The 57194-nt window shown below is 64.6% G+C and carries 56 protein-coding genes and 3 tRNA genes (2 of these 59 running past the window's edge); 34 read left to right on the forward strand and 25 right to left on the reverse strand.

Translation table 11 applies throughout. From position 1 onward, the window contains the following. The 5 genes from J3S28_RS13305 to J3S28_RS13325 all read right to left on the reverse strand — a co-directional run. Positions 1-170: the start of a sulfate adenylyltransferase subunit 1 gene (locus J3S28_RS13305; protein ID WP_084894201.1), read on the reverse strand. 1141 nt of this gene lie to the left of the window's left edge; the window shows 170 of its 1311 coding nt (coding positions 1-170); the start codon lies at positions 168-170; its stop codon lies off the left edge, out of view. After that, positions 170-1108 carry a sulfate adenylyltransferase subunit CysD gene (gene cysD, locus J3S28_RS13310; protein WP_207841222.1) on the reverse strand — a complete coding sequence of 313 codons (939 nt, stop codon included), beginning with the start codon at positions 1106-1108 and terminating at the stop codon, positions 170-172. The genes J3S28_RS13305 and cysD overlap by 1 nt, the downstream gene beginning before the upstream one ends. After that, entirely contained in the window at positions 1105-1836 is a 732-nt protein-coding gene (locus J3S28_RS13315; RefSeq protein WP_207841223.1) for a phosphoadenylyl-sulfate reductase, read from the reverse strand. Before J3S28_RS13315 ends, cysD begins: the two co-directional genes overlap by 4 nt. Continuing rightward, positions 1833-3533 carry a nitrite/sulfite reductase gene (locus tag J3S28_RS13320; protein WP_207841224.1) on the reverse strand — a complete coding sequence of 567 codons (1701 nt, stop codon included), beginning with the start codon at positions 3531-3533 and terminating at the stop codon, positions 1833-1835. Before J3S28_RS13320 ends, J3S28_RS13315 begins: the two co-directional genes overlap by 4 nt. Before the next feature lie 345 nt (positions 3534-3878). After that, on the reverse strand, positions 3879-4436 hold the full coding sequence (locus tag J3S28_RS13325) for a potassium channel family protein (protein ID WP_207841225.1): 558 nt from the start codon (positions 4434-4436) through the stop codon (positions 3879-3881). A 73-nt stretch (positions 4437-4509) separates the two neighbouring features. On the opposite strand from J3S28_RS13325, the gene hemW reads away from it, so the two are divergent. After that, on the forward strand, positions 4510-5682 hold the full coding sequence (gene hemW, locus J3S28_RS13330) for a radical SAM family heme chaperone HemW (protein WP_207841226.1): 1173 nt from the start codon (positions 4510-4512) through the stop codon (positions 5680-5682). On the opposite strand, the gene J3S28_RS28335 is transcribed toward hemW, so the two are convergent. Then, positions 5594-6031, reverse strand: coding sequence for a type II toxin-antitoxin system VapB family antitoxin (locus J3S28_RS28335; RefSeq protein WP_240498370.1), 438 nt, complete (start codon positions 6029-6031; stop codon positions 5594-5596). The genes hemW and J3S28_RS28335 overlap by 89 nt on opposite strands. 68 nt (positions 6032-6099) lie before the next feature. On the opposite strand from J3S28_RS28335, the gene hrcA reads away from it, so the two are divergent. From hrcA to J3S28_RS13400, 13 genes are all read left to right on the forward strand, one after another. Next, the gene (hrcA, locus tag J3S28_RS13340; protein ID WP_084835348.1) at positions 6100-7134 is read left to right on the forward strand and encodes a heat-inducible transcriptional repressor HrcA; all 1035 of its coding nucleotides are present in this window, start codon (positions 6100-6102) and stop codon (positions 7132-7134) included. A gap of 69 nt (positions 7135-7203) precedes the next feature. Further along, the gene (gene dnaJ, locus J3S28_RS13345; protein WP_207841227.1) at positions 7204-8358 is read left to right on the forward strand and encodes a molecular chaperone DnaJ; all 1155 of its coding nucleotides are present in this window, start codon (positions 7204-7206) and stop codon (positions 8356-8358) included. A 9-nt stretch (positions 8359-8367) separates the two neighbouring features. After that, entirely contained in the window at positions 8368-9141 is a 774-nt protein-coding gene (locus J3S28_RS13350) for a 16S rRNA (uracil(1498)-N(3))-methyltransferase (protein ID WP_207841228.1), read from the forward strand. Further along, positions 9138-9920 (forward strand): alpha/beta hydrolase family protein, encoded by a 783-nt coding sequence (locus J3S28_RS13355; protein ID WP_207841229.1) that lies wholly within the window; start codon positions 9138-9140, stop codon positions 9918-9920. Before J3S28_RS13350 ends, J3S28_RS13355 begins: the two co-directional genes overlap by 4 nt. Before the next feature lie 127 nt (positions 9921-10047). Next, on the forward strand, positions 10048-11061 hold the full coding sequence (locus tag J3S28_RS13360; protein ID WP_307797136.1) for a PhoH family protein: 1014 nt from the start codon (positions 10048-10050) through the stop codon (positions 11059-11061). Between the two features lie 28 nt (positions 11062-11089). Beyond that, complete coding sequence (gene ybeY, locus J3S28_RS13365) at positions 11090-11644, forward strand: rRNA maturation RNase YbeY (RefSeq protein ID WP_207841231.1); 555 nt, start codon at positions 11090-11092, stop codon at positions 11642-11644. 6 nt (positions 11645-11650) lie between these two features. Further along, the gene (locus J3S28_RS13370) at positions 11651-13135 is read left to right on the forward strand and encodes a hemolysin family protein (protein WP_207841232.1); all 1485 of its coding nucleotides are present in this window, start codon (positions 11651-11653) and stop codon (positions 13133-13135) included. After that, positions 13132-13461, forward strand: coding sequence for a cytidine deaminase-like protein (locus J3S28_RS13375; protein WP_207841233.1), 330 nt, complete (start codon positions 13132-13134; stop codon positions 13459-13461). Before J3S28_RS13370 ends, J3S28_RS13375 begins: the two co-directional genes overlap by 4 nt. Then, the gene (gene era / locus J3S28_RS13380) at positions 13458-14372 is read left to right on the forward strand and encodes a GTPase Era (protein WP_207841234.1); all 915 of its coding nucleotides are present in this window, start codon (positions 13458-13460) and stop codon (positions 14370-14372) included. The genes J3S28_RS13375 and era overlap by 4 nt, the downstream gene beginning before the upstream one ends. Before the next feature lie 51 nt (positions 14373-14423). After that, on the forward strand, positions 14424-15803 hold the full coding sequence (locus tag J3S28_RS13385; protein ID WP_207841235.1) for a YhgE/Pip domain-containing protein: 1380 nt from the start codon (positions 14424-14426) through the stop codon (positions 15801-15803). A 50-nt stretch (positions 15804-15853) separates the two neighbouring features. After that, a complete protein-coding gene (gene recO / locus J3S28_RS13390; protein WP_207841236.1) occupies positions 15854-16681 on the forward strand; it encodes a DNA repair protein RecO in 828 nt (275 codons plus the stop codon). Then, positions 16644-17468, forward strand: coding sequence for an isoprenyl transferase (locus J3S28_RS13395; RefSeq protein WP_372436002.1), 825 nt, complete (start codon positions 16644-16646; stop codon positions 17466-17468). Before recO ends, J3S28_RS13395 begins: the two co-directional genes overlap by 38 nt. After that, a complete protein-coding gene (locus tag J3S28_RS13400) occupies positions 17461-17796 on the forward strand; it encodes a hypothetical protein (RefSeq protein WP_237341497.1) in 336 nt (111 codons plus the stop codon). The genes J3S28_RS13395 and J3S28_RS13400 overlap by 8 nt, the downstream gene beginning before the upstream one ends. Before the next feature lie 99 nt (positions 17797-17895). Here J3S28_RS13400 and J3S28_RS13405 read toward each other — a convergent pair whose 3' ends face one another. Continuing rightward, the gene (locus J3S28_RS13405; protein ID WP_207841237.1) at positions 17896-18309 is read right to left on the reverse strand and encodes a Fur family transcriptional regulator; all 414 of its coding nucleotides are present in this window, start codon (positions 18307-18309) and stop codon (positions 17896-17898) included. Then, positions 18306-18656, reverse strand: a complete 351-nt coding sequence (locus J3S28_RS13410) for an ArsR/SmtB family transcription factor (protein ID WP_207841238.1) — start codon at positions 18654-18656, stop codon at positions 18306-18308. Before J3S28_RS13410 ends, J3S28_RS13405 begins: the two co-directional genes overlap by 4 nt. Positions 18657-18802: 146 nt before the next feature. Between J3S28_RS13410 and J3S28_RS13415 the strand changes: the two genes are divergently transcribed. The 5 genes from J3S28_RS13415 (at position 18803) to dnaG (ending at position 24748) form a co-directional block, all read left to right on the forward strand. Then, the gene (locus J3S28_RS13415) at positions 18803-20191 is read left to right on the forward strand and encodes a glycine--tRNA ligase (protein ID WP_207841239.1); all 1389 of its coding nucleotides are present in this window, start codon (positions 18803-18805) and stop codon (positions 20189-20191) included. A 62-nt stretch (positions 20192-20253) separates the two neighbouring features. Continuing rightward, on the forward strand, positions 20254-20754 hold the full coding sequence (locus tag J3S28_RS13420; protein ID WP_207841240.1) for a hypothetical protein: 501 nt from the start codon (positions 20254-20256) through the stop codon (positions 20752-20754). Positions 20755-20898: 144 nt separating this feature from the next. After that, positions 20899-21381, forward strand: a complete 483-nt coding sequence (locus J3S28_RS13425; protein WP_084835334.1) for a cold-shock protein — start codon at positions 20899-20901, stop codon at positions 21379-21381. Positions 21382-21388: 7 nt separating this feature from the next. Further along, positions 21389-22693, forward strand: a complete 1305-nt coding sequence (locus J3S28_RS13430; RefSeq protein ID WP_207841241.1) for a deoxyguanosinetriphosphate triphosphohydrolase — start codon at positions 21389-21391, stop codon at positions 22691-22693. A 108-nt stretch (positions 22694-22801) separates the two neighbouring features. Next, entirely contained in the window at positions 22802-24748 is a 1947-nt protein-coding gene (dnaG, locus tag J3S28_RS13435; protein ID WP_207841242.1) for a DNA primase, read from the forward strand. A 5-nt stretch (positions 24749-24753) separates the two neighbouring features. On the opposite strand, the gene J3S28_RS13440 is transcribed toward dnaG, so the two are convergent. Then, positions 24754-24999 carry a hypothetical protein gene (locus J3S28_RS13440; RefSeq protein WP_084835331.1) on the reverse strand — a complete coding sequence of 82 codons (246 nt, stop codon included), beginning with the start codon at positions 24997-24999 and terminating at the stop codon, positions 24754-24756. 190 nt (positions 25000-25189) lie between these two features. Between J3S28_RS13440 and J3S28_RS13445 the strand changes: the two genes are divergently transcribed. The 3 genes from J3S28_RS13445 (at position 25190) to J3S28_RS13455 (ending at position 26786) form a co-directional block, all read left to right on the forward strand. Further along, positions 25190-25262, forward strand: a tRNA-Asn gene (locus J3S28_RS13445). Positions 25263-25508: 246 nt separating this feature from the next. Further along, complete coding sequence (locus J3S28_RS13450) at positions 25509-26642, forward strand: AI-2E family transporter (RefSeq protein ID WP_372436003.1); 1134 nt, start codon at positions 25509-25511, stop codon at positions 26640-26642. A 70-nt stretch (positions 26643-26712) separates the two neighbouring features. Continuing rightward, positions 26713-26786 (forward strand) — tRNA-Ile (locus J3S28_RS13455). Positions 26787-26864: 78 nt separating this feature from the next. Here the strand turns inward: J3S28_RS13455 and J3S28_RS13460 are convergent. The 4 genes from J3S28_RS13460 to J3S28_RS13475 form a co-directional block, all read right to left on the reverse strand. Continuing rightward, complete coding sequence (locus tag J3S28_RS13460) at positions 26865-28004, reverse strand: FAD-dependent oxidoreductase (RefSeq protein WP_207841243.1); 1140 nt, start codon at positions 28002-28004, stop codon at positions 26865-26867. 138 nt (positions 28005-28142) lie between these two features. Then, the gene (locus J3S28_RS13465; protein ID WP_207841244.1) at positions 28143-30971 is read right to left on the reverse strand and encodes an AfsR/SARP family transcriptional regulator; all 2829 of its coding nucleotides are present in this window, start codon (positions 30969-30971) and stop codon (positions 28143-28145) included. Positions 30972-31056: 85 nt separating this feature from the next. Further along, positions 31057-31731 (reverse strand): GntR family transcriptional regulator, encoded by a 675-nt coding sequence (locus tag J3S28_RS13470; RefSeq protein ID WP_207841416.1) that lies wholly within the window; start codon positions 31729-31731, stop codon positions 31057-31059. Positions 31732-31758: 27 nt separating this feature from the next. Continuing rightward, positions 31759-32898, reverse strand: a complete 1140-nt coding sequence (locus J3S28_RS13475; protein ID WP_084894179.1) for an acyl-CoA dehydrogenase family protein — start codon at positions 32896-32898, stop codon at positions 31759-31761. A 144-nt stretch (positions 32899-33042) separates the two neighbouring features. Here J3S28_RS13475 and J3S28_RS13480 point away from each other — a divergent pair, with 144 nt between their 5' ends. Beyond that, positions 33043-33921, forward strand: a complete 879-nt coding sequence (locus tag J3S28_RS13480) for an Rv1363c family protein (RefSeq protein ID WP_207841245.1) — start codon at positions 33043-33045, stop codon at positions 33919-33921. On the opposite strand, the gene J3S28_RS13485 is transcribed toward J3S28_RS13480, so the two are convergent. Beyond that, the gene (locus tag J3S28_RS13485) at positions 33914-35197 is read right to left on the reverse strand and encodes a TetR/AcrR family transcriptional regulator (protein ID WP_207841246.1); all 1284 of its coding nucleotides are present in this window, start codon (positions 35195-35197) and stop codon (positions 33914-33916) included. The two genes, J3S28_RS13480 and J3S28_RS13485, sit on opposite strands and share 8 nt — an antisense overlap. Before the next feature lie 174 nt (positions 35198-35371). Between J3S28_RS13485 and J3S28_RS13490 the strand changes: the two genes are divergently transcribed. From J3S28_RS13490 to J3S28_RS13515, 6 genes are all read left to right on the forward strand, one after another. Next, the gene (locus J3S28_RS13490; RefSeq protein ID WP_207841247.1) at positions 35372-36187 is read left to right on the forward strand and encodes an enoyl-CoA hydratase-related protein; all 816 of its coding nucleotides are present in this window, start codon (positions 35372-35374) and stop codon (positions 36185-36187) included. 56 nt (positions 36188-36243) lie between these two features. Next, positions 36244-37848: a fatty-acid--CoA ligase FadD5 gene (gene fadD5 / locus J3S28_RS13495; RefSeq protein ID WP_207841248.1), complete on the forward strand. Its 1605-nt coding sequence runs from the start codon at positions 36244-36246 to the stop codon at positions 37846-37848. A 173-nt stretch (positions 37849-38021) separates the two neighbouring features. Beyond that, a complete protein-coding gene (locus J3S28_RS13500) occupies positions 38022-39005 on the forward strand; it encodes an oxygenase MpaB family protein (RefSeq protein WP_207841249.1) in 984 nt (327 codons plus the stop codon). Positions 39006-39188: 183 nt separating this feature from the next. Next, complete coding sequence (locus J3S28_RS13505) at positions 39189-40319, forward strand: NDMA-dependent alcohol dehydrogenase (protein ID WP_207841250.1); 1131 nt, start codon at positions 39189-39191, stop codon at positions 40317-40319. A gap of 130 nt (positions 40320-40449) precedes the next feature. After that, on the forward strand, positions 40450-41256 hold the full coding sequence (locus tag J3S28_RS13510) for a serine hydrolase domain-containing protein (RefSeq protein ID WP_207841251.1): 807 nt from the start codon (positions 40450-40452) through the stop codon (positions 41254-41256). Between the two features lie 124 nt (positions 41257-41380). Then, a complete protein-coding gene (locus J3S28_RS13515; protein WP_084835316.1) occupies positions 41381-41899 on the forward strand; it encodes a DUF3145 domain-containing protein in 519 nt (172 codons plus the stop codon). Between the two features lie 159 nt (positions 41900-42058). On the opposite strand, the gene J3S28_RS13520 is transcribed toward J3S28_RS13515, so the two are convergent. The 6 genes from J3S28_RS13520 to aceE form a co-directional block, all read right to left on the reverse strand. Continuing rightward, on the reverse strand, positions 42059-43510 hold the full coding sequence (locus tag J3S28_RS13520; RefSeq protein WP_207841252.1) for an acyl-CoA carboxylase subunit beta: 1452 nt from the start codon (positions 43508-43510) through the stop codon (positions 42059-42061). Positions 43511-43569: 59 nt separating this feature from the next. Beyond that, positions 43570-44835, reverse strand: a complete 1266-nt coding sequence (locus tag J3S28_RS13525; protein ID WP_207841253.1) for a KasA/KasB family beta-ketoacyl-ACP synthase — start codon at positions 44833-44835, stop codon at positions 43570-43572. Between the two features lie 6 nt (positions 44836-44841). Next, on the reverse strand, positions 44842-45150 hold the full coding sequence (gene acpM / locus J3S28_RS13530; protein ID WP_062799656.1) for a meromycolate extension acyl carrier protein AcpM: 309 nt from the start codon (positions 45148-45150) through the stop codon (positions 44842-44844). Between the two features lie 139 nt (positions 45151-45289). Then, a complete protein-coding gene (locus tag J3S28_RS13535; protein ID WP_207841254.1) occupies positions 45290-46198 on the reverse strand; it encodes an ACP S-malonyltransferase in 909 nt (302 codons plus the stop codon). A gap of 157 nt (positions 46199-46355) precedes the next feature. Further along, positions 46356-47660 (reverse strand): PucR family transcriptional regulator, encoded by a 1305-nt coding sequence (locus tag J3S28_RS13540; RefSeq protein WP_207841255.1) that lies wholly within the window; start codon positions 47658-47660, stop codon positions 46356-46358. Between the two features lie 148 nt (positions 47661-47808). Beyond that, entirely contained in the window at positions 47809-50580 is a 2772-nt protein-coding gene (aceE, locus tag J3S28_RS13545) for a pyruvate dehydrogenase (acetyl-transferring), homodimeric type (RefSeq protein ID WP_207841256.1), read from the reverse strand. 216 nt (positions 50581-50796) lie between these two features. Here aceE and J3S28_RS13550 point away from each other — a divergent pair, with 216 nt between their 5' ends. The 4 genes from J3S28_RS13550 (at position 50797) to J3S28_RS13565 (ending at position 52512) form a co-directional block, all read left to right on the forward strand. Beyond that, the gene (locus J3S28_RS13550) at positions 50797-51330 is read left to right on the forward strand and encodes an Rv2240c family protein (protein WP_207841257.1); all 534 of its coding nucleotides are present in this window, start codon (positions 50797-50799) and stop codon (positions 51328-51330) included. Between the two features lie 107 nt (positions 51331-51437). Next, entirely contained in the window at positions 51438-51860 is a 423-nt protein-coding gene (locus J3S28_RS13555) for a DUF3052 domain-containing protein (protein ID WP_207841258.1), read from the forward strand. After that, entirely contained in the window at positions 51857-52339 is a 483-nt protein-coding gene (locus J3S28_RS13560) for a peroxiredoxin (RefSeq protein ID WP_207841259.1), read from the forward strand. Before J3S28_RS13555 ends, J3S28_RS13560 begins: the two co-directional genes overlap by 4 nt. Positions 52340-52437: 98 nt before the next feature. After that, positions 52438-52512, forward strand: a tRNA-Val gene (locus J3S28_RS13565). Positions 52513-52517: 5 nt separating this feature from the next. Here the strand turns inward: J3S28_RS13565 and J3S28_RS13570 are convergent. Then, a complete protein-coding gene (locus J3S28_RS13570) occupies positions 52518-52886 on the reverse strand; it encodes a hypothetical protein (protein ID WP_207841260.1) in 369 nt (122 codons plus the stop codon). A gap of 53 nt (positions 52887-52939) precedes the next feature. Continuing rightward, on the reverse strand, positions 52940-53572 hold the full coding sequence (locus J3S28_RS13575; protein WP_207841261.1) for a TetR/AcrR family transcriptional regulator: 633 nt from the start codon (positions 53570-53572) through the stop codon (positions 52940-52942). Positions 53573-53776: 204 nt separating this feature from the next. On the opposite strand from J3S28_RS13575, the gene J3S28_RS13580 reads away from it, so the two are divergent. Then, a complete protein-coding gene (locus J3S28_RS13580) occupies positions 53777-54658 on the forward strand; it encodes a hypothetical protein (RefSeq protein ID WP_207841262.1) in 882 nt (293 codons plus the stop codon). Between the two features lie 3 nt (positions 54659-54661). Here J3S28_RS13580 and J3S28_RS13585 read toward each other — a convergent pair whose 3' ends face one another. The 3 genes from J3S28_RS13585 to J3S28_RS13595 form a co-directional block, all read right to left on the reverse strand. Beyond that, complete coding sequence (locus J3S28_RS13585) at positions 54662-54871, reverse strand: hypothetical protein (RefSeq protein WP_207841435.1); 210 nt, start codon at positions 54869-54871, stop codon at positions 54662-54664. A gap of 156 nt (positions 54872-55027) precedes the next feature. Continuing rightward, positions 55028-55720 carry a response regulator gene (locus J3S28_RS13590; protein WP_207841263.1) on the reverse strand — a complete coding sequence of 231 codons (693 nt, stop codon included), beginning with the start codon at positions 55718-55720 and terminating at the stop codon, positions 55028-55030. After that, positions 55717-57194 carry the 3' portion of a sensor histidine kinase gene (locus tag J3S28_RS13595; protein ID WP_207841264.1) on the reverse strand. It continues 88 nt past the right edge of the window, so only the last 1478 of its 1566 coding nucleotides appear in the window; the start codon falls outside the window, past its right edge; the stop codon is at positions 55717-55719. Before J3S28_RS13595 ends, J3S28_RS13590 begins: the two co-directional genes overlap by 4 nt.

The raw sequence follows: 57194 nt of genomic DNA on the forward strand, positions 1-57194 counted from the left end.
TCGAGACCTCGGTCGACCGAAGCTCGGGTGACCGCGTCGATCTGATCGGCCAGAACCGATTTGGTGTCGTAGAGCAGCCGACCCACGAGGGTGGACTTGCCGTCGTCGACGCTGCCCGCAGTGGCCAGACGCAGTAGGTCCGGAGCATGCAATTCAGAGGCGTTTGTCATCAGAAATAGCCTTCGCGTTTACGGTCTTCCATGGCAGCCTCGGACACCCGGTCGTCACCACGGGTGGCGCCGCGTTCGGTCAGGCGAGATGCGGCGACCTCGGCCAGGACGGCTTCGTTGTCGGCCGCGTCGGACAGGACGGCGCCGGTGGTAGAACCGTCGCCGACCGTGCGGTAACGGACCGAGAGGGTCTTCAGCTCTTCACCTTCGGCAGGACCGCCCCAGGGGCCAGGGGTCATCCACATGCCGTCGCGCGAGTAGACGGGCCGCTCGTGCGCGTAGTAGATCGAGGGCAGGAGTACCTGTTCGCGAGCGATGTACCGCCACACGTCGAGCTCGGTCCAGTTCGACAGCGGGAAGACACGGACATGCTCGCCCGGCGCATGCTTGCCGTTGTACAGGTTCCACAGCTCGGGTCGCTGACGTTTGGGGTCCCACTGGCCGAACGCGTTGCGTAGCGAGAAGATCCGCTCCTTGGCGCGAGAGCGTTCCTCATCGCGGCGCGCTCCGCCGAAGACCGCATCGAACCGGTTCTCGGTGATCCCGTCGAGCAGGGGCACGGTCTGCAGCGGGTTCCGGATCCCGTCCGGGCGCTCGGAGAGGCGTCCGTCGGCGAGGTAGTCCTCGACCTTGGCCACATGCAGGCGGAGGTTGTGGCGCTCGACGACAGCGTCGCGGAACTCCAGGACCTCAGGCAGGTTGTGTCCGGTGTCGACGTGCAGCAGCGAAAACGGCAGCGGCGCAGGCCAGAACGCCTTCAATGCCACGTGCAGCAGCACCGTGGAGTCCTTGCCACCCGAGAAGAGGATCACGGGGCGCTCGAACTCGCCCGCGACCTCGCGGAAGATGTGGATGGCCTCGGACTCGAGTGCGTCCAGGGTGGTGAACTCGTCGTCTGTGTCCACCGGCAGCAGATCGGTGCTCTGTTCAACGGTCATGAGGCGTGCAACCCGCATTCTGTTTTGGCAAGACCGGCCCAACGGCCGCTTCGAGGATCAGCGCCATCCACCGGCTTACTGGTGCACGGGGCGCAGCCGATGGAGGGGTACCCCTCGTCGACAAGGGGATTGACCAGGACACCGTTGGCGTCGATGTACTCCTGGAACTGCTCGTCTGACCACGCCGCGAGCGGATTGATCTTCACCAGTCCGAAGGCGTCGTCGAAGGAGATCAGCGGTGCGTTGGCGCGGGTGGGCGACTCCACCCGGCGGATACCGCTGACCCAGGCCTGGTAGCCGGACAACTCACGCTTGAGCGGCACCACCTTTCGCAGGCGGCAGCATTCTCCGGGGTTGGTGGCGAACAGATTGCGACCGACGGTGGCATCCTGTTGCGCGACAGATTGTTCGGCTTTCGCGTTGACGATCTCGACGCCGTAGACATGTTCGACGGCGTCGCGCGTGCCGAGGGTTTCGGCGAAGTGATATCCAGTGTCGAGGAACAGCACCTTGAGCTTGTCCCCTCCGAGTTGCTCGGAGTCGATCGCCGCGGCCGCGACATCGATGAGCACGGCATCCTGCATGTTCGACGCGACGATGAAGTCGCTGCCGAAGGTGTCGGCCGTCCAACGCAACAGATCCTGTGCCGACGCGTCCGGCCCGAGTTGAGCGGCACCCTGTTCGGCAAGGTCACGCAACTTCGCCTCGTCGCGAATAGCGGTACTCATCGCAATTCCTCCTCATCGGCGCGAACCGCCCACTCCGCAAACCGTTCGCCCTCGTTCCGTTCCTTGATGAAGTTCCGGACCACCCGGTCCATGTAGTCGCCGATCTCTCCCGAGAGCACCTTGTGCTGGCGCAACTTTCGGCCGAAAGCCGAATCTTGTCCGAGGCTGCCGCCGAGATGGACCTGGAACCCGTCAACGGTGTTGCCGTCGCCATCCTCGACCAACATGCCCTTGAAGCCGATGTCGGCGATCTGAGCGCGGGCGCACGAATTGGGGCAACCGTTGATGTTGACGGTGATCGGCACGTCGAGCTGCTCATTGACATCTGCGAGTCGCTTCTCGAGCTCGGGCACCAGCACCTGCGACCGCTTGCGGGTCTCGGTGAACGAGAGCTTGCAGAACTCGATACCCGAGCAGGCCATCAGGTTCCGTCGCCACGGCGAGGGCCGGGCCTCGAGTCCGTGGGGGGCGATCTCCTCGATGAGCTGCTCGACCTTGTCGTCGGGAACGTCGAGAACGACCAACTTCTGGTACGGCGTGAAGCGGATCCGATTCGACCCTGCGCGCTCGGCGGCGTCGGCCACGGCGGTCAGCTTCGTCCCGGACACACGGCCTGCGATGGCGGCGAATCCGACGGAATTCAGCCCGCTCTTGAGTTTCTGGACACCGATGTGGTCACGCGGCGCGGTCAGCGGGATCGGGGCGGGACCGTCGACCAGTTTGCGGCCGAGGTACTCGTCCTCGAGCACCTGGCGGAACTTCTCGATGCCCCAGTCCTTGATCAGGAACTTCAGGCGAGCCTTGGTGCGCAGCCGGCGGTAACCGTAGTCGCGGAAGACCGAGACGACGGCCTCCCACACGTCGGGGACCTCGTCGAGTGGGATCCAGGCGCCGACGCGTTGGGCGAGCATCGGGTTGGTGGACAGGCCGCCACCGACCCAGAGATCCAGTCCCGGACCGTGTTCGGGGTGGTTGACGCCGATGAAGGCGACGTCGTTGATCTCGTGGGCGACGTCCTGCAGACCGGAGATGGCCGTTTTGAACTTGCGGGGGAGGTTGGAGTATTTCGGGTCGCCGATGTACCGGCGGACGATCTCGTCGATCGCCGGGGTCGGGTCGAGGACCTCGTCGGTGGCTTCTCCGGCCAGCGGTGAACCGAGGATGATGCGCGGGCAGTCGCCGCAGGCCTCGGTGGTCTTGAGACCGACCGATTCGAGCCGCTCGAAGATCTCGGGGACGTTCTCGATGTTGATCCAGTGGTACTGGACGTTCTCGCGGTCGGAGAGATCGGCGGTGTCGCGGGCGAACTCGGTGGACAACTGCCCGACCGTGCGGAGCTGCTCGGTGCTCAGCGCCCCGCCGTCGCAGCGGACCCGCATCATGAAATGCCGGGCCTCGAGGAGGTCGAGGTTGTCATCGCCGGTCCACGTACCGTCGTAGCCTTCGGCGCGCTGGGTGTAGAGCCCCCACCAGCGCATCCGACCACGCAGATCGCCCTTGTCGATGGAGTCGAAACCCTGCTTGGAGTAGATGTTCTCGATCCGGGCCCGGACGTTGAGCGGATTGTCGTCCTTCTTGGCCTGCTCGTTGGCGTTGAGCGGCTCGCGATATCCGAGAGCCCACTGCCCTTCTGCGCGCCGTTTCGCGGGGCGTGCCCGCTTGGCCGGTTTCCCGGGGGCGTCGGCAGTCGACGTCATGGATGCTCCTGTCTGGCGGACCCGGGGCAGCCGCGAACATGTGCCGATGGCACCCGGAGTCCTGCAAATGGATTAAGGGGAGGGCGGTAGTCGCACGTGTTCAGACCTGCGCGAACCCGGGCTGCGGGTCGCTACGGAACGTGCGGACTAGTTACGACACAGCGCGCTGCATGCACGCTTGAGGTCAATGTGCCGCCGCATCGCGAGCCACACCCCTTGAGAAGTCACGTCGCCCATAGTGCCACGGCCTCCCTTGGTGCGTCTACTTGGGCTTAGTTCGACTCATGGCGAGTCGAAGTGCATTGCCAGCCGGTCTTTGAGTTTCCAACAACAACGATGTGGGGCTCATTCCCCGGGCGGCGGAGTTTGTGACTTCTTGAGGTCGCGTCCCCACTTCACTGCGGCCAGGATGATCTTGATCCCCACGCCCACCACGATCAGGTTGAGCACCATCTGCACGGTCACCACTGCACGCGATACGTCGACAGAGGCGGTGATGTCCCCGAAACCGACGGTCGCGAACACCGAGATCGTGAAGTACAGCGAGCTCATCCGCGACAGCGGCTCATTGAACTGAGCCGGGTCGTTGACCGAGAGCATGTAATACCCGAGGGAGAACGCGAGTAAGTAGATCGGCGCGATGATCGCCAATGCCTCGATGGCTTTGACCGCGGGCGTGGCCGACCGCATGATCTGTCCGATCTGCCATACCGCGGTCAGCAGGGCGACCCCGAGAAACGCCACCACGATGGCCAGTCCCGCCCAGTCGTCGAAGGACTTCCACGGCAGAGCGAAATACGCCACGAGATAGGCGACGACCGTGGCGAGCGAGCGCAGCGACGTCAGTACGAGGAGTCGCTTCGGCCACACGATCTTTGTGTTTGTCCCGCTGGACGGTGTCATCAGTGAACCCCCGGTCGATCGCGGCCGGTGCATTTGGCGTTGCGAGCGGCCCTGCTGGGATGATCGAACCACGATGTCGAACATTCTGATCCCGCGATCGCACACCGAGACACCTCTCGGGCTCTATATCCATGTCCCGTTCTGCGCGACGCGCTGTGGATACTGCGACTTCAACACCTATACGGCCGGCGAACTCGGGACGGCGGCGTCGACCGATCAGTGGCTGACCGCCCTCGACGGCGAGCTGGCGATGGCGGCGCGACAACTGGCGCCCGTGCGGCCGGTGTCCACGATCTTCGTCGGCGGTGGCACCCCATCGCTGCTGGGGGCCGAGGGGCTCGGCGAGGTCCTGACCTCGGTGCGGCGGTACTTCGACATCGCGCCGGGCGCGGAGATCACCACCGAGTCAAATCCGGAGTCGACGTCACCGGGGTTTTTCGAGGGGATCGCCGGGAGCGGTTTCACCCGCGTCTCGCTCGGCATGCAGTCGGCCGCAAGTCACGTGCTCAAAGTTCTCGACCGCACGCACACGCCGGGCCGGGCGGTGGCCGCGGCCCTCGAGGCACGTGCTGCAGGCATCGAGCACGTGAACCTCGATCTCATCTACGGAACGCCGGGGGAGCGAGACGAAGACCTGCGCGCATCACTCGATGCCGTCCTGGCAGCCGGGGTAGACCACGTCTCCGCCTACGCGCTGATCGTCGAAGACGGCACGGCGCTGGCGCGCAAGGTCCGTCGCGGCGAGCTACCGGCTCCGGACGACGACGTACTGGCCTCGCGCTACGAGATGATCGATTCAACTCTGACCGCGGCAGGCATGCAGTGGTACGAGGTGTCGAACTGGGCGAGTACCGGGGTTCCCGACGCGCTGTGCCGCCACAATCTCGGCTACTGGAACAGCGCGGACTGGTGGGGCGCGGGCCCTGGAGCGCACTCACACGTTGCCGGTGTTCGCTGGTGGAATCACAAGCACCCGGCAAGATACGCCGCGGCGGTGGGCGCGGGCGAACTCCCGGTAGCCGGGACGGAAGAGTTGACGACAGATGATCAGCACACCGAACGCGTGATGCTCACCCTTCGCCGTTCGACGGGGCTGCCGTGGGACGAACTGGACGCCACCGAGCAGCGGCGTGCGCGCCAGACCATCGCCGATGGGCTCACCGAACTCGTCGGACAGTCCCTGGTTCTGTCCAACCGTGGTCGTCTGCTTGCCGATGGGGTGGTTCGAAACCTGTTGGCGGGGTAGCGAAGTCGTCCGCCGGTGGCGCCGGTGACGCGCTCTGCTGCGTGAGGGCGGACATGTTGTCGAGGTCGAGCAATCGCGCGTGGATCACATGACGGTTACGCAGCGCAGAACGGACGGCTCGGTGGAGACCGTCTTCGAGGTACATGTCGCCGTTCCAGCGCACCGCGTGCGCGAACAGGTCGCCGTAGAACGTCGAGTCCTCCGAGAGAAGTTTGTCCAGAGCCAGCACCGTGGTGACGGTGATCAGTTGGTCGAGCCGCAGCTGGCGCGGCGGGATCTTGGCCCAGTCGCGGATCGACAGCTGATGGTCCGGGTACGGCTTGCCATCGCGGACGCCTTTGAAGATCACCGGTTCACCGTATCCGTTCCGGGTCGCCGTAGACTGGATCAACACTGAGGGTTGGAGGTGAACTGCTCATGTCGAGCACCGATGAACGTCGCTTCGAGGTTTTGCGCGCAATCGTCACCGATTACGTGGCAACCCAGGAACCGATCGGATCGAAAGCGCTTGTCGAACGCCACCATCTCGGCGTGTCCAGTGCCACAGTCCGCAACGACATGGCGGTACTCGAAGCCGAGGGATACATCACACAGCCACATACGAGCTCGGGTCGGGTGCCCACCGACAAGGGGTACCGGCTGTTCGTCGACCGGATCAGCGAGGTCAAGCCGATCTCGCAGGTCGAACGTCGAGCGATCCTCAGCTTCCTCGATTCCGGCGTCGATCTGGACGACGTCCTGCGCCGCTCGGTACAACTCCTTGCACAGCTGACCCGGCAGGTCGCGGTCATCCAGTACCCGGTGCTCTCGTCGTCGGCGGTGCGGCACCTCGAAGTCGTCGCGCTGACCCCGTCCCGATTGCTCCTGGTGGTCATCACCGACACCGGGCGCGTCGAGCAACGCATGGTCGAATTGGGCGCTGACCTCGGAGACAACGACATCGCGCGGTTGCGCGACATGTTCTCGGCGGCGTTGAACGGGCAACGCCTCGAGGTCGCCTCACACGCGGTGGCGGAGCTGGCGAACCAGGCCCCCGAAGACCTCCGGCAGCCGTTCATCCGGGTCGCTACCGTCCTGGTCGAGACGCTCGTCGAGCGGTCCGCAGACCGCCTCGTGCTCGGCGGTACCTCGAATCTGACCAGGGCCGCCGCTGACTTCGCGCCGATGGCCGGTGCGATGGGCTCGGTCCTCGAAGCGCTCGAAGAGCAGGTGGTGGTGCTCAAACTGTTGGCAGCCACCCAGAACTCCGGGACCGTCACGGTTCAGATCGGCGAGGAGACCCGCGAAGAGAACCTGCGGGGAACCGCGGTGGTTTCCACCGGGTACGGTGCCTCGGGAACAGTGTTCGGTGGTCTCGGGGTACTCGGCCCGACCCGAATGGACTATCCGGGAACGATTGCCTCGGTCGCCGCCGTTGCCAGATATGTCGGCGAGGTCCTGGCCGACCGGTGACGTGCAGAGCCGCACGGACGCCGCAGACAGACAACACGCTTACGAAGAGAGAACGGACAACACACCGCCGTGGCACGTGATTACTACGGGATTCTTGGGGTGGACAGGGGCGCGAGCGATCAGGAGATCAAACGCGCCTACCGCAAGCTCGCCCGCGAACTGCATCCCGACGTCAACCCTGACGAGTCTGCCCAGACCAGATTTCAGGATGTGTCGGCCGCATACGAGGTACTGACAGACCCGGACAAGCGCCGCATCGTCGACGCCGGCGGAGATCCGCTGGAATCGGCCGGCGCCGGCGGGTTCGGTGGGTTCGGCAACGGCGGCCGCACCGGTGGCCTCGGAGACGTCTTCGAGGCATTCTTCGGTGGCGCCGGCGGAGGCAGTAGAGGGCCCCGGGGTCGGGTACAACCCGGTTCAGATGCGCTGCTGCGTATGAAGCTCGATCTTGACGAATGCGCCGCGGGCGTCAGCAAAGAGGTCCGCGTGGACACCGCGGTCCTGTGTGACGTGTGCACGGGTAAGGGAACCAACGGCAACAGCAAGCCGGTGACCTGCAGCACATGTAAGGGCGCAGGCGAGATCCAATCGGTCCAGCGGTCGTTTCTCGGCCAGGTCATGACGTCGCGCCCCTGCCCGACCTGTAACGGTGCGGGCGAGACAATTCCGGATCCTTGCCACAAATGCGGCGGCGACGGGCGGGTGCGGTCCGAGAGGACACTGACGGTGAAGATCCCCGCCGGTGTCGGCGAAGGCATGCGGGTGCGCCTGGTCGGTCAGGGCGAGGTCGGCCCCGGCGGCGGTGCCGCCGGCGACCTCTACGTCGAGGTGGCGGAGAAGCAGCACTCGGTGTTCGTCAGAGATGGCGACGACCTGCATTGCACCATCCGGGTTCCGATGGTCGACGCCGCGCTCGGCGGATCCATCGACATCGACACCATTCTCGGCGGGTCCACCAACGTCACGATCGACCCGGGTACGCAGCCTGGTCAGATCGCCAAGGTGCGTGGGCAGGGCATGCCGCATCTGCACACCGGTGTTCGAGGGGCGCTTCACGTGCATCTCGACGTTGTCGTGCCCACCCGCCTCGATGCCCAGCAGGTCGCGAAACTCAAGGAATATCAGAAGCTGGCGGTCGGGGAGCAGATCGAGCTGGTAACCGCAGGATCCTCCAACACCGGTGGACTGTTCTCGCGGCTGCGTAACGCCTTTGCCGGGCGCTGACCACTGTCGATGAGCCCACCGGTGTTCTGGGTCGATGTGGTTCCCGGTGCGGAGTCCCTGGTGCGACTGGACGGCGACGAAGGTCGTCACGCGGTGACCGTGACCAGACTGATCGCGGGAGAACGGATCATCGTTTCCGACGGTGCCGGCACTGCCGGGCTCTGTGAAGTGGTCCACACCGTCGGGAAGAGTTCGCTCGAGGCCAGGGTTCTCGAGGTCGCCGTGACGCCGGCGCCGACGCCGACCGTGACGATCGTGCAGGCACTGCCCAAGTCGGAGCGTTCGGAGCTGGCCGTCGACCTCGCCACCGAGGCGGGCGTGGATGCGATCGTGCCGTGGCAGAGTGCACGCTGTGTGTCGAAGTGGGTTGGTCCCAAAGCGGAAAAAGGGGTTGCCAAGTGGCAGTTTGCCGCCAGGGCGGCAGCCAAACAGAGCCGACGCGCCTACATCCCCGAAATCTCACCCCTTGCCACCACCAAGGACGTTGCCGCGAGAGCCCAGTCCGTGATCGATGGCGGCGGTGTGGTCGCGGTGCTCCACGAGGGAGCGGCGACGAGTCTTTCCGCGCTTCCGCTGGCGACGGCGACGCAGATCATGCTCGTGGTCGGACCTGAAGGTGGACTGGACGTTTCCGAGATCGCAGCGCTGACCGCGGTCGGCGCGACCTCGGTCCTGCTCGGTCCCGAGGTGCTGCGCACCTCCAGTGCGGGGGCCGTAGCCCTGGGAGCGATCGGTGCGTTGACGTCCAGGTGGAATGTCGGGCCGGGCTGGCGTGCACCATGAAACGCGTCAAACTCGCTTACGGCGAACGTAACTCGCAGTTCGGGCACCTCTACCTTCCGCCCGCCCCCGGTGACGGACCGGTTCCGCTCGTCGTGCTGGTGCACGGCGGATACTGGAGTACCGAGTTCGCTCTCACGATCGAGTCCGCCATCGCCAGAGACCTCGCCGACCGCGGGGCGATCGTGTGGAACATCGAGTACCGCAGGGTAGGGGAAGACGGCGGCGGATGGCCGCGGACCGGCAACGACGTGATCGCAGCGCTCTCGGCCCTCGACGCCCCGGTTCGATATGCCCTGCCGGAGGACATCGCCGGCCGGGTTGCCTGGTCGGACGTCAGCGTGATCGGTCATTCCGCAGGAGGACAGCTCGCCGTCTGGGCGGTGTCCCGGTTGGGGGCGAAGACGAAGCGGGCCGCAGTCACCACCGTCATCGCTCAAGCCGCGGCGCTGGACCTGTGCTTCCGTGATCGTCCGGCCCGACCATCGCTCCGGGCACTCATGGGGGCATCGATCGCGCAGGCGCCCCAGCTCTACGCCGACGCCTCACCCGTGGATCAACCACCGTTTCCCGCCCATGTGGTGGCCATCCACGGCGACCTCGACACCTCCTTGCCCGCCGAGATCAGCCGGGACTATGTTCGCCGGGCATCGGCCGCCGGTCAGTCCGCGGAATTGATCATCGTCGCTGGTGAGGGCCACGACGTGTTCGTCGATCCACGCAGTCGCGGCCACCTCGAGACCGTCCGTGTCCTCGGATTGCCGCGTCGGACGAAATATTGAGGCGAAACAGGGCGTTCGGTGGACGTAGAATCGTGGCACAAGCATCACTGGCAGAGCAGGAGAAGCAACTTTCGTGAGAGATGACAACAGCGCAACCCGGGCTGATCACAGCGCGGCCGGGAGTCAGGTGCGCGGCGCGGTGACCACAACGCTCGAAGTGTCGCCCGATGTCATTTTCGGACTGCTCGGTGCCGGCGACAAGAACCTCCGTGAACTCGAATCGCATCTCGCGGCCGACATCCACGTGCGCGGCAACGCGGTGAAGTTCACCGGCGAACCGGCGGACGTGGCGATCGCTGAGCGAGTCGTGTCCGAACTGGTGTCCGTGGTCCGTCGCGGTACGGAGCTGAACCCCGATCTCGTGCGGCACAGCGTCCGTATGCTCACCGACGGCTCCGGGGAATCCCCGGCCGAGGTGCTGAGCCTGGACATCCTCTCCCGGCGCGGCAAGACCATTCGGCCCAAGACGCTCAATCAGAAGCACTACGTGGACGCCATCGACAAGAACACGATCGTGTTCGGGATGGGACCGGCGGGTACGGGTAAGACCTATCTCGCGATGGCCAAGGCGGTCCAGTCGTTGCAGAGGAAAGAGGTCAGCCGGATCATCCTGACCAGGCCCGCCGTGGAGGCGGGCGAGCGACTCGGATTCCTGCCCGGCACGCTGCACGACAAGATCGACCCGTATCTACGCCCGCTCCACGACGCCCTGCACGACATGATGGACCCGGAGGCGATCCCGAAGCTGATGGAGGCCGGTGTCATCGAGGTCGCGCCACTGGCCTACATGCGTGGCCGCACCCTGAACGACGCGTTCATCATCCTCGACGAGGCGCAGAACACGACCGCCGAGCAGATGAAGATGTTCCTCACCAGGCTCGGATTCGGCTCGAAGATCGTCGTCACCGGCGACGTCACCCAAGTCGACCTCCCATCGGGTGGCTCGGAGAGTGGTTTACGGGCCGCGGCGCGCATCCTCGAGGGCATCGAGGACATCCAGTTCTCGCAACTGACGAGTGCCGACGTGGTGCGGCACCGCCTGGTCGCCGACATCGTCGACGCGTACGGCAGGGAAGAGGCCACCAACGAGCTGCACGGCAATCGCGCCCAGCGGCGCGCCGGCGGTGGACGCAGCCGATGAGGATCCCTGCCGATGCCTGGAGGCAGTCGTGAGTATTGAGGTATCGAACGAGTCCGGTGTCGAGGTGCCGGAGGAGATGCTGATCGACGTCGCGACCTTCGCTCTCGGTCGTATGGACGTGCATCCGGCCGCGGAACTGTCGATGGTGCTCGTGGACAACGAGACGATGGCCGAACTCCACATGCGGTGGATGGACCTGCCCGGGCCGACCGACGTCATGAGTTTCCCGATGGACGAGCTCAGTCCCGGAGGCCGCCCCGACACCGCCGGTCCCGGACCGTCGATGCTCGGCGACATCGTGTTGTGTCCCGAGTTCGCGGCGGAGCAGGCCGCGACGGCGCGGCACTCGACCGATCACGAGCTGTCGGTGCTGACTGTGCACGGCGTACTGCATCTCCTGGGGTTCGATCACGCCGAACCCGAGGAAGAAAAGGCGATGTTCGGCCTGCAGGGGCAGATCATCGAGGATTGGTACGACGACCGCCGCGCTCGTGCCCGCGCCGCCCGGATGGCCGAAAAAGACGCAAAACTGCTGCACAGTACTGGTTTCGGAGAAAACACCCCGGACTCCGGGGAGAGCTGATCAACCGTGTTGTCTGACGTGTTACCACTGCTTGCCGCAGTGGCGCTCGTGCCTATCGGCGGGTTGTTCGCCGCCATCGACAATGCCTTGATGACAGTGTCGCCCGCCCGCGTCGACGATCTCATCAAGGACGGCAGGCCGGGTGCGCGCAGACTGCGCGAGGTGCTCTCCGACCGGCCGAAGTACGTGGCGTTGACGGTCCTCTTGCGCATCGGATGTGAAACGGCCGCAACGGTATTCGCGGCGGTGTACGCGATCGGTGTGCTCGGGTCTCCCGGGGGGATCGTGGTGGCGATAGCCGCGATGGCTGTGGTCAGTTACGTGATCATCGGCGTGGGTCCGCGCACTCTCGGTAGCCAGCACGCGTATTCGATCGCGGTGAACTCCGCTGCCGTGCTGCAGGCGATCGGCGTGCTGCTGACGCCGTTGACCCGGTTGCTCATCATGATCGGTAACGCGGTGACACCGGGTAAGGGATTCCGCAACGGACCGTTCGCCACCGAAGTCGAGCTTCGGGAAGTGGTCGACATGGCCGAGCTCACCGGCGTGGTCGCAGCAGGTGAGCGACGGATGATCCAGTCCGTATTCGACCTCGGCGACACGAGCGCTCGCGAGGTGATGGTTCCCCGCGGTGAGATGGTCTGGATCGAGGCGGACAAGACGGCCGCCCAGGCCACCTCCCTCGCGGTGCGCTCGGGCCACTCGCGGTTGCCGGTGATCGGTGAGAACCCGGACGACGTCCTGGGTGTCGTCTACCTCAAAGACCTCGTCCAACGTGGGTTGCCGCCGGCACAACCGACCGCTGTCGAGGTACGCGAATTGATGCGCGAGCCCGAGTTCATCCCGGACTCCAAACCGCTCGACAAGGTGCTCGCCGACATGCAGCGTAGCCGGAACCACATGGCGTTGCTGGTGGACGAATACGGTGGCATCGCCGGACTGGTCACCATCGAGGATGTACTGGAAGAGATCGTCGGTGAGATCAACGACGAGTACGACACCGACGAGGTGCCGCCCATCGAGGCCCTCGACGACGAGTCCGGCGGTTATCGGGTGTCGTCGCGCCTGCCGATCGATGACCTGGCCGAGTTGTTCGACGTCGAGATCGAGGAAGACGAGGTCGAGACGGTCGGGGGCCTGTTCGGTCTGGTGCTGGGCCGGGTGCCCCTCCCCGGTGCGACTGTGACCCTGCACGGCCTGCAACTGTTGGCCGAAGGCGGCCCCAATCGTCAAGGGCGGGTGCGTATCACGTCGGTGATCGTGCACAAGGTGGTCGAGAAGGAACTAGAGAAGAAGAAGAAACGCAAGAAGAAGCGCGAAGAGCGCGCCGACGACGCCGCTGCCGCGCAGGCCGACGCCGATGCGGCGGACAACGCGGAGTCGGGCAGCCCGGAGAGGGATGACGATGCTGCGGCGCATGCGAGTTCCGATCAGCCGGACACCACCGGGACAGCCGAACGAACCACGCACTTACACGAGGAAGCGTCATGAGCACAGAGACGGCCGCACCAGAGCTCGATGACGAGGACCAGAAGTTGTTGACACTTGCCCGGGGCGCAATGGGTCGCGCCGAGGCGAAGACCGGCGCCGCGGTGCGCGACACCGATGGCCGGACCTATGCGGCAGCCCCGGTGACGCTGGCGGCGCTCGATCTGTCCGCTCTACAGGTGGCCGTGGCGATGGCCGTCTCTTCGGGAGCCCCGGGATTCGAGGCCGCGGTGTTGGTGGGAACAGCCGAAGGCGCCGGCGATCCGGGTCTGGCCGCGCTCGCCGAGGTCAGCGCCGATGCCTACGCGGTCATGGTCGCCGCCGTATGAGCGACAACGAGTTCCGTTCAGGCTTCGTATGTTTTGTCGGCAGACCCAACACGGGCAAGTCGACGCTGACCAACGCACTGGTGGGCGAGAAGATCGCGATCACCTCGAGTCGTCCGCAGACGACGAGGCACACGATCCGCGGCATCGTCAATCGGGATGACACCCAATTGATCCTTGTCGACACCCCGGGTCTGCACCGCCCCCGGACTCTGCTGGGCAAGCGGCTCAACGACCTGGTGCGGGACACGTATTCGGAGGTCGACGCGATCGGACTCTGCATCCCGGCCGACGAGAAGATCGGCCCCGGGGACCGCTGGATCGCCGAGCAGCTCAAGGAGATGGCGCCCAAGACCCCGATTGTCGGGCTGGTCACGAAGATCGACAAGGTGAAGCCGGAGCGCATCGCGCAGCAGCTGATGGCGATCTCTGCTCTGCTCGGGCCGGATGCGGAGGTGGTGCCGGTCTCGGCAGTCAAAGGCAAGCAACTCGACGTCGTCGTGGACGTCTTCCGCGGCTTGATGGAACCGGGCCCGGCGTTCTACCCGGACGGCGAACTCACCGACGAGCCCGAAGAGACGTTGATGGCGGAGTTCATCCGGGAAGCAGCACTCGAGGGCATCCACGACGAGCTGCCGCACTCGCTGGCCGTGGTCATCGAGGAGGTCATCGAGCGCGAGCGCGACGACAACCAGACCCCGATGATCGATGTCCACGCGATTCTGTATGTCGAGCGCAGCAGCCAGAAGGGCATCATCATCGGCAAGCACGGCGCCAGACTCAAAGAGGTCGGGACCGTTGCCCGCAAGCAGATCGAGAAAGTGCTCGGCGCCAAGGTCTATCTCGATCTCCACGTGAAGATCGCCAAGGACTGGCAACGCGATCCGAAGCAGATGGGCAAGCTCGGTTTCTAGATCTGTCAGGCCGTAGGACAGGACCGAGAACGGCAGGGTTCAATATCCCGTATGGGAGATCCTGAGCGGGGCGAGTCCGAGCTTAACCACGAACGCCCGCCAGGCGCGCTGGATCTCGGTGTCCAGCAGGCGCTGCGGTCGTGGAAGCTGTGGATTCTGCCGCTGGCGGTCGTCGTCGGTGTGATGGGACTGCTCGGCGCGATGTACATGGCGCCCGTCGTCAATCCACAGGAGCACCTGACCGATTACCCGATCGTGATCGTCAACGACGACGTCGGTGCGCCGGAACCCGGTGGCGGTGCGGAGCAGAACCTCGGCGCACAGCTGGTCGACGGTTTCAGGAGCAGCGTCGAGAAGCAGTATCCCGGAAAGTTCGACCTCGAAGTGGTCGACCGGAACACCGCACTGACCCGCCTGGACAACGCGCAGGCTTACGGCGCCATGATGATTCCGAGCGACTTCAGCGCGTCGAGCTTCGCCTTCCTCGGCTCGGCCATCGGCAACGACAAGGTCGATCAACCTGTGATCGAGGTGCTGACCAATCCCGGGGTCGGTGCCATCGCGAACGAGATCACCGCGACCTTCTTCACCCAGGCGATGCCGCAGTTGAACGAACAGTTCGGTCAGCAACTGACCGCGGCGCTCACCGCGCAAACCGACGCTGCGGGCGTGAGGATCACCGGTGCCGGCCTGACCGGCATAGCGAACCCCATCGACGTGCAGGTCAGTGCGGCGAACCCACTGCCTGACAACGCCGGTAGTGGCCTGACCGCGTTCTATTACGCACTGCTGCTGATCCTGGCGGGTTTCACCGGCACCATGATCATCCAGACCATCATCGACGGTCGGCTCGGATTCGGCCCCATCGAGTTGGGGCCCGTCTACGAGCTCAGAAAGCGCATACCCATCTCCAGGCTGGGGACGCTGGTGGTCAAGTGGTGGACCGTCTTCCTGGTCGCGTTGATCATGTCGGCGCTCTTCGTGGGGATCTGTACCTGGGTGGGCATGTACACCCCGAACAAGATGGCGCTCTGGATGTTCGGAGTGCTGGTCATCACCGCGGTCGGTGTGATGGCGACGTCGATCATCGCGATCTTCGGCAGTGCCGGGCTGATCATCAATCTCGTGTTCTTCGTGATCCTGGGACTGCCGACCTCCGGCGGCACCGTGCCGTTGGAAGCCGAGGCCGGATTCTTCCGCGGACTGGCGGTGATCGAGCCGCTGCATCAGGCGTTCATGGGTGCCCGGTCGATTCTCTTCTTCGACGCCAACGCCGCCGCCGGTCTGGGCAACGCCCTGATCATGTTCTCGATCTTCCTGGTGGTCGGGCTGGTGATCGGTCCGATCGCCTGCATCTTCTATGACCGTAAGGGGCTGATCCGGCGGCCACCGGAGCCGATCGCAGCGCCTGCCCATGCCGCCGACGCCTGAGGACGCATGTCGCGGACCACTTCGTCGGTGGTCGGTGGAAGAATGACCCGGTGAGGTTGTATCGAGATGAGGCAGTCGTGCTTCGCCAGCACAAGCTGGGGGAGGCCGACCGCATCATCACGCTGCTCACCAAGGAGCACGGTCTCGTTCGCGCGGTCGCCAAGGGTGTGCGGCGTACCCGCTCGAAGTTCGGAGCGCGCCTCGAACCGTTCGCCCACGTCGACGTCCTGCTGCATCCGGGCCGCAACCTCGACATCGTCACTCAGGTGTACAGCCTCGACACCTTCGCCTCGGCCATCGTGTCCGACTACGGCCGATACACCACGGCCTGCGCGATCCTGGAAACCGCGGAGCGGCTCGCCGGAGAAGAGCGGGCCCCGGCCGCTCGGCTCCAGCGGTTGACGGTCGGCGCGCTACGGGCGGTCGCAGGCGGCGAGCGTCCCAAAGAACTCGTCCTCGACGCCTTCTTGCTCAGGGCCATGGATTTCGCCGGTTGGATGCCTGCCTTGGAGAACTGCGCACGCTGTGGCGATTCCGGGCCTCACCGCGCTTTTCACGTCGCCGTCGGTGGAGCGGTCTGTGTGCACTGTCGACCTCCTGGCGCGGCCACTCCGTCACCCGGGGTCCTGGATCTGATGGATGCGCTCTACCGTGGCCAGTGGGAACACACCACCGAGGTGACCGAGTCGGCTCGTCGGCAGGCCAGTGGCCTCACCGCGGCGCATCTGCAGTGGCATCTGGAGCGCCAACTGCGCACGCTGCCGTTGATCGAGCGCGAGGCGCCGCACCGCGGTCTCACCTTCTCCGGTGTGAACGCCGACACCGGAAGAAAGGACGCACGTGATCCAGCGACGGCGCAACACGGCGCAGCAAGCTGAACCGGTAGTACGTCAGATCCGGCCGCCCGATCCACACCCATCCGGCGCGCGTCCGCCTGCCATCCCGGCCGAGTTCGTGCCCAAGCACGTCGCACTGGTGATGGACGGCAACGGTCGGTGGGCGACCGACCGGGGTCTACCCCGCACCGAGGGGCACAAACGCGGCGAGGCGGTCCTGATGGACGCCGTCTGCGGTTGTATCGAACTCGGGGTCGGATGGCTGTCGGCCTATGCGTTCTCCACCGAGAACTGGAGTCGAAGCCCGGATGAGGTGAAGTTCCTGATGGGCTTCAACCGCGATGTGATCCGCCGTAGGCGCGACGAGATGAACGAGATGGGTGTCCGGGTCCGCTGGGCGGGCCGTCGGCCAAGGCTGTGGCGCAGTGTCATTCGCGAACTCGAGATTGCTGAAGAACTCACCAAGGACAACACCGTGATGACTCTGACGATGTGCGTCAACTACGGCGGCAGAGCGGAGATCGCCGACGCCGCCAAGGAGATCGCCCGCAGGGCTGCTGCAGGCACCCTCGACCCCGAGCGGATCACCGAGGCGTCCTTCGCGCGTTACCTCGACGAACCCGACATGCCCGACGTCGACCTGTTCCTGCGCCCGTCGGGAGAGCAGCGCATCTCCAACTTCCTGCTGTGGCAGTCCGCATACGCCGAAATGGTGTACCAGCACAAGCTGTTTCCCGACTTCGATCGTCGAGACCTGTGGGAGGCCTGCATCGAGTACGCCAGCCGCGACCGTCGCTTCGGCGGGGTACCGGGGTCGTCCGGTGGCTGATGTCGACGACGGACCAAGCCTGATCGCCCGCACCGCGGCAGTGTTGTCCACGCAGATGTCGGTACAGCCCGGCGAGGACGACTCGCTGACGGTATATCACCAGGGCACCGTCGTCTCGATACGAGCGCTGGCGCTCGCACCCGGCCTCGAGGTGCTGTCGCTGACCCAGGTACTGGCCTGGGATCTACCGGTCACCGAGCAGTTGCGAAACGACGTCGAGGCGGCCTCGAGTGCGTCGAACTTCGGGACGATCAAGCTCGCAGTCAACGAGGTGACAGCGGATGTGCTGCTGCACTACACCCTTTCCTGCCAGCACACTCAGCGATGAGGCCCTGGCCACGATGCTGATGATGGTGCTCGGTGCAGGTGCCGATGTGGGTGTGAGCATCCGCGGCTAGCCCGTCATCGGAAGGGGCTTGGTCAACGCCTAGGCGCAGGAGTTGCAGCGCCCGAAAACCTCGACGGTGTGACTGATTTCGGTGAACCCGTGTTCGGCGGCGACGTCGATCGCCCATTTCTCCACGACATCGGCCTGGACTTCGACGGTGTTCCCGCAGAGTCGGCAGACCAGGTGGTGGTGATGATGTCCGGTGGAACAGTGCCGGTACAGGCATTCGCCGGAGTCGGTGCGCAGAACGTCGACCTGGCCGGCATCGGCGAGAGCCTGCAGATTGCGATAGACGGTGGTGAGCCCGATGGACTGTCCGGCGGCCTTGAGGTTGTCGTGCAGATCCTGTGCCGAGCGGAACTCGTCACTGCCGGCGAGTAATTCGGCGATCGCACTGCGCTGCTTGGTGGAACGCACCCCGGTCACCGGCCGCTGCTGCGTCTCCGAACTCATGACTTCAGCTCTTCATTGGCGTGAGCTATGGCGTCGGTGACGATGTGGGCGAGGTGGTCGTCGACCAGCGTGTAGAGCACCTCACGACCCGAGCGCTGGCCTTCGACGACGCCGGCTGACTTGAGGACTCGCAAGTGCTGGCTGATCAGGGGTTGCGGTACCGATAGGGCCCCCACCAACTCGTGGACGCACCGGCCACCGGTCAGCAGCTCCAGCACGATTGCGATCCGGACCGGGGCGGACAACGCCCGGAGGAGATCGCCTGCTGCGTCGAGGGCTTTCTTGTCGACGGCGGCCGATCCCGAGACATTGGTCGCCGGTTCGCTGCGGACTGGCTGTGGGGTCACGAGCACTCCAAAATAGGCACTGTTTGATCGAGCAAGCTGTTGGCAACCATTTTCATATGCGCTCGACGCTATGTCAACCGCGCCCTGCTCGCGGCAAGTGTCCGGCGGGCGAAAGGCGCGCCCGTGGCGACCGATAGGCTGGGTACGTGGCAGGCAAAACCAATCTTGTGGATTCCGTGGTCAACCTCTCGAAGCGCCGGGGGTTGGTGTACCAGTGCGGCGAGATCTATGGCGGTACGAAATCGGCGTGGGACTACGGCCCCCTGGGTGTCGAGCTCAAGGACAACATCAAAAAGCAGTGGTGGCGCAACATGGTCACCTCGCGCGACGACGTCGTCGGTCTCGACTCGTCGGTGATCCTGCCCCGCCAGGTGTGGGAGGCCTCCGGTCACGTCGAGACCTTCAGCGACCCCTTGGTGGAATCGCTGCACACTCACAAGCGCTATCGCGCCGATCACCTGATCGAGGCGTACGAGAACAAGCACGGCCACCTGCCGCCCAACGGCCTGGCCGACATCAACGACCCCGACACCGGCCAGCCCGGCTCGTGGACCGAACCGCGTGCGTTCTCGGGTCTGCTGAAGACTTTTCTGGGCCCCGTCGACGATGAAGCGGGACTTCATTACCTGCGTCCGGAGACCGCGCAGGGCATCTTCATCAACTTCAAGAACGTGATGACGACGGCGCGCAAGAAGCCGCCGTTCGGCATCGGCCAGATCGGCAAGAGCTTCCGGAATGAGATCACCCCGGGCAACTTCATCTTCCGGACTCGCGAGTTCGAGCAGATGGAGATGGAATTCTTCGTCAAGCCCGGCGACGACGAGAACTGGCACCAGTACTGGATCGACTACCGCCACCAGTGGTACGTCGACCTGGGAATCGACCCTGACAACCTGCGTCTCTTCGATCACCCCAAAGAGAAGCTCTCGCATTACTCCAAGCGCACGGTGGACGTGGAGTACCGGTTCGGGTTCGCCGGTGGCGAGTGGGGCGAGCTCGAGGGTGTGGCCAATCGCACCGACTTCGACCTCAGTACCCATATGAAGCATTCCGGCGAGGATTTGTCGTTCTTCGATCAGGCGTCCGGCGAGAAGTACGTGCCGTACGTCATCGAACCGGCTGCGGGACTGACTCGATCGCTCATGGCATTCCTGTGCGATGCGTACACCGAGGAGCAGGTTCCGAATGCCAAGGGCGGCACCGATTCCCGCACGGTGCTGAAGCTGGATCGACGGCTGTCGCCGGTCAAGGTCGCGGTGCTTCCGCTCTCTCGCAACGAGCAGCTCTCGCCGAAGGCGAAAGACCTGGCAGCGGAATTACGGAACTACTGGAACGTCGACTTCGACGACGCGCAGGGCATCGGCAAGCGGTATCGCCGCCAGGACGAAGTCGGTACCCCGTTTTGCGTCACCGTCGACTTCGACACCCTCGACGATCAGGCCGTCACGGTGCGCGAACGCGACACCATGACGCAGGAACGAGTGGCGCTCGACAAGGTTGTCGAGTACCTCGCCCCGCGACTGATCGGCTGCTGACACAGGGCACCGCTGCCTATGATCGCTGTAGGCAACGGTGCCTTGTCGAGTTGGGAGCGCTCGTGAATGCAGTTCTGAAGTCCCTGTCCGAAGATGAGTACGTGCTGATTCGGAAGACCAAGAAGAAGCAGCTGGCCGATCTCGACGAAGAGCGGTTGATCAAGCTCCACACGAGGATTCGGCGTGCTCGCAACAAACATGTGACCAATTACCGGCAGGCTGGCGCCGCCAAGGTCGCGAAAAAAGGTGGCAGGGGCGCTGCTCGACCGGCCAACAAGCACAACGCCGCGAAAGCGGAGGCCTTCGAGGCGGCCCTGGGTCGGGTCAGCAAACGGCTGAGCGCTGTTGCCAAACGCAGTGCCGCCGAACTCAAGGACGCGCGGCTGAAGGCGGCGAGTGGGAAGTCGACGAAGCCGAGCTCCGGCGCCAAGGGGCAGGGCAAGGTCATCTCCGCAGGTAAAGACCGGGTCGATGCCACCCGAACGTCCCCGGGACGCAAAAAGCACGAGGCGTCGTCGAAGGCGGCAGGCAAGCGCCGGCAGGCCAAGAAAGACAACCGGTAACCGACCTGTCAGCGGGTCTGGACCGGCCCGCTGACCGTTGAACTGTCTCAATTCGGCCAAGTCTGGGATACTCGGCATTCGTAGTGAGTCGTCGGGTCGCGCATGGGGTGCGGCCGGCAGTGGCGGCGAGAGAGTGGGTAAATCGTGTCCGTGAGTGGAAAAATCGTTCATTTCGATGCCAACAAGGGCTTCGGATTCTTGGCACCCGACGCCGGTGGCTCGGATGTCTTCTTGCACATCAATGACATCGACATCGACGAGCATTCGCTCAAGCCCGGTGCCGCAGTCGAATTCGACATCGAAGAGACGGACCGCGGTTCCAAGGCGGTCAATCTCGTCGTGACCGGTGGGGCACCGGCCGGCGCACCGGATCGCCCTCGGCGTACCGAAGGCGCTCGCGACGGCGGACGCCCGGATCGTCGGCATGATGATCGCGGTAGCGCCCGTGACGATCGACGCAAGCCTGCCCGCAGCGGCGATGCAGCAACACTCGACTCCGGCACGTTCTCCGAGGAGATCACCGAACTGCTGCTCGACGCCTCGGGCACTCTGACCGCGGCGCAGATCCTTGCGATCCGGCAGCGCGTCACCGACTTCGCCATCGCCCGGGGTTGGGTGTTTGACTGACCGTTCGGTGACCGACTTGTCCGCGGGGTTGCCGCCGCAGGTCCTTCGCGCCGAGTATGATGAGTCCGACGTCGAGCGGCTCGTACCCGAAGGGGCGAAGGTCGCGGGGCTGGCTGGTACCCGAAATGACTACCGCAGTGCCTTTGCGCGCGACCGCGCGCGGGTGCTGCATTGTGCGGCGCTGCGTCGTCTCGCGGACAAGACCCAGGTGGTCGGCCCGCACGAAGGTGACACACCGCGCACCCGGCTGACCCATTCGCTCGAGGTCGGGCAGATCGGTCGCGGCATCGCAATCGGCGTCGGCTGCGACCCCGACCTGGTTGATCTGGCCGGCCTCGCACACGACATCGGCCATCCGCCGTACGGACACAACGGCGAACGTGCACTCGACGAAGTCAGTACCGACTTCGGCGGATTCGAAGGTAATGCGCAGAATCTGCGCATCCTCACCCGTCTGGAGCCGAAACTCCTTGATGCGCAAGGTCGCAGCGTGGGACTGAACCTGACCCGTGCGTCGCTCGACGCCACGCTGAAGTACCCGTGGACCCGCCCGAAACCAGGTGCCAAGTTCGGCGCCTACGGTGATGATTCGGAAGTACTGGCCTGGATTCGGGGCGGCCGTAAAGACACCAGGCAGTCGCTCGAATGCCAAGTGATGGACTGGTCTGACGACGTCGCGTACTCGGTCCACGACGTCGAAGACGGCGTGATGGCCGGGCGTATCGATCTGCGGAGTCTCGGTGATCGAACCGAGCAGCGTGATCTCGCCGCGGTCGGGGTGAAGGAGTTCCCCGGGCTCGAGGAGAACGTCCTCATCGAGGCTGCCTCGCGCCTCTGGGAAATGGAGATCGTGCATGACGTCGGCGACTACGACGGCACCCTGACCCGATTGGTTGCGCTCAAACGCCTGACCAGTGAGTTGGTCGGCCGCTTCGCCTCGGCGGCGATCACGATGACCCGGCGTGAGGCGGGGGAGTGTGGGATCAGCCGTTATCAGGCGGACCTGGTCATCCCGCCGATGGTCGCGGCCGAGGTCGCAGTCCTCAAGACGCTGGCCCTGCGGTTCATCTTCTCCGACGCCCGGCATCGCGCCCATCAGGCCCGCCAGCGGGACCGGATCCACCGCGTCGCCAACTGGCTGCTCCATGCCGCCCCGGGCGGGCTGGATCCGCTTCTGGTGCCCGACTGGCATGCCGCCGGCGACGACGCTGCCCGGATGAGGGTCATCATCGATCAGATCGCTTCGATGACCGAAGGCCGCCTCGAACGGATAGATCGTCAGAGCATGGGTGCCTCCGCACACCTGGGCTAGCCCGGAAACGGGGCCTTCTGGCGAACAAACGCCCAGGTCAGCTCCGCCAAAACAGCACATCATCGGGGGTGGGGCGAGCACCTTCCAGTTCGGCCTAGACTTGTCCTCGTGGCTGGCCGAATTCCCGATCGTGACATCACGGCTATTCGTGAACGCGCACACATCGAGGAGATCGTCGGCGAGTACGTGGCGCTCCGCAAAGCGGGCGCCGATTCCCTCAAGGGCCTGTGTCCGTTCCACGACGAGAAGTCGCCGTCCTTCCACGTGCGACCCAACCACGGGCACTTCCACTGTTTCGGATGCGGCGAAGGCGGCGACGTCTACACGTTCCTGCAGAAGGTCGAGCACGTCAGTTTTGTCGAGGCTGTCGAACAGCTGGCCGATCGGGTGGGTTACTCGATCAGCTTCGAAGGTGGTGGCACCAGCGTTGCCCGTGACCGGGGGACCCGCGCCCGCCTGGTCGCCGCGAATGCCGCCGCGCAGAAGTATTACGCGGAGCAGCTCTCCACACCCGACGCGCAGACCGCCCGCGACTACCTGACCGAGCGTTCCTTCGACGGCGCGGTGGCGCTGAAGTTCGGCCTTGGCTACGCGCCTGCCGGCTGGGACAAGATGACCAAAGCGCTCCTGGCCCAAGGGTTCGAGTTCGCCGAGCTCGAAGCGGCGGGCCTCTCCAAGCAGGGACAGCGCGGCCCGATCGACCGGTTCCACCGTCGGCTGCTGTGGCCCATCAAGAACCTGGGCGGCGACATCATCGGGTTCGGCGCCCGCAAACTCTTCGACGACGACAACATGGGCAAGTACATGAACACCCCGGAGACGATGTTGTACAAGAAGTCTCAGGTGTTGTTCGGGCTCGACCATGCGAAGAAGCACATCGCCAAGGGGCACCAGGCGGTGGTGGTCGAGGGATACACCGATGTGATGGCCATGCATCTGGCAGGGGTCAACACCGCAATCGCGTCGTGCGGTACCGCGTTCGGTGAAGACCACCTTGCGCTGCTTCGGCGGCTGATGATGGACGACAGCTATTTCCGCGGTGAGGTCATCTACACGTTCGACGGCGACGATGCCGGAAAAGCCGCAGCGCTCAAAGCCTTTGAAGGTGAACAGAGCATCGCCGGACAGACGTTCGTCGCGGTCGCGCCCGACGGGATGGACCCGTGCGAGCTTCGGCAGAACCACGGCGACGCCGCGGTTCGCGATCTGATCGCCCGCCGCATCCCGATGTTCGAGTTCGCGGTGAAGGCGCTGCTCGGCACTTACGATCTCGACACCGCTGAGGGGCGGGTTCACGCGCTGCGTGAAGCGGTACCCGTGGTGGCCCGCATCCGCGACGTCGCGTTGCGGGACGAATACGCGCGGCAACTGGCCGGCTGGGTGGGCTGGGACGAAGTGGCGCAGGTCCTCAAACGGGTCCGCGAAGAGGCAGGCAAGCAGGCTAGGAACGCCCGCTCCGGCGGGCCCGACACCTCGAAGTCACGGGACCGCCGGGTGCAGTCTGTGGAGCCGGCCGCCCCCGTCGTGGATCCCGATTCCAAGATCCCGACGGTGCTGCGACCCCGCCCCTCGGATCCACGGTTATGGCCGCAGCGTGAAGCGCTCAAAGCCGCGCTGCAATATCCGGCCATCGCCGGCACCGTGTTCGATTCACTGCCCCCTGAGTGCTTCACCGAGCCCGCTTACCAGGTGATTCGCGAGGCGATTGCGACGGCCGGCGGAACCGGTGCTTCACACGGGGGAGCGCAGTGGGTCGACAGCGTCGGCCAGCTGGTGGAAGGCGCTGTGCTGGAGTCGTTGATGACCGAGTTGGCTGTCGAGCCGATGTCGGTGTCGGAGTACATGATTCCGAGGTACATCGGGAGCGTCCTGGCACGGCTGCAGGAGGTCTGGGTGGGCTCGCAGATCGCGGACCTCAAATCAAAGCTGCGGCGAATGTCTCCTGGCGACGACCCCGATGCCTATAACGCGCTGTTCGGCGATCTGGTGGCACTTGAGGCCTACCGCCGTAGCCTTCTCGAACTGGCCGTGGGCCCGGATGAGAACACCGGCTAGTTCGATCAGTTGTTGCGGCTCTCCTCGGGGCCGAGCACCGTCGTGGCGTCATCGATCTCCCGCAGCTCCGTCAACTTGGGCTGGGTGCTGAGCTTCTCGGACAGCTTCTGCCTGCCGACATCCACGGCCTTCTTGGTGGCGGGTGACTCTGCGACGGACCGGTAGGCGCGATTGATCTGCTCGTAGCGCTTGCGCCCTGCTTTTGCCCCGAGGACATAGCCGACGCCGAGGGCGGCGAGGAATCGAACCATAGGGACTCAGGCCTCCAGATGCTGTGCGACGCGGACACCGACGTAGCGTCCGCAAATGTGGTTTCCCCATCCTGCCTGATCGAAACCGGAAGTGCGGAATCTCGCCTGCCCGCGGCCCCGCCACCAGCGCGATTTGGCATGAGACCGCCCCTATGCGCTAAAGTCATTCACCGGCCCCAGGGTCAGATATTCCCCCATAGCTCAATTGGCAGAGCTTCCGACTGTTAATCGGACGGTTACTGGTTCGAGTCCAGTTGGGGGAGCAAGTATTACCAGCGTAACGGCACTTTCCGGAAGATCGGAAGGTGCCGTTTCTGCATCTACCCGTCGCTTGCCGATCGGGTGTCAGGCTGCGGGTAAGCACCGGCGAAGGTCGGGTGGCGAGCCCGGAACTCGCTTATGGTTCTCCTGAGGTCAGAACTCATCCGCGGTGGGTGAGCCACCCGACCGCGGGCTCTTCCAGGTTCAACACGTAGCTTCCGGAGGGTAATCAGTTGAGGTCAGAGACAGTGTCGCCGCCATCGATTCCGCAGTGGAGTATGCCGCGCGGGGTCATCGTTCTGTTGGCCATCGCCGCGTTGGTTGTGACGATTGCCGGGATCAAGAGCTTTTCCGGGGTGGTCGGCCCGACATTTCTTGCGTTGATGCTCACCGTGGCGGTTCACCCGCTCCCGGGCTGGTTGCGCCGCAAAGGGTTTCCTGGGTGGCTCGCGCTGCTGACGACACTGCTCGCCGTGTGGGGAATCCTCGTGGCGCTGGTGGTCTCGCTGGTGTATTCGGTCGCAAAGTTGTCGACAATCCTCCCGCAGTACAGCGACAAGTTCGATGACATCGTCAACGACTTACAGCAGACCCTGAGAGACCACGGCATCGGATCCGACCAGGTCCACAAACTGCTGTCGAATGTCGATTCGTCGAAGGTGATCTCCATCGTCAGCGACATCGTCGGCAGTGCGCTCGGGGTGTTCTCGAACCTGGTGTTCGTCCTGGTGCTTCTGCTGTTCATGACGGTGGACGCGATCACCTACGACAAACGTATGACCATCCTCGGCAACATGCGCCCAGATGTCGTCAGCGCGTTCCAGGGCTTTGCGTCCGGCACCCGTACCTACCTGATCGTGTCGACGGTCTTCGGCCTCATCGTCGCGGTCCTGGACGTCGGGGTCCTGTGGGCGATGGGGATACCGCTGCCGTTCCTCTGGGGGCTGCTGGCGTTCATCACCAACTACATCCCCAACATCGGATTCGTCATCGGCCTGGTGCCGCCTGCGCTGCTCGCGTTGCTCGACGGCGGCTGGGTGCTGATGCTGTGGGTGATCATCATCTACTCAGCCATCAATGTGATCATTCAATCCATCATCCAGCCCAAGTTCGTCGGCGATGCCGTCGGACTGTCGGTGACCCTGACGTTCTTGTCGCTGGTGTTCTGGGCCTGGGTGCTCGGCCCACTCGGAGCCATCCTGGCCATCCCGCTGTCGCTCATGTGCAAGGCGCTGCTGATCGATATGGATCCCGCAACCCGGTGGGCGGATGTCTTGCTCAGTGATGCACCGCCTGAGGACGACCCATCGCCGCCCGACGACGGTGCCGGCAAGGCCGACGGCACTGCGCCGCCAGGCGATGCTCTCGCCGAACCGTTGTAGGGCCGGTTTCACGGCGGTCGGCTCCGCTCGGTAGCATCAGCGAGGTTTGTGGCGGGCATCCGCCATGACTGGGGCGGTAGCTCAGTTGGTTAGAGCCGTGGACTCATAATCCATTGGTCGCGGGTTCGAGCCCCGCCCGCCCCACTCGTGTCGGCCGTGTTTGCCGACGACCGTGCTCGTGGCCGGCGCCACTGCTCTGTGTAGGCGACACTTCCTCCGACTTCAGTGGGCCCAGGCGCCGCGGTCCATCTGAAACCGGGGGGTGGGTTGCGCGGCACCGGTCACCAAGTCCGCGATCATGCTGCCGATGAGCGGCGCGAACTTGGCGCCGTGACCCGAACACGTCGCTGCGACGATGAGCGGTCCGCTCCGGTCGAGGATGAAATCACCGTCGGGGGTCATCGTGATCAGGCCGCTGGATTCGGCGAGAGGCGTCGGTTCCAGGGCAGGCATCCATTCGGATACGAAGTCGACGACAGACTGCCTCTGTTCGTCGGTGATGCGTTGGTCGCGGACCTCGGTGGTGGTGACGTCGCCGTCGTGAAAGCATCCGACCTTCATGGCGGGTATTGGTACGTCGGCTCCCGATGACATGCCGTACATCTGCTTGCCGTTCTTGTGGACAAAGGTGGGAAGCGGCTGCTCGCCCGGTCGCAGCGCGAAATGGAAGGTCTGCTGCTGTCGAATCGTCAAGGGCGGCAGCACCGGCTCGGAGTTACCTGCGAACTCGGCAACTGCGGACGAGAAATCCGGGAGCCATGCGCCTGTCGTCAGGACCGCGACGTCGGCGATGATCTGATCGCCGCCCGCGCTGTGCAAGGCAACCTCCCCGGACGGCACCACATTGGCATCGACGACCCGCGTCATCGGCAAGATCTGCGCTCCTGCTGCCACGGCCAACGACGTCGCCGCGACGATGGTGCTCTCGGGATCGAACACACCGGCACACGCATGAAATATCGCGTCGGTCGTGAACCGCATTCCCGGCCAGCGTATCTCGGCCTGGCGGGCGGAGAGCAGTTCATTGGGGACGCCGTGCGCGGTCATCAGGGAGGACAACGTCTCTGCGTCGTAGTCCGGACCGTGGTCGATGCCGCCGGTTCCGGTCAACAGCTGCGTGCCGGACTCCTCCTGCAGCCGTTGCCACTGCTCGAGGGCCAGTCCGGTCATCGCCGCGTACAACGGATCGGCATAGGCGCGCCGAAAGCTGCGCGAACGACCGTGGGAGCTGCCGTGATCATGTCCGACCTCGTAGGCCTCGAGAATGGCAACGGACAACCCTCGGGAGGCCAATTGCCAAGCGGCGCATGACCCCATCAGTCCCGCGCCGACGATCGCGACGTCAACCCGGTGAATGCTCATCGAGACAGATCCCACTCTGTCTGTGATGTGCCCATCGAAATCCCCACCCTTGTTGTCCTTCGAGGACCACTGTTGGGTCACTGCCTAAACAGGATGGAACGCCGGACGGTGGTTGTCCACTCGAACGAGGGCGCCTGTTCACCGAACGTCGGTGGGGCCCGCCCATTCGACGACGAGTTCGCGGACCTCGTCGCGGGACAACGCGCGGCCCTGGCTGCCTTCTTCGGCGAGCACCGTTGGGTCGATCTCGCGGCGCATGGTGGCTCCGAATCCCGCGAGTTCGACCACGTCCATCTTTTCGGGGGAGTACCCGGTCAGGTCGGTCATGCCGTCGACCACGCCGATCAGCCTGGCTGCGGGCCTGTGCTCGCCGCGGCGGAAGAGGACGTACGACAGGGTGAACAGGGCGACCATCCAGGAGGTCAGATCGTAGGCGCGCTCGCAGTATCCGACCATCCGTGCGAGTTTGTTCTCGGCCGGTCCGTTCCACTTTTCTTGCGCTATATCGCTTTTCGCGTGGATCCAGAGGATGGACGCGGCGCACCAGTCGTATCCGCAACCGCGTGCGACCTCGACCGCGGAATCGAAATAGTCACCCGCGGATGCGTGGTCGCCGGAGCGGAAGTCGGCCGTTCCCAACGACATCAGCGATTCGGCGGCAGTCCACGGTGAGTTGTATCGGCGGGCGATCTCGAGGGAGTCGTGGGCGTGCTGCCGGGCAGGTCCGACGACCCCGGATCCGGCCTCGAAGAAGGCCAGCGTGACCGCGGCGTCGCCGCGCGCTATCTGCACCACAGGGTCCGCCGCATCGACGTCGAACTCGCCGTACATCTCGCCTAGCCGGGTGAGAGCGGCGAACAGCGCGGGCAGATCGGCGCCCAGGTAACTGGTGATGGCACTGCCCGCGACAGCCCGGACCCGGGTCGCGATCGGGACCTCCGGTGGCGCCGTGAGAGCAGGTGCGAGCATCCGCATACCCTCATCGGCGAATCCGCGGCGGAACCAGAACCAGTAGACGTTCCCGACGATTTCGAGGTACGTCTCGGAGTGGGGATCGACGCGGTCGAGCGCTGCCCGGACATTGGCCATGTCGGCGTCCAGCTTGCGGGTCCACGCCAGACACTGCGGACCGCGGAGCCCTAGGTAGGCCTCGGTCGCCATGCCGACGACCCACTCGGTGTGCGCTGCGCGCAGTTCTTCCAATCGCTGTGAGTCCTGTTGCACCGCTGCGTAACTGCGCAGGGTCTCGAGCATGACGTAGCGCCGGGGGTCGCCTCCGACAGCTTTCAGCAGCGACTTGGAGATCAGCGCACTCAGGTCGCTGAGCAGACCGCGATGACCGGTGACCAGACGCGCCGCCTCGAGGTCGAAGCCGCCCTGGAACACCGAGAGGTCGCAGAACAGACGCCGCTCGCTCGCGGTGAGCGACTGGTACGACCCGTCGATGGCCGCCTGCATGGTGGCGTGACGCGCGTTGGTGCGGGGCCCACCTCGCAGGACCTCGAAACGATCGTCGAGCATGTCGATGATCTGACGAACGGACAAGGCCGTCGATTGACCGGCAGCGAGTTCGATGGCCAGTGGCATGTGATCGAGCGCCGCACAGAGCTTGTCGACGTCCTCTGGGTCGGCATCGGCGGCTGCCGCGCCGGCGCGTTCGAGGAACAACTGCGCTGAGTCCGCAAGCGGCGGCATCTCGAAGAGCGCCTCGCCCGCGACCCCGACTGCTTCGCGGCTGGTTGCGAGAATCCGGATCTTCGGGCAGGTCCGCAAGATCGCGGTGGCCAACGTGGCCACCTCGTCGAGCAGGTGCTCGCAGTTGTCGAGCACGAGGACGAAGTTGCGGTCGTGGAGTAGGGAGGTCAGCACCGGGATGCCGCCGTTGATGGTCAGACCGAGCGCCGAGACCACGGTGTCGAGTGCAGCTGTGGCGTTGTGCGCACCTGCGAGTTCGATCAACCAGGGACCGTCTGCATCCTTGCGGTCACGGGCGACTTCCACTGCGGCGCGGGTTTTTCCCATGCCACCGGGCCCGGTCAGCGTGACCATGCGATGGGTGGCCATCAGTTCGCCGATCTGGTTGATCTGCTCTTCGCGACCCACCAGCGAGGTCAACGCCAACGGGATGTTCCCGGTCGGGCGTTCCGGATTGTGCGTCGGCGCGGGCGCGCCGGCGAGAGTGGCGATGTCGGTATCGGGCAGCAGCGTCGGGTCCTGGCGCAGGATCGCATCGTGCAGATCCAGCAGACTCTGTCGAGGGTCGGCACCGAGCTCGGTGGCGATCCGTTCACGCGCCGATCGCAGGGTCGCCAGGGCGTCGCCTTGGTTTCCCGCGCGATACTGTGCCAATGCCAACAGCTCCCAGGCGCGCTCACGCAGGGGGTCGGCGGTGGTGATGGCTTCGAGCTGGGCGATCGCAACGGTGAATTCGCCGCAGTCCGAACGTGCGGCGAGTTGGTCTTCGAGGACGTCGGCGCGCAAGCGCTCGAGCCTGGTGGCCTCGATGGACGCAAAGTCCCAGTTTGCAGCGTCTGCGTAGGCGGGACCCCACCACAGCTCGAGTGCTTCGGTCAGTGTTCGGCGAGCTCCGTCCGCGTCTCCTGTGGTCAGCTGATCGTGACCGGAGGCAGCAAGCGTCTCGAACCTGCCCGAGTCGACGTGCTGGCGGTCGACGACCAGGGCATAGCCGGTGCCCTGGCGTATCAGGATCTGGGGCGCCGACCGGCCTCGCTCGGGCTCGAGCGCCTTGCGTAGGGACGCCACATACCCCTGCAAGGTCAACTGCGCCGACCGTGGGGGCCTGTCTCTCCACAGATCATCGATGAGTGTTGCGTCGGGCACCATCTGGCCTCGAGCCATGATCAATCTGGCCAGCAGGGCTCGGGGGAGCGGTCCGCCCAGCGCGACTGGCTCACCGTCCCGGATCACTGTGAGCGCGCCGAGGACTCGCACCGAGATGTCAGGCATAGAAAGACGATAGAGAAATCGGACGCATCGCGGTATTCGAGTTCACGATTCTGCGGCCCGATACTGCTTGCTCAGCGAAAAGCACTCACGAGGATGTCGGGTCGTCGTCGGCCCACAGGCCGATGCTCTCCAGGTGCGTCATCAGGCGCTGCGCACCGTCGGTGAACTGCCGCCGTGTCTGCTCGACGACCTCCTCGCGATCCCCGCGCCGGTAGGCGTCGATGAGCTTGACGTGACTGTCATAGGCGACTCGACCCCAGTCCGGGTCGTTCGCATACAGGTCGTGGGGCGTGTATCGCGTGGCGTTCAGCAGAAACCAGGCCAGTTTGCCGTCGGTGGCGATGCGGTTGTGGACCCGGTGGAACTCGAACTCAGCAGTGACGATGTCCGACGCCCGCCCGGTGGCCAGGACGTCGTGTAAGTCCTCGTTGAGCCGCGTCAGTTGGTCGAGCTGTGCGGGGGTGATGGTGCGAGCGATGCGGATTGCCAGCTCGACGGCCATGACACCCTGCAGCCAGAAGATGTCGCGGACATCCTGACGGCTCAGATCAGCGACCACATACCCGCGATGGGGAGCAAGCTGGACCATGCCCTCACCGCGCAACGTCAGCAGCGCCTCGCGGACCGGCGTGACGCTGACCTCCAACTCGACGGCGGTCTCATCCATCCTGATGAACTCTCCCGGCCGGATGGCGCCTGACATGATGCGGTTACGCAGCAGACCGGCGACCTCCTCGGACAGCTGAGGTCGCCGGCGCATCGCTGTTCGCGGTAGGGACGTCAAGGTCTACAAACCGTAGGTCTTGCCGATGATGTCGCGCTGGATCTCGTTGGTTCCGCCATACACGGTGGAAATGATCGCACCCCGCATCAGACGCTCCGCATCGAACTCGGTGGCATAGCCGTATCCACCCATCATCTGCATGCCGTCAATGGTCATGGCCTTCGACACCTCGGTGGCCTTGAGCTTGGCCATCGAGGCCTCGCGCGGCAGCATCTTCGTCGGGTTGTCGTCAGATTTCTGGGCGACGCTGTAGACGAGGAGCTTGGTGCACTCGATCTCGGTGGCATGGTCCGCCAGCCGATGCCGCAGCGACTGGAACGTACCGATCGGTTTGCCGAATTGCTTGCGCTCGGTGACGAATTCGAGGGTGTTCGAGAAGGATCGTTCGGCGACCCCGAGTTGCATTGCCGCCAGGATGAGACGTTCGGTGTTCAGCCCGCTCATCAGCTGGGTCCATCCGTTGCCCACCTCGCCGACGACGGCGCTGTCGGGAACCTTGACGTTCTCGAAGAACAGGTCGTTGACCTCGCGACCACCAAGGGTGTCGATCCCGTTGATCGAGAGTCCCTCGGTGCCGGCGGGGATGTGGAAGAACGTCAGCCCCTCGTGCTTCTTGCCGGATCGGTCGGTCCGGGCCACGAGCAGGATGCTCTTGGCGAAATGAGCGTTGGAGCACCACGTCTTCTGGCCGTTGATGACCCAGCCACCGTCGACCTTCTCGGCCCGGCAGGTCAGCGCGGCAACATCAGATCCCGCTTCGGGTTCCGACATGGAGATGGACAGGGATTCGCCGGCCACCACATCGCCGAGGACCTCTTTCTTGAGCTGGTCGTCGGCGAACTTCTGGTAGGCCCCTGCGGCGATGAGGGTGGGGCCGATGCCCCCGATGGGTGCGTTGCCGCGCATCGCTTCCTCGAGCAGGATGCACATCTCGACGTTCCCGGCGCCGGCGCCACCGAACTCCTCGGGGACCAGGATCCCGGCCCAGCCGAGTTCGGCCATCTTCTTGTACAGCTCGACGGAGTGGAGTTCAGCGCCTCCCGCGGTGAGTGCGTCGCGCTGTTCGCGGGTTCCGGCCTCGCGCTGACAGAAGTCGGCGACCGACTTGGCGAAGTCGGTCTGTTCGGGAGTGAAAGTAGTCATGGCAGGTGCTCCTAGATGAGAAAGTGCGGCTCGCTGCCGAAGGTATCAGATCACATATATGTGATGGGATTCTTGAGGTGACTAGCCGTCCTCTCGGTACCTGCGAGGGTTGTGGTCCGGGGCACAGCGCCTACATTGGCTGTCATGAGTCCGAAAGCGAAGTTGGTGAGAGCCGGGGACAGCGAAGACCCGACTGCGGCCCACGCTGCGTCCACCAGCCCCGATGCCCGCGTGGCCGAGCCTGAAGCCGTCGTCGAGACCCGAAAGAAGTCGACCGGAGAACCGTCGCCGTTCGATGCTGAGGAGTTCCTCGAGGCAAACCGCCGAAACCGGGACAAGATGCGAGCCGCAGCAGCGGCCAAGCGCGCCAAAGAAGCGGCGCGGGCCAGGCGGCGTGAGACACCGTGGTGGAAGCGAACACCCGGGGTCGTCGCTGAGGTCGCCGAATCGGAGACGCCGGGAGGGGAATCGGACGCCACCACGACGCCACCTGTCGACAAGGCTCCGCCCGTAACCCGCTCTCGGTGGGCTGTGCCCGCACTGTCCGTATTGCTCATCGCGGCGCTGGTGGCGGCGGGTGTGTTCGCGTACCTCTACCGGGAGGCGGATGACCGGGCGAACGCTGCGGACCAGGTCAACCAGCTACGTCCCGCAGCGGTCGAGAGCGCAAAGCAGTACGCCGGAGACCTCCTGACCTACGACTCGGCCGACTTCGGCGCCCTCGACTCCCGCATCACGGATATTTCGACCCCGGAGTTCGCGAAGGACTACATCGAGGGTTCGCGGCAAGCGCGTGAAGGTTCGGCCAACGCCCAGGCAGTTGCGACGGCGCTCGTGAAAGATGCGGGCGTCGTGTCCATCTCGTCGACCGAGGCAGTCCTCATCGTGGCTCTCGACCAGACGATCACCTCGCCGCAGACCGCCCGGGAACTCCCGGACGGGATCCCGTATCAGTCCAGGGTGAAGGTAACGCTGACACGCGACGGCAACCGTTGGCTCATCGCGGATTTCGAGGTCATCTGACCAGGGCGTCCTCGCCGAGCAAAATCACCGACATGACGGCCTGGATGCGGTCGCGGGTCGACGGCCTCGGGTCATAGCGCTCCCAGTTGCCGAGGTCGAGCACCGCGTTCGACGCGGCGTGCACCAGGTACCGGGCTTCGACCGAGTTCATCCCCGGACGTACCTGCACGACCAGCTGAGCCCACTCCTCGACGTTTCGCCGCTGCTGGTCACGGAGGTCGGCCCGCAAGGACTCCGGCAGACTGCCGAGTTCCGACAGGTACAGGTTCAGCAGGTCGCTGTTGGCGAACGACAACTCCACGTATCTGGCGACCAGGTTGTCCAGAGCCTCGCGTGGGGTCGCCGATTCTGCCAGTGAGTCGTGGATGCTCGTCGTGATCCGTTCGCTGGCGCGCGCGAAGGCTGCGGTCAGCATGGCGACCTTGGTGTCGAAGTGGCGGTAGACACCGGATTGATTCATTCCGACTGCCGCGCCGATCTCCTCCATCGTCACGTCGTGGAAACCACGACCACGCATCAACCGGATGGCCTCGGTGAGCAATGCTTCGCGTTTGGAGGCCATCTGCAGGCCGACGGATCCAGGTGCGGCCTCGGCGGCCTGCGCATCGTCGGCCGGTGGTAGCCGGGTGGACGCAACCGTCATGCTCGTCGCGAGGATGACCGCCTCGATCCGTTTACGTGGGAGCGATGCCCGGTGGGTGGTGATCGACCCGATGACACTGAGAATGGAGCCGGCGAGGTATTTGGCGTCGTTGTCGAGGCGCCCGCCGGGGGTGTGTCTCGGCGCGGTCAGTTCGGGTCGCAGACGGCCGAGCGGCGCCGCGAACCGGTTGTGGAGCCGGGTCACGAGTTCTCCCAGGGCGCGCCTGTCCTCGGGATTGAGATAACGCGCTTCCCATCGGTAGAGCGCCCCGCGGGAGCGGTTCTCGATGGTGTTACGGGTCAACTCGGTGATCAGGGTGCGCAGCTCTCGCTCAGGATCGTCGATGAGTTCCGGGACTTCTGCGACCGCACGCTCGAGTCCGCTGCCGAGGGTGCGCACCGTCTCCGAGAACAGCGCGTACTTGTTCGGGAAGTGGCGATAGAGGGCCGGTCCACTGATACCGACCTGGCCGGCAATCTGGTCGACCCCGGTAGCGAAATATCCTTGCTCGCTGAACGACTCGGCCGCAGCTTTGATGATCTGCTCGCGCCGATCTTTGGGACGCTGGCGAGGTTTCGGCGGCGCGCCGGTGGTCGTGGGGCCGCCATTCGCGCGACCGTCGGCAGATGCCATTTGTCCATGCTAGCGGCAGTACGCCGCGGCTCGCAGCCTGGTCCGCAATGCCGACGCGGTCCGCCGAGTGAGCGTTCGGTGAGCACTTGACGCACGACATCCGAATCTGACAAGTTAATGTGCATTCACGTGATCTGTGTCGCAGTAGCCAGATCTGAGCCGAGGGTGGCATACATGCAAGCGCTGAACGGTCTCGTTGCGTCGGTCGACGACAGGGGCGTCGCCCGAGTGCTGATAGACCGCCCGCACCGTAAGAACGCCATGGACACCGCGACCAGTCACGCATTCATCGAGCTGCTCGGTGAATGGGCGGTCGACGACGCCATCCGGGTGGTGGTGATCGGCGCGGGCGGCCGGGATTTCTGTACCGGCGCCGACATCGTCGACATGGCGACCGCACCCGCACCGCAGTCGCCCGCCGACGCAGAGGATCGAGCGTCCAGGACCATCGACACCGGATCCCGGGTGGTCCGCGCGATCCGGGCGATCGAAGTGCCTGTTGTCGCGGCGGTCGGTGGACCCGCGGTGGGGATCGGGGCATCGATCGCCTTCGCATCCGATCTGATCTACGTCGCCGCCGATGCCTACTTCCTGCTTGCCTTCGTCAACATCGGGCTGATGCCGGATGGTGCGGCCACGGCAACTGTCGCGGCTGCGGTCGGCCGCGCCCGTGCGAACGAAATGGCGTTGCTCGGCGAACGGCTGCCCGCGGCGCAGGCGTACGCCGACGGTCTGGTGACCGCTGTCGTCGACGCAGATGCGCTGGACGCCAGGGTCGATGACGTTGTCAGCAAGTTGCTCGGGGCCTCGCCCCGGGCTCTGAAGATCACCAAGAAGGCCGTTGACGCGCAGACGATGGCAGGATTCGATCTCGCGCTTGAACTGGAGCGGGAAGGCCAGATCGAGTTGTTGCAGTCGCCCGAATTTGCTGCTCTGATCGCGGCATTCGCTCGCGGTAAAACGACAAAACCGACACCCGCCACTCAGTAGCATTCGACTCATCACCGGCGTTCATGCGTGGGTGGTCAACTACAAGGAAGCGCACCATGACGAGTACAACGCTGACCCAGTCCGATCCCCTTCTCGAAGAGCCGTTCCGGTCACGACGGAACAACTGGAACACCCACATTCGCCGGCACGCGACGATGAAGCCGGACGCCACCGCATTGCGATTCATGGGGAACGAGACCTCGTGGTCACAGCTCAACGACCGATCCACCGCGTTCGCCGCCGCGTTGTACCGCCGCGGGGTGCGCTTCGGAGATCGGGTGCTGGTCTTGATGCTCAACCGCAGCGAATACGTCGAGGTGATCTTCGGCGCCAACCTGATCGGTGCCATCGCGGTACCGGTCAACATCAGGATGACGCCGCCCGAGGTCGGTTTCCTCGTCAAGGACAGCGGAGCGAAGGTCATCGTCACCGAATCTCTGCTGGCCCCGTTGGCGGATGCAGTCCGGACGAGCACCGAGGGGGTTGAGAACCTCGTCATCGTCGGCGCGTCCGATGTCGAAGATGCGTTGGATTACGACAGTCTGATCGCCGAGGACGCCACCGACCTTCCGCCGATCGACGTGCCCGAGAACTCGATCGCGTTGATCATGTACACGTCGGGAACCACCGGAAACCCCAAGGGTTCCATGCTTTCTCACACCAACATGCAGGCTCAGGCCGTCACCTGTATCTCTGCCCTGCAGATTCGCAACGACGATGTGGGCTCATGCGTCGCACCTATGTTCCACATCGCGGCGATGGGCGCGATGGCGCCACTCTTCTATCTCGGGGTCCCGACCGTCATCCATCCGCTCGGCGCGTTCGACCCCGAAGCGTTGCTGGATGTGCTGGAGGCCGAGGGGATCACGTCGATCTTCCTCGTCCCCGCCCAGTGGCAGGTGGTGTGCGCGGTTCAAAAGGCCAAGCCGCGCAACGTCAAACTCCGGGTCATCTCCTGGGGCGCCGCGCCGGCTTCCGATACCGTGCTGCGCGCCATGGCGGAGACGTTCCCCGACGCGATCAACGTCGCCGTCTTCGGGCAGACCGAGATGTCACCGATCACCTGCGTCCTCGAGGGCAAAGACGCACTCCGGAAGCTGGGCTCGGTCGGTCAGGTCATCCCGTCGGTACAGGCGCGTGTCGTCGACGTCGAGATGAACGATGTGCAGCCGGGCGAGATCGGCGAGATCGTCTATCGCGGTCCGAACATGATGGAGGGTTACTGGCAGAACCCGCAGGGCACCGCTGATGCTTTCGCCGGCGGCTGGTTCCACTCCGGTGATCTGGTGCGGATGGACGACGAGGGTTTCGTGTACGTCGTCGACCGCAAGAAGGACATGATCATCTCCGGCGGGGAGAACATCTACTGCGCCGAGGTCGAGAATGCCCTCTTCTCGCATCCGAAGATCCTGGAAGCCGCCGTGGTCGGTAAGGCAGACGACCGCTGGGGTGAGGTGCCCGTGGCCATCGTCGTCCTGAACCCGGGTGAGGAGCTGGCGTTCGATGAACTGATCGAGTTCTTGAACGACCATCTCGCGCGGTTCAAGCAGCCCAAGGAACTGATCATCATCGACGAGCTGCCCCGTAACGCGTCCGGCAAGGTCGTCAAGCCGTCGTTGCGTAAAGAGTACGGCGGTAAGGACGCCGGCCTGCGGCACTGAGAGTCCCAGAGATCTACTGGAAGCGCCACGATTCGGGCCCCGCTCTCGCCAGGAGAGCGGGCCCGACTTGTTTCTTGACGTTCGGTTTGGAACCAAACCGCGAATCTGTTCCAAGGTGGTCGCCGGGTCGATAGACTCAAGGTCCGTCACCACCGGTTTATCGAGAGGCGAACATGGTCACGCAGGCCGCATCGCGGGCCGGGCAATCGCGCGGGAGCGCCCGGCAGTCGACCGATGTTCGTCCCGAGGTCATCGCCGAGTTCCGGAAGCACACGGGAAGTGTGCTGGCGGGAATCTTCGGTGGCGCTGCGTTCGATCAAGTGGCGCTGCCGCCCGTCGCTGCCGCCGTCGACCGCACTGGGCGTTTTGCCGAGAACTTCGCGGACCGGGCTGTGCGCAGCGGATTTTCGGCGTTGCTGGCGGTGTGGGGCGATGCAGCCGATCGAGCAGAAGAAGCGCGCTGGCTCAAGATGCGGCACCGCGATGTCCGAGGCCACGGTACCGGTGACTACAGCGACATCCGTTACAGCGCGCTCGATCCGGACAACTGGAAGTGGATCGCGGTCAGCGGAATGATGCTCGTGCTCAACACGTTCACGTACTGCACGGGCACCGAGATGCGCCGTAGCGAACAGGAAGCGGCGTACCAGATGGTGCGGGAGAGCTTTGCGGACCTCGAGCTCGAAAGCCGGGCTGGGAAACTCCCCGGTACTCTCGCTGACGCCGAGGAGTACTACGACCACATGGTCGAGACGCGATTGGCGTCGACCCCGTTCCTCGTCGAACAGTTCGCGGGCCTGAACCGGCTGCCGTTGCCCACATTGCTGCTTCCTCCTGTCGCGCGTACGGCGCTGACCCCGTTGTGGTGGATGGTGCGACCGGTGGCCGGACACGTCATTCAGGTCTGCTCGTCGAAGGCCATGAACCCTCGGGTTCAGGCGATGACGGGATACCGGCTCAAGCGGCGGCACGACGCCGAGTTCGCCCTGTATATAACGACCCTGCAGACGATCTGGCGGATATTTCCGGACTGGATGTTGTTGGCGCCGTTGGCTTATAACCGGCTTCAGTACGAGAAATTGGTGCGCATGCACCGAAGTGTCTCCCTTGGCACCTTCGCCGCGCCGCCGCACGAGCGGGGCGGATGCCCGGTCTGACCGACCGCAGGTTGGCCGCGCTCGCGTATTGACCGCGTCCGACCGTTGGAGTTAAAACTGAAACACGTTACAATTCTGAGGAGCGGTGACCGATGTCACTGCGAACTCAAAATCCCGGTGAGCTGTTCGCCGGCGACGCAGGTTGTCGGCGCGTGACTCACGTGCCGCGAGTGGAGGGTTTCGATGAAGACTAAAGGCGCTTTGCTCCGGAATTTCAACGAGAAGTGGGCGGTCGAAGAGATCGAGATCGGCGACCCGCGCAAGGGCGAGGTCAAGATCCGGATGGAAGCCGCCGGCATGTGCCACTCGGACCATCACCTGATGACCGGTGGTATCCCGATGGCCGGCTTCCCGGTGCTCGGCGGCCACGAAGGCGCCGGCATCGTCGAGGAACTCGGTGAGGGTGTCACCGACTTCGAGGTCGGCGACCACGTCGTGCTCTCGTTCATCCCGTCGTGTGGCAAATGCCCATCGTGTCGATCCGGTCTGAGCAACCTGTGCGATATGGGCGCGATGCTCTTGCAGGGTGAAGCGGTGTCGGACCACACTTTCCGGGTCCATACCGCCGCCGGCGAGAACGTCTATCCGATGACTTTGCTCGGCACCTTCGCCCCGTACATGGTGGTGCACGAGACGTCGGTCGTGAAGATCGATCCGTCCATTCCCTTCGAGGTCGCGTGCCTGGTCGGCTGCGGCGTGCCGACCGGCTTCGGCTCGGCGACCCACAGCGCCAAGGTGCAGCCGGGCGAAGACGTGGCGATCGTCGGAATCGGCGGTGTCGGGATCTCTGCGCTCCAGGGCACCGTCATCTCGGGCGCCCGCTACATCTTCGCCATCGACCCGATCGAGTGGAAGCGCGAGCAGGCACTGAAGTTCGGCGCGACGCATGCGTTTGCCACTGTCGAAGAGGCGGCGATGACCATCGCGGAGGTCACCGCGGGGCAGATGGCCAAGAAGGTGATCGTCACCGTCGGCGAGGTCCACGGCAAAGACGTCGACCTGTGGATGGGGATCACGGCCAAGGCCGGAACCTGCGTGCTCACCGGTATGGGCAGCATGATGGAATCCGACGTCACGCTCAACCTCGCGATGCTGACGCTGCTGCAGAAGAACCTGCAGGGAACGATCTTCGGCGGGGCAAGCCCCAAGCTCGACATCCCTCAGCTGCTGTCGCTGTACAAGATGGGCAAGCTCAATCTCGATGACATGGTCACCCGGCAGTACCGCCTTGATCAGATCAACGAGGGGTATCAGGACATGTTGGACGGCAAGAACATCCGGGGTGTCATCCGCTTCACCGACGAAGATCACTGAGCCGATCGTCTGATCTGTCGGCGTCCCGGTGGAGCCGGCGAGCAATTGGGTGCTCGCCGGCTTCGCTGTCTGTGCTTGCTCGTGGAGACTGTGTTTGCTCCCTCGGTGCCGCCCGTGATGCGATGAACCGGTGCTGACAGAACTAGGGAATTGGCCGGTCGACACCGTGTCCGCGGCGATTGTTGCCGACACGGATGTGGTGGAAGGGTTCGGTGACGGGCAACGGGTTTTCCCGCTTGCCTCGGTCACCAAGCTGCTCACGGCCCACGCCGCGCTCGTTGCCGTCGAGGAGGGCGCGATCGAACTCGATCAGCCGGCCGGACCTGCGGGTGCGACCGTGCGACACCTCCTGGCCCATGCCTCAGGTCTGCCCTTCGAGGGAGACGACGTGGTGGCCGGAGTAGGGGAGCAGCGGATCTATTCGAGTGCGGGTTTCGAGGTGCTGGCCGACCTCATCGCCGCGGAGACCGACATCGGCTTCGATGAGTATCTGACGCAGGCGATCTGCGAGCCGCTCGAGATGAACGCGACGTCGCTCCAAGGCTCGGCCGGGCACGGTGCGCAGTCCTCGGTGTCTGATCTGAGCGCATTCGCCCGGGAACTGTTGTCTCCAGAACTCGTGTCACGGGAGTTGCTCGCCGAGGCCACGTCGTTGCAATTTCCCGGACTCGACGGCTTCGTACCGGGGTACGGAAAGCATCGCCCCTGCGACTGGGGGCTGGGCTACGAACTGCGGGCCCACAAGAGTCCGCACTGGACGGGGTCGCAGAACAGCCCGCAGACGTTCGGGCACTTCGGTCAGTCCGGCACGTTCCTGTGGGTGGATCCCGCACTGAATGCGGCGTGCGTGGTGCTGACAGATCGGGCGTTCGGTTCGTGGGCGAAACCACTGTGGAGCGACTTCAACAACTCGGTGGTCGGGGCGTTGTCACATTGAAATCATCGTCCACTAGCGCAACACGGGTCACTTAAGGCACAATAAACAACAAGAGTGTGATATCTGCCGTTGGTTTCGCCAGGCCGTTGGGGAAGACGTTCCTCGTCGAAACCGGAGGTGGAAAGTGCGCAACCTTAACCAGTTTGCGGACGTGACAGCAGGTGTGGTGTTCATACACTCCGCACCTGTCGCGTTGTGCCCACATGTCGAGTGGGCTCTTTCGTCGACCCTAGATGCTCGCGCGAACCTGAAATGGTCCGCGCAGGATGCAGGGCCGGGGTTGCAGCGTGCCACGGTCGACTGGGTCGGCCCTGTTGGTACCGGCGCCCGTCTGGCCAACGCGCTGCGTGAATGGTCGACGCTTCGTTTCGAGGTGACCGAGAACGCCAGTGACGGCGTGGACGGCGAACGCTTTTGTTACGTGCCGGGCCTGGGGCTGTGGCGTGGTTCGATGAGCGCCAACGGAGATGTGATCATCGCCGAAATGCAGCTGCGCGCGTTGATGGAAGCGCACTCCAACGGCGCAGAACTGGCCGGAGCACTCGACGCCGCGCTGGGTACCGCGTGGGACGAAGCGCTGGAGGACTTCCGCATGGGCGGCGATGGCGCCGAGGTCACCTGGCTGCATCAGCGCGTGGGCTGACACCCCGACACAAACAAAACCGGCCCGGACTGAAAAGTCCGGGCCGGTTTTGCTTTCACCGAATAGCTTGCGCCGTGCTGGCCGCGCCCGTGAGCGCAGGGGTGGGCCGCGCGTGATGCAGCGAGGAACGCGCGATAAGGCCCACGACGAAGCGAACAGTTACAGCGGTATGTTCTTGTGCCGGCCCCGCCTTGCCGGTGCCGATGCGAGGGCTTCGGCGATGATGCTGCGGGTCTTCGCGGGATCGATGATCTCGTCGACGACGCCGATCGACTGGGCACGGCCGACGCCGCCTGCGATGGCTTCGTGCTCGACTGCGAGGCGTTCATGCAGGGCCTCGCGCTCGTCGTCGGGTGCAGCGGCGAGTGCCTTCTTGTGCAGGATGCCGACGGCAGCCTTGGCGCCCATGACCGCGACCTCGGAGCCGGGCCATGCGAACACTGCGGTGGCACCGAGTGCACGCGAGTTCATCGCGATGTAGGCACCGCCGTAGATCTTGCGGGTGACCAGCGTGACGCGGGGGACCGAGCATTCGGCGAAGGCGTGTAGGAGTTTTGCGCCGCGGCGGACCACGCCGTCCCATTCTTGTCCGACACCGGGCAGGTAGCCCGGGACGTCGGTCATGACGATGAGCGGGATGCCGAACGCGTCGCACAGCCGTACGAAGCGAGCGGCTTTCTCGGCGCTCTCGGAGTTGAGGCAGCCGCCCATGCGCAGCGGGTTGTTGGCGATGACGCCGACGCTGCGACCGGACAACCGGCCGAAACCGATCGTGATGTTCGGAGCCCATTTTGCTTGTAGCTCTTCGAAACTCGAGATCTCGGTTTCACCGTCGGCGGCGACGTCGGTATCGAGCAGGGCCCGGACGATGGGGTGCACGTCGTAGGCGCGGCGGTTCGACTCCGGCATCAGGGCGCGCAGGTCGCTGTCGCCGGCCTCGGCCTTCTGCCTGCTGAAATGTCCCTGCTGACCGAACGTGCCGATCAGGCGCCGGGCCCGCCAGTAGGCGTCGGGCTCGGAGTCGGCGGTGATGTGCGAGACGCCGGACTTCTTGCCGTGGGTCAGCGGTCCGCCCAGCGACTCCATGTCGACGACCTCGCCGGTGACGCTCTTGACCACGTCGGGACCGGTGACGAACACGCGGCCGGCAGGAGCCATGATCACGATGTCGGTCAGGGCCGGACCGTAGGCGGCGCCGCCGGCTGCGAAGCCGACGACGACCGAGATCTGGGGGATGTAACCGGAGGCACGCACCATGGCCTCGAACACCTCGCCGACCGCGTGGAGCGCCTCGACGCCCTCCGCGAGTCGGGCACCGCCGGAGTGCCAGATACCGACAACCGGTGCCTGCTCGGCGATGGCGGTGTCGATGGCGTTGACGATGTGCTTACAGCCCACGATTCCCATGGCCCCGCCCATCACGGTGCCATCGGTGCAGTAGGCAACGGTACGAACACCGTTGACGCGGCCGACGGCGGCCTGGACCCCGGACTTGTCTCGGGGGTGGAGCAACGACATCGACGCTTCGTCGAAGAAGTTGGTCAACCGCAGCAAGGGATCCCGGGGATCGATGGACTCTTCGTGCTTGGTGATCGGGGCCATGGTGGTCATGGAATCTCCTAAAGGTAGATCTGCAAGCGCCCTGCTGAACGAGTTCAGAGGCGACGGGATCAGTAGCGCCCAAAGGCGAGCGCAACGTTGTGCCCACCGAATCCGAACGAGTTGTTGATGGCGTAGTCGATCTGGCCGTAACGCGGTTCACCGTGAACCACGTCGAGGTCACATTCCGGATCCTGATTGTCGAGGTTCAGCGTCGGAGGGATGACCCCTTCTTCGATGGACTTGATCGTCAGGACCGATTCCAGTGCGCCCACCGCGCCGATCGAATGCCCGAGGGCAGACTTCGGTGCGTACACCGCGGCGTGGTTACCCACCGCGATGTTGATGGCCAAGGCCTCGGCGGTGTCGCCGACCGAGGTCGAGGTCGCGTGCGCATTCACGTGCGTGATGTCGGACTTGCCCAGACCTGCGGTCTGCAGGGCCCGAGTCATCGCGCGCGCCGCGCCGGTGCCCTCGGGATCCGGCGCGACCAAGTGGTATCCGTCAGAGGTGATTCCGCCACCGAGCAGACGCGCATGGATGTGCGCTCCGCGTGCCCGAGCGTGATCTTCGCGCTCGATGACCATGAGCGCAGCTGCCTCGCCGAACACGAAGCCGTCGCGGGCGGAGTCGAAAGGACGTGAGGCCGCGGCCGGATCTTCGTTGCGGGTGCTCATCGCTCGCATCATGGCGAAGCTCGCGATGGGCACGGAGTCGATGTGACCCTCGACGCCACCGGTGACCACCATGTCGGCATCACCCATGACGATCTGCCGCCAGGCATGGGCGATCGCTTCCGAACCCGACGAACATGCCGAGACGGGGGTGATCACGCCGGCCTTTGCGCCGATCTCGAGTCCCACCACTGCGGCGGGTCCGTTCGGCATGGCCATGGGCACTGCCAGCGGCGACACCTTGCGGTAGTTGCCGGTGTTGTGCATCGAGTTGTAGGCCTCGATGAGGGCGTCGCCGCCCCCCTGGCCGGTTCCGATGACGACGCCGAGGCGCTCTTTGTCGACCTCGGGTTCACCGGCTTGCGCCCACAGGCGCTTGCCCATGACGTACGCGACCCGTTCGACGTAGGCCATCCGACGGGCTTGCACCCGGGTGACCTCGTTGGACGGATCGTTGACCATCCGCCCACCGAACCGGACCGGGAGATCGAACTCCTCGACCCAGTCATCGGTGAGCGTCTTGATGCCACTCTCTCCGGCGAGCAGACCTTTCCACGTGGAATCGAGGTCTTCGCCGACTGAAGTCGTCGCGACCATGGAGGTCACGACAACGTTCGGGAAATTCCCGCCGAGGGTGGAGTATTCGCGAAGAGAGTCAGTCACTACTGGTCACTCACCGGTCTTGTCGGCGTCCAGCTTGGCGCGGATCGCGTCAGCGGCCTCGGAGTTCTCGGCTTCGAGCTTCTGGATGTAGGACACGGCGTCACCAACGGTGCGCAGTCCGGCGAGATCCTCATCGGGGATCTTGACGCCGTACTTGTCCTCGGTCTGCACGGCGATCTCGACCATCGACAGGGAGTCGATGTCCAGGTCGTCGACGAACGACTTCTCCACAGTCACCTCAGAGGGTTCAATGCCGGTGACCTCCTCGATGATCTCAGCGAGTCCGGCAATGATTTCTTCCTGGGCGGCGGCCACTATGTGGCTCCCTTCTTGTTCATGTTTCGGGTGTTTCCGGAATCGCGGCGCTTGCGCGCCGCTTTGGACGGGTGCAGACCAGATCGTGACGCGGTCCTCGCACCTTTCCGGGGACATCGACGCGGGCGCGTCGATGTCGCTATCCAAGTTCGGTGATGCCCTCGAGATCGTCGGGGGTCTTCAGCGCGCGGGTGGGGGTTCCCTTCAGTTCGCGCTTGGCGATACCGGTGAGGGTACCGGCCGGCGGTAGTTCGATCAGTCCGGTGGTGGCGCTCTCTCGCATGGTCTGCGAACAGAGGTCCCAGCGCACCGGGCTGGTCACCTGGGCGACGAGCTTGTCGAGCGCGTCGCGGCCGGAGGTCACCGGGCGACCGTCGGAGTTCGACAGCAGCGTCTTTCCGGGCTGTTGCGGGGTGATACCGGATGCGGCCTCGGCCACGGCATCTTGGGCCGGTGCCATGTACTCGGTGTGGAAGGCGCCGGCGACCGCGAGCTTGCGGATGCGGGCCTTCTCTGGTGGGTTGGCGATCAACTCGTCGATGGCCTCAACCGAGCCGGCGGCCACGATCTGCCCCGCGGCGTTGCGGTTGGCCGGCACGAGGTCGAGTTCTGCCAGACGGGCCAGCACCGCTGCCTCGTCTCCACCGAGTACGGCGGCCATGGTGGTGGGCTCGAGAGCACACGCCTTCGCCATCTCCGCCCCGCGGACCGCGGCCAGCGACACTGCCTCGTCGGCGGTCAGCACCCCGGCGATCGCGGCGGCCGCGAGTTCGCCCACCGAATGTCCCGCGACGAGCGTGTCAGCGGAAAGCGGCGAACGCTTGGCCAACTCGTCGTAGGCCAGCAATGCGGAGACGACCACCAGCGGCTGGGTGACAGCAGTGTCGGTGATCTCTTCTGCCGTCGCCGTCGTACCGAGTCGTTCGATGTCGAGCTTGGTCAGTTTCGACCAGGTGGCGACCTGGTCGCGTGCGCCGGGAAGCTCAAGCCAAGGGATGAGCATGCCGACGGTCTGGGAGCCCTGTCCGGGCGCAAGCAAGGAGAGCACCTGACAAGAGAACACCCTAACGGGCGTCGGTGAGGGTGTTGGACGCGTTAAACCTCAAGCGATGCCTTTGTAGGGTTCCCACAAAATTGCACGACAGTGTGGCTGCATCGTCACCGCACCGATATCCGTTACCCCAGTGTGAATTGATGCACAACCGTCACCTATCGCCGTCGGAGCCTGTTGCGCGAGTGACTGTAGTGAAAACTGTGCGCATGTCGTGTCTAACTCGTGTCAGTCTTCCTACCGTCGTTGCAATTCTCAGTACGTAGGCATCGCGCGGGTTCATGGGGTCGCGGCCCGTGATGTCCGAAATCCGCTTTAGTCGATATCTAACAGTATTGGGGTGAACAAAGAGCTCGCGTGCGCACGACTCCACCGACCCTCCGGAATCGAGGTAGGCATCGAGTGTGGTGGTCAACGTGTCGCCGCCCTTTTCGAGCGGCTTGATCACGACGTCGTTGAGTGTCGCCATCGCCGCCTGATCGCCGAGTAGCGCGCGTTCGGGGAGCAGTTCCCAGGAATGCACCGGGCGGGGTGCGCTCGGCCAGCCGGCGACAGCTTCGACGCCGGCCATCGCGTCGATCGCGCTCGTATGCGCCATGCCGAGGTTCGGTGTCGTCGGTCCGATGACCACGGGTCCGTCGGCGAAGAGGTTGAGCAGATCGATGATGAACGGCTCGTCCAGGGAAACCGGTCCGCTGACGATCGCGACGAGCAGACTGCCCTGCACCACCGAGAGCGCCGCGCGATCATGCTGTCGAGCGGTGTTGTGTACCGCCAACGGGACCGACACGTTGCGCTCGGGCGGGGGCATACCGACGAGCACGGTCGCTGTCACCTCGGCGTCCCAGTTCAGGGCGGCGGCACGAGACAACAGAGTGGGGCCGGTGTCGCCGCGGACCACCGCGTCGACGACCAGGGCTTCGAGTCGTGAGTCCCACGCACCGCGGGATTCGGCTGCCGAGGCATAGATCGAGGCGGCCGCGAATCCGATCTCGCGGCCGTAGCGCAACACCGCCTCGGTCAGGGCGCGGAGCTGGGCGTCGTTGCGCGCGAGCAGTGGGAGCCACTTCTCGAAGAACTCCATGGCCACGCGGACCATCTCCACCGTCTGCAACAGACTGATCCGGCGAGCCAGATCCTGGGGGACGACCTGGAACGCCTGGACCGTGAACTTGACGTTGCCTTCAGCGTCCTGCAACCACTCGACGAAGCTGACGACGGCCGTCTGCACCACCAACTGGACACTCGCGCGCTGACCGGCTTCGAGGTCGGAGAAATAGGGGAGTTGCTCCTCCATCGAATGCACGGCCTCCGTTGCGAGGCGGCCGCTGTACTGCTTGACGCGGCGTAGCAACGTATCCGGCAGCGCATCGTGAACGTTGGCCGGTGCCGGTACGTGCGCACCACGTGGTCCGAAGAGGTCGCCCGCGGACGACTCTGCCCCGCGTGACTCAGTCATTGTTTCAATCTATGCCAGAGCTGACCTGGTGGGGGGACATCGTTGGTGCCCGCTGACGCAGACACCCACCCGTTTTCGCCAGGTCCGGCGGAAATATCCGGTGGATGGTGCGAAAACGGGTGGGTGGTGGGCGAGGGTGTAGTGCGCGCTACGCGCCGGGACCCGGATCGCTCGTCTGCTTGGGTGCGGCGAGCACGTCGTCGATCTGATATTTCTCGGCCGCCTCGGCCGCGACCTTGATGTCGAGGTGGCCATCACGGGCCAGCGCCGACAGGACGCCCACCGCGATGGACTCGCCGTCGACATTGAAGTACCGGCGTGCGGCAGGACGGGTGTCCGAGAATCCGAAGCCGTCGGTGCCCAGGGTGAGATAGGTGCCCGGCACCCATGGCCGGATCAGTTCCGGTACCCCGCGCATGTAGTCGGTTGCGGCCACGAACGGACCCTCGACGTCGGCGAGGGTCTCGATCAGATACGGCTGCGCGTGATCGCCACCCGGTTCACGCAGTGATGCCTTCTCGAACTCGATGCCGTCGCGGGAGAGCTCGTTCCACGAGGTGACCGAGTAGATCGACGCTCCGACGTTCCAATCCTCGGCAAGCAGTTCCTGGGCTTTGAGCGCGCTTGCCATAGTGATGCCCGAGACGAGGATGTTCGCCGGATACTTCTTGCCTTCCGGGGCGTCGGCGTACCGGTAGAGACCTTTGAGTACACCGGCCACGTCGAGGTTGTCGGGCTGCGCCGGTTGACTGATCGGCTCGTTGTAGATGGTGATGTAGTAGTAGATGTTCTCGGGATCATCCCCGTACATCCGGCGCAGGCCATCGGCGATGATGTGCCCGAGCTCGTACCCGAACGCCGGGTCATAGGCCACGACTGCAGGGTTCGACGCCGCCAGCAGCAGCGAATGTCCGTCTGCGTGCTGCAGACCTTCACCGGTCAGTGTGGTGCGTCCAGCGGTGGCGCCGAGGACGAATCCCCGGGCCATCTGGTCGGCCGCCGCCCACAGACCGTCGCCCGTGCGCTGGAACCCGAACATCGAATAGAAGATGTACAGCGGGATCATCGGTTCGTCGTGCGTCGCGTACGACGTTCCGACGGCGGTGAACGAGGCCGTCGAACCGGCCTCGTTGATGCCCTCGTGCAGGATCTGCCCGACCGAGCTCTCCTTGTAGGCGAGCATCAGTTCGGCATCGACCGAGGTGTAGAGCTGGCCGTTGCGGTTGTAGATCTTGAGCGATGGGAACCAGGAGTCCATACCGAACGTGCGGGCCTCGTCGGGGATGATCGGCACGAGACGCTTGCCGATCTCCTTGTCGCGCATCAGCTCCTTGAAGATACGGACGACGGCCATGGTCGTGGCCACCTGCTGCTTGCCCGATCCCTTCGCAGCCAGCTTCAGCGCAGGCGCCGTGTCCGGCTTGAGCACCTTGCTCTTCGTCCGCCGCGCGGGCAAGAACCCGCCGAGCGACTTACGACGATCGAGCATGTACTGGATCTCGGCCGCGTCGTTCCCGGGGTGGTAGTACGGCGGCAGGTATGGATCCTTCTCGAGCTCGGCGTCGCTGATCGGGATACGGGTGCTGTCCCGGAAATCTTTGAGGTCGTCGAGCGTCAGCTTCTTCATCTGGTGCGTGGCGTTGCGGCCTTCGAAGTGCTTGCCGAGTGTGTAGCCCTTGATGGTGTGCGCCAGGATCACGGTCGGCTGGCCCTTGTGCGCCAGCGCCGAGGCGTAGGCGGCGTGCACCTTCTTGTAGTCGTGGCCGCCGCGCTTGAGATTCCAGATGTCGGCGTCGCTGAGGTCTTTGACGAGTTCTTTGGTTCGCGGGTCACGGCCGAAGAAGTGGTCGCGGACGTAGGCGCCGTCGTTGGCCTTGTAGGTCTGAAAGTCGCCGTCGGGAGTGCTGTTCATCAGGTTCACGAGGGCCCCGTCGCGGTCTTTGTGCAGCAGTGAGTCCCACTCACGACCCCAGACGACCTTGATGACGTTCCAGCCGGCTCCGCGGAAGAACGACTCGAGTTCCTGGATGATCTTGCCGTTGCCGCGCACCGGTCCGTCGAGACGCTGCAGGTTGCAGTTGATGACGAACGTGAGGTTGTCGAGGCCCTCGGTTGCGGCGACGTGTGCCAGACCGCGTGACTCGGGCTCATCCATCTCGCCGTCGCCGAGGAACGCCCACACATGCTGGTCGCTGGTGTCCTTGATGCCGCGATCGTCCAGGTAGTGGTTGAACCGTGCCTGGTAGATCGCGTTCATCGGTCCCAGACCCATGGAGACGGTAGGGAACTGCCAGAAGTCGGGCATCAGGCGCGGGTGGGGGTACGACGGCAATCCGCCGCCTTCGCCGGCATGAGAGTGCTCCTGGCGGAACCCGTCCATCCGCTTCTCGTCGATGCGGCCTTCGAGGAAGGCGCGGGCGTAGATGCCGGGTGAGGCGTGGCCCTGGATGAAGATCTGGTCGCCGCCGCCGGCGTGCTCCTGGCCACGGAAGAAGTGGTTGAAGCCGACTTCGTAGAGGGCGGCTGAGGAGGCATAGGTGGAGATGTGACCGCCGACGCCGACGCCGGGCCGTTGTGCGCGGTGCACCATGATCGCGGCGTTCCAGCGGATGAACGCGCGGAAACGACGTTCGACTTCTTCGTCACCGGGGAACCAGGGTTCGCTCTCGGTGGGGATCGTGTTGACGTAGTCGGTGGAGGTGAGCGCGGGAATCGACACACGTTTCTCGCCGGCACGTTCGAGCAGACGCAGCATCAGATAGCGGGCGCGGCCAGGGCCGGCGTTCTCGAGGAGACCGTCGAACGATTCGAGCCACTCGGTGGTCTCGTCGGGATCGATGTCGGGGAGGTAAGAGGCCACCCCTTCTCGGATCACCCGGACCCGCGGCTGATTCTTGGGTGCTTGCGTGCTGTCAGTCACTGCGCTGCTCTTTCTCCTCGAGTCACTCGGCAGCGGTGGCTGCCGTAACCGAAATTGCGCCGGAACCGGGGTGTGGTGTCGGCGTTGCCCCAATCGTGCCGTAAGTGATGTGTGTTGGCATCGGCAACCTCCCAAACGGGGTTGGGCGCGGCAAAGTAACCCTACTCACGGGCGTTTCGCGCGAGGGTTTTCGTACATTTCGTGCAAGATCGGCATGTGAACTGGAAGTGGGTGGGCGCGGCTGCCATGTGCGGGCTGCTGGTCACCGGCTGCGCCACGACCATCGACGGCTCGAGCTCGGTGGATTCCGGTCAGGTGAGCGCCTACCAGAGCGATGTGTCGGTCACGGCAGAACAATCGCGGATCGCAGAGTCGTCGCGGGCCGCCCAGGCGGCGCGGACCATCACCCTCGCCCTCTGTTCCCAGTTCACGACCACCGTGGTGACCATGCTCAACAGCTACAACCAGTTCGTCACCAAACTCAATGAGGTGCAGTCGTATTCGGCCACCGACGGGGGAGGTCAAGTGGTGATCGACCAGCTCACTGCTGGTGACCGGGCCATTTCTGCCAAACTGGTGCCCGGCGTCGAAGCCCCGGTCGAGGCGCTGATCCGTACTTTTCTGAGCAGGAACACCGAGCTCATCGCCGCCGTGCGCGGGGAGTTGCGGTCAGGTTTGAACGATCCCGCGGACCGGTGGATCGACGCCAGGAACAAGGCTGTGGAGGCGTGCGGAAAACTTGCACCTTGAAAAATCCGGCATTCGGCTTGCAACTTGGGGGTTTACCCTGTTCGCTTGAGTGATCAAAGCGGGCACGAACAGTGTTCGCATAATTTCTTTGACAGGAGGTCGTCGCGTTGGTTGCCGCTTCAGATGGTGATCGCGTCCAAAAGCTAGGTGTGAGCGCGGGCATGATCGTGCAGGAGCTGGGGTGGGACGAGGACACCGATGACGACCTGCGTGCCGACATCGAGGATGCGATCGACGCCGAGATGGTGGACGAGGACACCGACGAGGTCATCGACATGGTCGTGCTCTGGTGGCGCGACGGTGACGGCGATCTCGTGGACGCTCTGATGGACGCCATCACCCCGCTCGCCGACGACGGCTTTGTATGGGTGCTCTCTCCCAAGACCGGAAGCGACGGTTACGTCGATCCCAGTGAGGTCGCAGAGGCGGCCCCCACCGCGGGGCTCACCCAGACCAGTGCAGCCAGTTTCGGCGACTGGCTGGGATCGCGGTTGGTACAACCGAAGACGCGTGCCGGCAAGAAGGCATGACCACTTCGCTCGGACGGGAGCTTCCGGTGGGTGCGGAAGCTCCCGACTTCACGTTGCGTGACCAGAACAATCAACCACTCACGCTCTCGAGTTTCCGGGACAAGAAGAACGTGCTACTGGTGTTCTTCCCGCTGGCGTTCACCGGGACGTGCGAGGGCGAACTGAGCATGGTGCGCGATCGGCTGCCCGACTTCTCGAACGAGCACTCGGAGTTCGTGGCGGTGTCCGTGGGCAGCTCGCCGACGCACAAGGTCTGGTCGTCGGCGCAGGGTTACCTCTTCCCGATCCTTTCCGACTTCTGGCCACACGGTGAGGTGGCGCAAGACTACGGCGTCTTCAACGAGGACAAGGGTTACGCCAACCGCGGCACCTTCGTGATCGACAGGAACGGCATCATCACCTTTTCGGAGATGATGGGCGCCGGGCAGGTCCGTGACCAGTCGCTTTGGGAGAAAGCTCTGGCCGCGCTAGATTCTTGAAGGTGTCTGACGCCTTCGGGCGGTCGGACGGGCGGCGAGTCCTAACGTTTTCTCTCGTCGCCGCGGCTGGCGAACTCGCCTTCGTTCAGCCGCCCCATGCGCGTATAGCTCAGCGGTAGAGCTCTGGTCTTACACACCAGCGGTCGGGGGTTCAAATCCCTCTGCGCGCACCAGATTCCTACAATCTCGCGATGATCGATGTGACGGTGTCGCTGAGGAGCCACGCGATCACCCCGAGCACCGGCACCAAGCCGACAGCGACTACGACGCGCGGCCGGGGCGATAGTCTCACGAGAACGTGGCGGAATACCAGATACGCAACGTAGACGATCACCAATGGAATCAGCGCGATCAGCACCCCGCGGATGAGTTCGACCGTCTCGGGTCGGCTGACGTACCCCGATCCGAGCGCGAATAGGTATGCCAGCCCGCCCGCCACCAAAGTGGCCAATGACCGCGCTGCGACGTCGCGCCAGAACGAGTCGTCCCGGAACCACTGTGCCGGCCACTCCCACCATGGCCGCCGCGTGGGCTCCTCCTCGTTCACGCGATCATTGAATCACTGGGCTTCCGCGGACGCGGGCGACGCACCACGGATGGTCATGTGCAGATCGCGGCGAACACGATCGGCAGGGTGGTTCGGATCGGGCAATTCATCGGTCCGTCGCCAGGGTCGAGTTCGGCGAGTACATGTGCGTAGTTCGGTAACTCGTCGACATTCATGTTCATCAGCGCGCGCTCCCGCTGCGTCGGGCGCGGCCCCACCAACTGGGGATGGCGGTCGAGGAGTTCGCCGAGTACGAAATGCCAGAGCATACCCAGTCGCGTGATCGCCTCTGCAGGGGTAAATCCGAGTTCGAGTAGGTCGCCGATGGTCGCGTCGAGTGCCGCAAACGAGTTGGGTGGGACGAGATCTCCCCGGACGAGTATGTGCAGCACCCATGGCCGGGGGACCAGTAGATCGTGCTGGCCGAGAAACCGCTCGCTGATCCGTTCCAGGGGGGTGGGCGCATCGATGGTCACCGGGAAGTCGGCCGCGATGCGTTCGAGCATCCGGACAAGGAGGTCTTCGCGGTCGTCGACGTGGCGGTAGATCGCCATCGGTGAGGCGCCGACGCGTTCGGCCACCGCGCGGATGGTCAGAGCGTCCACGCCACCTTCGTCTGCGACCTCGAGGGCCGCATCGACAATCTGCCGCGGGCTCAGAGAGCCTCGTTTTCGCCGTTCACTCATGTCTGACCGATTCTAGGCAACTTCTCCGATACCTCCGACATAAGTCTACTTAGTACGCTAATTTCTAGGTGGGTTGGGCAGAACCTGGCGGCAGCTGATTGGGGAAAGACCGTGAAATATCGACTCGCACAACGACATCTTCGACGTTCGCACACAATCGCTCTCGTCGCGACGTTTTCGGTTGTCGCCGGAGCAACTGTCGGAATGGGGAGTGCAGGAGCAGCGCCCGTGGTCTCCGAACGCTTTCCCTATACCCACCGAACCGATTTCTACTGCGTCCCTTCTGGTGTGACCGAGCTGAAGGTCACGGCGGTTGGAGGAGCGGGTGCGACGTACCACCACACCGGGACCGGAGGTGCCCCCGGCATCGTGGTCGGAACTTTCCCGGTCGTCCCAGGAACAGAACTCGCAATCACGGTCGGCCAATGGGGCCATGAGAGTGGAGGATTCGGCGACGGGAAGGGTGGGCGTCACGGAACCTCTCCTGGGTCTTCCTCCTACGCCTCCGGGGCGGGAGGCGGTGGTTCGACCGCGGTGAAAGCGACGACGTCGCCCTGCGGGAGTCATTCGCTGGCAGATGCAAGGTATCTCGTGGTCGCGGGCGGAGGCGGCGGTGGCGGCGGTGGTTCGGCCGGATACAAGGGTGGCGGCGGAGGATTCGGCATAGGCGGTCCTGGATTCAAAGGCGAAGGAAGTAAGAACGGGCTCGTGGCCGGAGACGGTGGATGTGGCGGGCGACTACCGCATATCCGCGGATGTACCGAATCGATCCACGGCGGTGACGGGACCGACGCCGGTGAGAACGGGCCTGTGTCCGGCGGCGGCGGAGGTGGTGGCGGTGGCGGCTACAACGGAGGTGGCAAGGGCCATGGCGCCGACTACGTCTTCGATGGTTTCAACGTCGGTGCCGGGGGCGGTGGGGGCGGCGGCGAATCCTATTCGGCTCCCACCGGAAAAGATGTCTCGAAAACCGCAGGCAAGGTCGGGAACTACAACGGATATGTCGAGCTCAGCACCGTCGATGCGGTCACCGATCCATCCGGAGGAAGTAGCGACATCGTCAGCGGGTTGTTCGGCAGTAGCTGACCGTCAGGATTGGCGGTTCAACCGGTACAGCTGTACCGCATTGAGAATTGCGACGATCGGCCAGCACACGATCGACAGCCACACACTGACGTTGCGCTCACCATTGGCGATGTCGTAGATGGCCATTGCCGTCAAGAAAACGGCGATGATGGTAGCAATCCAGATGAGGTTTCGGCGCAGTGATGTGCTCGTGGCTGAGTTCGTATTCGACACCGACTGAATATAACCGGTGTTATCGGACTGGGCTTATCAAACTACAGTGATCGTCTCCCATTCCGGGGCAGTCCCTGAGGTCGTCCCCGTGAGCACCCACCGAGGGCATAATGCCATCCGACCCCCCAGAATCGGACGATCTCAGGGCGATTTCGGTCAGCGGCGCCATTGATACCGGATTTTGGGCCGTCCGGCGTTGCCGTAGTCGGTGTGGCGCAGCAGTGTTCCGTCGTCGGCGAGACGCTCGAGGTAGCGCCAGGCCGTCACGCGTGACACACCGACGATCTTGGCTGCGTCGGCGGCGGTGATCCCGTCGACGGCGTCGCGCACAACACGTGCGATTTCGTCTGTGGTTCCGGGTGCGGCGCCTTTGGGTGCAGCGGATCGATCTGTGCCGGTGCGTAATTCGGCGAATGCACGATCGACCTCGGCTTGGCTGGCTGCATCTGTTCCGGCGGGGAGGGCATCGCGGTATCGCTGGTAGCGCTCGAGCCGATCGCGAAACGCGGCAAACGTGAAGGGCTTGAGCAGGTAGGCCAGGGCGCCGTTGGAGACCGCGGCGCGGACCACTTCGAGGTCGCGTTCGGAGGTGATGGCGATGATGTCCGGCGCCGGCCGGAGTCCTGACAGCGCGGACGCGAGATCGATGCCGCTCGCGTCCGGCAACCCGATGTCGAGAAGAACGAGGTCGACGGGGGCGTCGCTCGCAGCAGCGTTGGCTGCGACGCGCATGGCTTCCTGAGCTGTGTTGACCGTAGCAACAGCGTTGAACCCGGCAACTCTGCCGAGATAGGTGCGGTGTGCCTCGGCGATCAGGGGTTCGTCTTCGACGATGAGGACGTTGATCACCGCTGCTCCTTACCAACTCTCACAGTCACGACCGAACCGTAGGTCATCTCGGCGGTGAGCGTGCCCTGATGGCGATTTACCACTTGCGCGACCAGCGCCAGGCCCAAGCCTCGCCGGCCCTGTTCGCCCCCGGACTTCGTCGAGTATCCGCGTTGTATGGCTCGGGTGAACTCGTCGGGGTCCATCCCGTGGCCGCTGTCGGCGACCTGGATCAGGAGGTCGTCATCGTCCTGTCGCACAGTCACTTCCACCCAGGGATCGTCGCGGTCGCAGGCGTCGAGCGCGTTGTCGATCAGGTTCCCGACCACGGTGATCAACTCCTGGCCGGTCAACGGCACATCCTCTGCATCTGCCGACAGTTCGGTGTCGTCGGTGATGGTCAGCGTGATCCCACGCTCGTCGGCTTGCGAACTCTTCCCGAGCAGCAGCGCGGCCAGCGCGGGTTCGCGGACTGCCTCCGACATCCGGTCGACGAGACGTTGGGACAGTTCGAGTTCGGTGGTCGCGAACTTGACTGCCTCGTCGCCGCGGCCCATCTCGACGAGCGTGACGATCGTGTGCAGGCGATTGGCAGATTCGTGCGCCTGGGAGCGCAACGATTCGGCGAAAACCTTCATCGAATCCAGCTCGCCGAGAGCGCCCTGCAACTCGGTTCGGTCGCGGATGGTGACGACCTCGGTGTCGGGGGATCGCTCGCCGGGAACGTGCGACCGGTTGACCACCAGGACGCGGTCGCCGGTCACGTGCACCTCGTCGCGCGCGCCAGGGGAGTACGAGCGCAAGAACGGCGGCAACGCACTTTTGTCGATGTCGCCGTCGGGCAAGGACAGAAGTCTGCGGGCTTCGTCGTTCGCCAACGCAACGCCGCGACGGTCGAGCACGATCAGACCTTCGGACACCGAATGCAGGATGGCGTCGTGATGCTCGTACATCACCTGTAGTTCCGTCGGTCCGAGGCCGTGGGTCTGCCTGAGCAACCTTCGCCGGATCGCCCAGATGCCGACCAATGAGACCCCCAGCGCTGCAAGGGCGATGAGGATGATCTGCGGGAGTTCGTGCCGCCACCGCTGAGCGAGAGTCTGCTGGGTGATGCCGGCCGACACCAGACCGATGACCTCGCCGGACGACGAGCGGACCGGTGCCACGGCGCGGACAGACGGTCCGAGGGTTCCCGTGTAGACCTCGGTGAACGCTCTGCCCTCCAGCGCCGGTTCGATGGTGCCGAGGTAGTCCTGCCCGATGAGAGCGGGGTTCGTGTGCGTGAAGCGGGTGCGGTCGGGCGCCATGATCGTGATGAAAGCGACTCCGGTGTCCTCCCGGACACGTTCGGTGATGGGTTGCAGGACCTGGGGTGCGGTGCCGTCCTCGATGGCGTCGGACGTCGCCGGCGACCGCGCCAGTGCACTTGCGATCCCGATGACCTGCTGGCGGGCGGCGGAGTCGCCGTCGCGACGAGCGTCGAGCAGGGCCAGCG

It is taken from the genome of Williamsia soli (assembly GCF_017377795.1).
Classification (GTDB): domain Bacteria; phylum Actinomycetota; class Actinomycetes; order Mycobacteriales; family Mycobacteriaceae; genus Williamsia; species Williamsia soli.

What these genes read in the sequence shown, in the direction of transcription:
- cysD (WP_207841222.1), bottom strand. Translation starts at nt 1,108, where the DNA reads ATGACCGTTGAACAGAGCACCGATCTGCTGCCGGTGGACACAGACGAC.
- J3S28_RS13315 (WP_207841223.1), bottom strand. Translation starts at nt 1,836, where the DNA reads ATGAGTACCGCTATTCGCGACGAGGCGAAGTTGCGTGACCTTGCCGAA.
- J3S28_RS13320 (WP_207841224.1), bottom strand. Translation starts at nt 3,533, where the DNA reads ATGACGTCGACTGCCGACGCCCCCGGGAAACCGGCCAAGCGGGCACGC.
- J3S28_RS13325 (WP_207841225.1), bottom strand. Translation starts at nt 4,436, where the DNA reads ATGACACCGTCCAGCGGGACAAACACAAAGATCGTGTGGCCGAAGCGA.
- hemW (WP_207841226.1), top strand. Translation starts at nt 4,510, where the DNA reads ATGTCGAACATTCTGATCCCGCGATCGCACACCGAGACACCTCTCGGG.
- hrcA (WP_084835348.1), top strand. Translation starts at nt 6,100, where the DNA reads ATGTCGAGCACCGATGAACGTCGCTTCGAGGTTTTGCGCGCAATCGTC.
- J3S28_RS13350 (WP_207841228.1), top strand. Translation starts at nt 8,368, where the DNA reads ATGAGCCCACCGGTGTTCTGGGTCGATGTGGTTCCCGGTGCGGAGTCC.
- J3S28_RS13355 (WP_207841229.1), top strand. Translation starts at nt 9,138, where the DNA reads ATGAAACGCGTCAAACTCGCTTACGGCGAACGTAACTCGCAGTTCGGG.
- J3S28_RS13375 (WP_207841233.1), top strand. Translation starts at nt 13,132, where the DNA reads ATGAGCACAGAGACGGCCGCACCAGAGCTCGATGACGAGGACCAGAAG.
- era (WP_207841234.1), top strand. Translation starts at nt 13,458, where the DNA reads ATGAGCGACAACGAGTTCCGTTCAGGCTTCGTATGTTTTGTCGGCAGA.
- J3S28_RS13385 (WP_207841235.1), top strand. Translation starts at nt 14,424, where the DNA reads ATGGGAGATCCTGAGCGGGGCGAGTCCGAGCTTAACCACGAACGCCCG.
- J3S28_RS13405 (WP_207841237.1), bottom strand. Translation starts at nt 18,309, where the DNA reads ATGAGTTCGGAGACGCAGCAGCGGCCGGTGACCGGGGTGCGTTCCACC.
- J3S28_RS13440 (WP_084835331.1), bottom strand. Translation starts at nt 24,999, where the DNA reads ATGGTTCGATTCCTCGCCGCCCTCGGCGTCGGCTATGTCCTCGGGGCA.
- J3S28_RS13460 (WP_207841243.1), bottom strand. Translation starts at nt 28,004, where the DNA reads ATGAGCATTCACCGGGTTGACGTCGCGATCGTCGGCGCGGGACTGATG.
- J3S28_RS13465 (WP_207841244.1), bottom strand. Translation starts at nt 30,971, where the DNA reads ATGCCTGACATCTCGGTGCGAGTCCTCGGCGCGCTCACAGTGATCCGG.
- J3S28_RS13470 (WP_207841416.1), bottom strand. Translation starts at nt 31,731, where the DNA reads ATGCGCCGGCGACCTCAGCTGTCCGAGGAGGTCGCCGGTCTGCTGCGT.
- J3S28_RS13475 (WP_084894179.1), bottom strand. Translation starts at nt 32,898, where the DNA reads ATGACTACTTTCACTCCCGAACAGACCGACTTCGCCAAGTCGGTCGCC.
- J3S28_RS13480 (WP_207841245.1), top strand. Translation starts at nt 33,043, where the DNA reads ATGAGTCCGAAAGCGAAGTTGGTGAGAGCCGGGGACAGCGAAGACCCG.
- J3S28_RS13485 (WP_207841246.1), bottom strand. Translation starts at nt 35,197, where the DNA reads ATGGCATCTGCCGACGGTCGCGCGAATGGCGGCCCCACGACCACCGGC.
- J3S28_RS13490 (WP_207841247.1), top strand. Translation starts at nt 35,372, where the DNA reads ATGCAAGCGCTGAACGGTCTCGTTGCGTCGGTCGACGACAGGGGCGTC.
- fadD5 (WP_207841248.1), top strand. Translation starts at nt 36,244, where the DNA reads ATGACGAGTACAACGCTGACCCAGTCCGATCCCCTTCTCGAAGAGCCG.
- J3S28_RS13500 (WP_207841249.1), top strand. Translation starts at nt 38,022, where the DNA reads ATGGTCACGCAGGCCGCATCGCGGGCCGGGCAATCGCGCGGGAGCGCC.
- J3S28_RS13505 (WP_207841250.1), top strand. Translation starts at nt 39,189, where the DNA reads ATGAAGACTAAAGGCGCTTTGCTCCGGAATTTCAACGAGAAGTGGGCG.
- J3S28_RS13520 (WP_207841252.1), bottom strand. Translation starts at nt 43,510, where the DNA reads ATGACCACCATGGCCCCGATCACCAAGCACGAAGAGTCCATCGATCCC.
- J3S28_RS13540 (WP_207841255.1), bottom strand. Translation starts at nt 47,660, where the DNA reads ATGACTGAGTCACGCGGGGCAGAGTCGTCCGCGGGCGACCTCTTCGGA.
- J3S28_RS13560 (WP_207841259.1), top strand. Translation starts at nt 51,857, where the DNA reads ATGACCACTTCGCTCGGACGGGAGCTTCCGGTGGGTGCGGAAGCTCCC.
- J3S28_RS13575 (WP_207841261.1), bottom strand. Translation starts at nt 53,572, where the DNA reads ATGAGTGAACGGCGAAAACGAGGCTCTCTGAGCCCGCGGCAGATTGTC.
- J3S28_RS13580 (WP_207841262.1), top strand. Translation starts at nt 53,777, where the DNA reads ATGGGGAGTGCAGGAGCAGCGCCCGTGGTCTCCGAACGCTTTCCCTAT.